Annotated in this window: 52 protein-coding genes (1 of these 52 running past the window's edge); 28 read left to right on the plus strand and 24 right to left on the minus strand. The window is 60.4% G+C overall.

Features of this window, described 5'->3' with window-relative positions; translation table 11 throughout:
* Nucleotides 1–155: 155 nt before the first annotated feature.
* A complete protein-coding gene (locus FHW37_RS26670) occupies nt 156–710 on the minus strand; it encodes a hypothetical protein (RefSeq protein ID WP_186458412.1) in 555 nt (184 codons plus the stop codon).
* 118 nt (nt 711–828) lie between these two features.
* Complete coding sequence (locus FHW37_RS26675; RefSeq protein WP_145641922.1) at nt 829–1116, minus strand: hypothetical protein; 288 nt, start codon at nt 1114–1116, stop codon at nt 829–831.
* A gap of 596 nt (nt 1117–1712) precedes the next feature.
* Here FHW37_RS26675 and FHW37_RS26680 point away from each other — a divergent pair.
* The gene (locus FHW37_RS26680; protein ID WP_145641924.1) at nt 1713–2207 is read left to right on the plus strand and encodes a hypothetical protein; all 495 of its coding nucleotides are present in this window, start codon (nt 1713–1715) and stop codon (nt 2205–2207) included.
* Nucleotides 2208–2209: 2 nt separating this feature from the next.
* Here FHW37_RS26680 and FHW37_RS26685 read toward each other — a convergent pair whose 3' ends face one another.
* Nucleotides 2210–5011, minus strand: a complete 2802-nt coding sequence (locus FHW37_RS26685; RefSeq protein WP_186458413.1) for an ATP-binding protein — start codon at nt 5009–5011, stop codon at nt 2210–2212.
* A gap of 373 nt (nt 5012–5384) precedes the next feature.
* Here FHW37_RS26685 and FHW37_RS26690 point away from each other — a divergent pair, with 373 nt between their 5' ends.
* From FHW37_RS26690 to FHW37_RS26700, 3 genes are all read left to right on the plus strand, one after another.
* Nucleotides 5385–5726: a nuclear transport factor 2 family protein gene (locus tag FHW37_RS26690; protein ID WP_186458414.1), complete on the plus strand. Its 342-nt coding sequence runs from the start codon at nt 5385–5387 to the stop codon at nt 5724–5726.
* A 219-nt stretch (nt 5727–5945) separates the two neighbouring features.
* Nucleotides 5946–7301: a sensor histidine kinase gene (locus FHW37_RS26695; protein WP_145641930.1), complete on the plus strand. Its 1356-nt coding sequence runs from the start codon at nt 5946–5948 to the stop codon at nt 7299–7301.
* 36 nt (nt 7302–7337) lie between these two features.
* Nucleotides 7338–7985: a response regulator transcription factor gene (locus tag FHW37_RS26700; RefSeq protein ID WP_246690928.1), complete on the plus strand. Its 648-nt coding sequence runs from the start codon at nt 7338–7340 to the stop codon at nt 7983–7985.
* A gap of 21 nt (nt 7986–8006) precedes the next feature.
* Here FHW37_RS26700 and FHW37_RS26705 read toward each other — a convergent pair whose 3' ends face one another.
* Nucleotides 8007–8450, minus strand: coding sequence for a CBS domain-containing protein (locus tag FHW37_RS26705; protein WP_145641932.1), 444 nt, complete (start codon nt 8448–8450; stop codon nt 8007–8009).
* A gap of 361 nt (nt 8451–8811) precedes the next feature.
* Nucleotides 8812–10014, minus strand: coding sequence for an HlyD family secretion protein (locus FHW37_RS26710; RefSeq protein WP_145641934.1), 1203 nt, complete (start codon nt 10012–10014; stop codon nt 8812–8814).
* A 136-nt stretch (nt 10015–10150) separates the two neighbouring features.
* Here FHW37_RS26710 and FHW37_RS26715 point away from each other — a divergent pair, with 136 nt between their 5' ends.
* From FHW37_RS26715 to FHW37_RS26735, 5 genes are all read left to right on the plus strand, one after another.
* The gene (locus FHW37_RS26715; protein ID WP_145641936.1) at nt 10151–11050 is read left to right on the plus strand and encodes a LysR family transcriptional regulator; all 900 of its coding nucleotides are present in this window, start codon (nt 10151–10153) and stop codon (nt 11048–11050) included.
* Between the two features lie 304 nt (nt 11051–11354).
* Nucleotides 11355–12134, plus strand: a complete 780-nt coding sequence (locus FHW37_RS26720; RefSeq protein ID WP_145641938.1) for an alpha/beta fold hydrolase — start codon at nt 11355–11357, stop codon at nt 12132–12134.
* Between the two features lie 62 nt (nt 12135–12196).
* Nucleotides 12197–13228: an alpha/beta fold hydrolase gene (locus FHW37_RS26725; protein ID WP_432442901.1), complete on the plus strand. Its 1032-nt coding sequence runs from the start codon at nt 12197–12199 to the stop codon at nt 13226–13228.
* A 216-nt stretch (nt 13229–13444) separates the two neighbouring features.
* Nucleotides 13445–14242 carry an NYN domain-containing protein gene (locus tag FHW37_RS26730; RefSeq protein ID WP_145641940.1) on the plus strand — a complete coding sequence of 266 codons (798 nt, stop codon included), beginning with the start codon at nt 13445–13447 and terminating at the stop codon, nt 14240–14242.
* A gap of 151 nt (nt 14243–14393) precedes the next feature.
* Nucleotides 14394–15215, plus strand: coding sequence for a hypothetical protein (locus FHW37_RS26735; RefSeq protein ID WP_145641942.1), 822 nt, complete (start codon nt 14394–14396; stop codon nt 15213–15215).
* Nucleotides 15216–15435: 220 nt separating this feature from the next.
* Here FHW37_RS26735 and FHW37_RS26740 read toward each other — a convergent pair whose 3' ends face one another.
* On the minus strand, nt 15436–15999 hold the full coding sequence (locus FHW37_RS26740; RefSeq protein ID WP_145641944.1) for a response regulator transcription factor: 564 nt from the start codon (nt 15997–15999) through the stop codon (nt 15436–15438).
* A 93-nt stretch (nt 16000–16092) separates the two neighbouring features.
* Nucleotides 16093–17691: an MFS transporter gene (locus FHW37_RS26745; RefSeq protein ID WP_145641946.1), complete on the minus strand. Its 1599-nt coding sequence runs from the start codon at nt 17689–17691 to the stop codon at nt 16093–16095.
* Nucleotides 17692–18069: 378 nt separating this feature from the next.
* Between FHW37_RS26745 and dps the strand changes: the two genes are divergently transcribed.
* The 3 genes from dps to FHW37_RS26760 all read left to right on the plus strand — a co-directional run bounded on the left by dps (nt 18070) and on the right by FHW37_RS26760 (nt 19600).
* Nucleotides 18070–18549: a DNA starvation/stationary phase protection protein Dps gene (dps, locus tag FHW37_RS26750; RefSeq protein WP_145641947.1), complete on the plus strand. Its 480-nt coding sequence runs from the start codon at nt 18070–18072 to the stop codon at nt 18547–18549.
* A 310-nt stretch (nt 18550–18859) separates the two neighbouring features.
* The gene (locus tag FHW37_RS26755; protein ID WP_145641949.1) at nt 18860–19195 is read left to right on the plus strand and encodes a YciI family protein; all 336 of its coding nucleotides are present in this window, start codon (nt 18860–18862) and stop codon (nt 19193–19195) included.
* A gap of 21 nt (nt 19196–19216) precedes the next feature.
* Entirely contained in the window at nt 19217–19600 is a 384-nt protein-coding gene (locus tag FHW37_RS26760; protein ID WP_145641951.1) for a hypothetical protein, read from the plus strand.
* A 21-nt stretch (nt 19601–19621) separates the two neighbouring features.
* On the opposite strand, the gene FHW37_RS26765 is transcribed toward FHW37_RS26760, so the two are convergent.
* Both FHW37_RS26765 and FHW37_RS33730 read right to left on the minus strand, forming a co-directional pair.
* Nucleotides 19622–19822, minus strand: a complete 201-nt coding sequence (locus FHW37_RS26765) for a cold-shock protein (protein WP_145641953.1) — start codon at nt 19820–19822, stop codon at nt 19622–19624.
* 318 nt (nt 19823–20140) lie between these two features.
* Nucleotides 20141–20317 (minus strand): hypothetical protein, encoded by a 177-nt coding sequence (locus tag FHW37_RS33730; protein ID WP_186458415.1) that lies wholly within the window; start codon nt 20315–20317, stop codon nt 20141–20143.
* 132 nt (nt 20318–20449) lie between these two features.
* On the opposite strand from FHW37_RS33730, the gene FHW37_RS26770 reads away from it, so the two are divergent.
* Nucleotides 20450–21820: an MFS transporter gene (locus FHW37_RS26770; RefSeq protein ID WP_145641955.1), complete on the plus strand. Its 1371-nt coding sequence runs from the start codon at nt 20450–20452 to the stop codon at nt 21818–21820.
* 210 nt (nt 21821–22030) lie between these two features.
* On the opposite strand, the gene FHW37_RS26775 is transcribed toward FHW37_RS26770, so the two are convergent.
* Genes FHW37_RS26775 through FHW37_RS26785 form a run of 3 tightly spaced genes read right to left on the minus strand, consistent with a single transcriptional unit; the run spans nt 22031 to nt 26649 of the window.
* Nucleotides 22031–23602, minus strand: a complete 1572-nt coding sequence (locus FHW37_RS26775; RefSeq protein WP_145641957.1) for a hydantoinase B/oxoprolinase family protein — start codon at nt 23600–23602, stop codon at nt 22031–22033.
* Entirely contained in the window at nt 23599–25629 is a 2031-nt protein-coding gene (locus FHW37_RS26780; RefSeq protein ID WP_145641959.1) for a hydantoinase/oxoprolinase family protein, read from the minus strand. Before FHW37_RS26780 ends, FHW37_RS26775 begins: the two co-directional genes overlap by 4 nt.
* A gap of 3 nt (nt 25630–25632) precedes the next feature.
* Nucleotides 25633–26649 carry a 1-aminocyclopropane-1-carboxylate deaminase/D-cysteine desulfhydrase gene (locus tag FHW37_RS26785; protein ID WP_145641961.1) on the minus strand — a complete coding sequence of 339 codons (1017 nt, stop codon included), beginning with the start codon at nt 26647–26649 and terminating at the stop codon, nt 25633–25635.
* A 169-nt stretch (nt 26650–26818) separates the two neighbouring features.
* Between FHW37_RS26785 and FHW37_RS26790 the strand changes: the two genes are divergently transcribed.
* The 3 genes from FHW37_RS26790 to FHW37_RS26800 are packed head-to-tail and all read left to right on the plus strand — an operon-like array spanning nt 26819 to nt 30740.
* Nucleotides 26819–28663 carry an ABC transporter ATP-binding protein gene (locus tag FHW37_RS26790; protein ID WP_145641963.1) on the plus strand — a complete coding sequence of 615 codons (1845 nt, stop codon included), beginning with the start codon at nt 26819–26821 and terminating at the stop codon, nt 28661–28663.
* Between the two features lie 30 nt (nt 28664–28693).
* Nucleotides 28694–29389 carry an SDR family NAD(P)-dependent oxidoreductase gene (locus tag FHW37_RS26795; RefSeq protein ID WP_186458416.1) on the plus strand — a complete coding sequence of 232 codons (696 nt, stop codon included), beginning with the start codon at nt 28694–28696 and terminating at the stop codon, nt 29387–29389.
* 1 nt (nt 29390) lies between these two features.
* A complete protein-coding gene (locus tag FHW37_RS26800; protein ID WP_145641965.1) occupies nt 29391–30740 on the plus strand; it encodes an NAD(P)/FAD-dependent oxidoreductase in 1350 nt (449 codons plus the stop codon).
* On the opposite strand, the gene FHW37_RS26805 is transcribed toward FHW37_RS26800, so the two are convergent.
* The 6 genes from FHW37_RS26805 to FHW37_RS26830 are packed head-to-tail and all read right to left on the minus strand — an operon-like array spanning nt 30737 to nt 37176.
* Nucleotides 30737–31558: a sulfurtransferase gene (locus tag FHW37_RS26805; protein WP_145641967.1), complete on the minus strand. Its 822-nt coding sequence runs from the start codon at nt 31556–31558 to the stop codon at nt 30737–30739. The two genes, FHW37_RS26800 and FHW37_RS26805, sit on opposite strands and share 4 nt — an antisense overlap.
* A gap of 29 nt (nt 31559–31587) precedes the next feature.
* Nucleotides 31588–32577, minus strand: a complete 990-nt coding sequence (locus FHW37_RS26810) for an ornithine cyclodeaminase (protein ID WP_145641969.1) — start codon at nt 32575–32577, stop codon at nt 31588–31590.
* The gene (locus tag FHW37_RS26815; RefSeq protein WP_145641971.1) at nt 32574–33923 is read right to left on the minus strand and encodes a M20/M25/M40 family metallo-hydrolase; all 1350 of its coding nucleotides are present in this window, start codon (nt 33921–33923) and stop codon (nt 32574–32576) included. The genes FHW37_RS26810 and FHW37_RS26815 overlap by 4 nt, the downstream gene beginning before the upstream one ends.
* The gene (locus FHW37_RS26820; RefSeq protein WP_145641973.1) at nt 33920–34840 is read right to left on the minus strand and encodes an ABC transporter permease; all 921 of its coding nucleotides are present in this window, start codon (nt 34838–34840) and stop codon (nt 33920–33922) included. Before FHW37_RS26820 ends, FHW37_RS26815 begins: the two co-directional genes overlap by 4 nt.
* A gap of 2 nt (nt 34841–34842) precedes the next feature.
* On the minus strand, nt 34843–35682 hold the full coding sequence (locus tag FHW37_RS26825; RefSeq protein ID WP_145641975.1) for an ABC transporter permease: 840 nt from the start codon (nt 35680–35682) through the stop codon (nt 34843–34845).
* Nucleotides 35683–35688: 6 nt separating this feature from the next.
* A complete protein-coding gene (locus FHW37_RS26830) occupies nt 35689–37176 on the minus strand; it encodes an ABC transporter substrate-binding protein (RefSeq protein ID WP_145641977.1) in 1488 nt (495 codons plus the stop codon).
* Nucleotides 37177–37353: 177 nt separating this feature from the next.
* On the opposite strand from FHW37_RS26830, the gene FHW37_RS26835 reads away from it, so the two are divergent.
* The 5 genes from FHW37_RS26835 (at nt 37354) to FHW37_RS26855 (ending at nt 43122) form a co-directional block, all read left to right on the plus strand.
* Entirely contained in the window at nt 37354–38046 is a 693-nt protein-coding gene (locus FHW37_RS26835) for an FCD domain-containing protein (RefSeq protein WP_210249328.1), read from the plus strand.
* Nucleotides 38043–40352 carry a molybdopterin guanine dinucleotide-containing S/N-oxide reductase gene (locus tag FHW37_RS26840; protein WP_145641979.1) on the plus strand — a complete coding sequence of 770 codons (2310 nt, stop codon included), beginning with the start codon at nt 38043–38045 and terminating at the stop codon, nt 40350–40352. Before FHW37_RS26835 ends, FHW37_RS26840 begins: the two co-directional genes overlap by 4 nt.
* A gap of 413 nt (nt 40353–40765) precedes the next feature.
* Entirely contained in the window at nt 40766–41356 is a 591-nt protein-coding gene (locus FHW37_RS26845) for a CoA-transferase (RefSeq protein ID WP_186458417.1), read from the plus strand.
* 27 nt (nt 41357–41383) lie between these two features.
* Nucleotides 41384–41989 carry an AMP-binding protein gene (locus tag FHW37_RS26850; RefSeq protein WP_246690929.1) on the plus strand — a complete coding sequence of 202 codons (606 nt, stop codon included), beginning with the start codon at nt 41384–41386 and terminating at the stop codon, nt 41987–41989.
* Nucleotides 41989–43122, plus strand: a complete 1134-nt coding sequence (locus tag FHW37_RS26855) for an AMP-binding protein (RefSeq protein ID WP_186458418.1) — start codon at nt 41989–41991, stop codon at nt 43120–43122. The genes FHW37_RS26850 and FHW37_RS26855 overlap by 1 nt, the downstream gene beginning before the upstream one ends.
* A gap of 426 nt (nt 43123–43548) precedes the next feature.
* On the opposite strand, the gene FHW37_RS26865 is transcribed toward FHW37_RS26855, so the two are convergent.
* Nucleotides 43549–44127: a peroxiredoxin gene (locus FHW37_RS26865; protein ID WP_145642192.1), complete on the minus strand. Its 579-nt coding sequence runs from the start codon at nt 44125–44127 to the stop codon at nt 43549–43551.
* A 135-nt stretch (nt 44128–44262) separates the two neighbouring features.
* On the opposite strand from FHW37_RS26865, the gene FHW37_RS26870 reads away from it, so the two are divergent.
* Nucleotides 44263–44976 (plus strand): HAD family hydrolase, encoded by a 714-nt coding sequence (locus FHW37_RS26870; RefSeq protein ID WP_145641985.1) that lies wholly within the window; start codon nt 44263–44265, stop codon nt 44974–44976.
* 454 nt (nt 44977–45430) lie between these two features.
* On the opposite strand, the gene FHW37_RS26875 is transcribed toward FHW37_RS26870, so the two are convergent.
* Complete coding sequence (locus tag FHW37_RS26875; protein WP_145641987.1) at nt 45431–46453, minus strand: LacI family DNA-binding transcriptional regulator; 1023 nt, start codon at nt 46451–46453, stop codon at nt 45431–45433.
* A gap of 167 nt (nt 46454–46620) precedes the next feature.
* Here FHW37_RS26875 and iolG point away from each other — a divergent pair, with 167 nt between their 5' ends.
* From iolG to FHW37_RS26905, 6 genes are all read left to right on the plus strand, one after another.
* The gene (gene iolG, locus FHW37_RS26880) at nt 46621–47613 is read left to right on the plus strand and encodes an inositol 2-dehydrogenase (RefSeq protein WP_145641989.1); all 993 of its coding nucleotides are present in this window, start codon (nt 46621–46623) and stop codon (nt 47611–47613) included.
* Nucleotides 47614–47698: 85 nt separating this feature from the next.
* Nucleotides 47699–49621: a bifunctional 5-dehydro-2-deoxygluconokinase/5-dehydro-2-deoxyphosphogluconate aldolase gene (locus FHW37_RS26885; RefSeq protein WP_145641991.1), complete on the plus strand. Its 1923-nt coding sequence runs from the start codon at nt 47699–47701 to the stop codon at nt 49619–49621.
* The gene (iolD, locus tag FHW37_RS26890) at nt 49618–51450 is read left to right on the plus strand and encodes a 3D-(3,5/4)-trihydroxycyclohexane-1,2-dione acylhydrolase (decyclizing) (RefSeq protein WP_145641993.1); all 1833 of its coding nucleotides are present in this window, start codon (nt 49618–49620) and stop codon (nt 51448–51450) included. Before FHW37_RS26885 ends, iolD begins: the two co-directional genes overlap by 4 nt.
* A gap of 9 nt (nt 51451–51459) precedes the next feature.
* Nucleotides 51460–52356 (plus strand): myo-inosose-2 dehydratase, encoded by an 897-nt coding sequence (iolE, locus tag FHW37_RS26895; protein ID WP_145641995.1) that lies wholly within the window; start codon nt 51460–51462, stop codon nt 52354–52356.
* A gap of 18 nt (nt 52357–52374) precedes the next feature.
* Entirely contained in the window at nt 52375–53172 is a 798-nt protein-coding gene (gene iolB / locus FHW37_RS26900) for a 5-deoxy-glucuronate isomerase (protein WP_145641997.1), read from the plus strand.
* Nucleotides 53173–53402: 230 nt separating this feature from the next.
* Nucleotides 53403–53909: an NUDIX hydrolase gene (locus FHW37_RS26905; RefSeq protein WP_145642194.1), complete on the plus strand. Its 507-nt coding sequence runs from the start codon at nt 53403–53405 to the stop codon at nt 53907–53909.
* A gap of 42 nt (nt 53910–53951) precedes the next feature.
* On the opposite strand, the gene FHW37_RS26910 is transcribed toward FHW37_RS26905, so the two are convergent.
* The 4 genes from FHW37_RS26910 to ugpB form a co-directional block, all read right to left on the minus strand.
* On the minus strand, nt 53952–54995 hold the full coding sequence (locus FHW37_RS26910; protein ID WP_145641999.1) for a sn-glycerol-3-phosphate import ATP-binding protein UgpC: 1044 nt from the start codon (nt 54993–54995) through the stop codon (nt 53952–53954).
* Entirely contained in the window at nt 54995–55843 is an 849-nt protein-coding gene (gene ugpE, locus FHW37_RS26915) for a sn-glycerol-3-phosphate ABC transporter permease UgpE (RefSeq protein WP_145642001.1), read from the minus strand. The genes FHW37_RS26910 and ugpE overlap by 1 nt, the downstream gene beginning before the upstream one ends.
* Before the next feature lie 9 nt (nt 55844–55852).
* Nucleotides 55853–56734: a sn-glycerol-3-phosphate ABC transporter permease UgpA gene (gene ugpA / locus FHW37_RS26920; RefSeq protein WP_145642003.1), complete on the minus strand. Its 882-nt coding sequence runs from the start codon at nt 56732–56734 to the stop codon at nt 55853–55855.
* A gap of 74 nt (nt 56735–56808) precedes the next feature.
* On the minus strand, nt 56809–57671 hold the 3' portion of the coding sequence (ugpB, locus tag FHW37_RS26925; protein WP_145642005.1) for a sn-glycerol-3-phosphate ABC transporter substrate-binding protein UgpB. It continues 445 nt past the right edge of the window; 863 of the gene's 1308 nt are visible here — the last part of the coding sequence; the start codon falls outside the window, past its right edge; the stop codon is at nt 56809–56811.

The raw sequence follows: 57671 nt of genomic DNA on the forward strand, positions 1-57671 counted from the left end.
TCAGCGCATTTTTGGTGGGATATCCCAGCTGGCGAATGGTCGCGTTAAGCCGCTTGCCAAGCCGGATATAGAGTTCAACTGCTCGAAGTCTGTCTGCGTAGGAATACATGAACTACCTCCTGGTGGTCCAAGTTTTCGTCCGCACCCCCACCGGCTCAATTCCGCGTGGAAACCAACAGGCGAAACCACAAATCCGTCGGTGGCAGCGAAAAGGTCGTCCTGAGGTCTCGAACGAAGATGTTTTGCGGCTTTAGGTCTTGGTGAACCAGGCCGCGACCGTGACAGTGCGCGAGACCTGCCGACAGCTGAATCAACAACGACAATCGCCCGAGATCACCCCAATGAGGATCCTCTATGAAATCGGACAGATCGCCCTCCCAGCGCCGGAAAAACGCGATTGGCACCCCAAGGATAAAGATGACGTCAAACGGCCAATGTACGTTAGGATGGTAATGCGCCGCCGTCTGCAGCTTGATCTCACGCAGGAAGCGCTCCGCCCGTTCAGCTGGTGAAATGTCTTCGCGCCGTCGCGGGAATTTAGCGCAGGTCAGTCGAGGAAAGACGCTATCGCCGTTATCGAGGAAGACGATTTCACCCGAGAAGCCCGCGCTACTGTTTAACGCCTTTTGCGCCTTGCCCCAAAAAGCGAGGAGCTGATCGCGGAGTGGGATTGGAAGCTCGTAGAACGCGTCAGACGGAATTTCGGTCAACTGTATCTCCCGACCTGGACGGAAGCTTTATAACGTTCCAGCTGGGCCGCTTCTATCAGTTTGGACGTCGATCTGGCTTTCAACTTCGCCGATCCTCGCGGGAGCGTGGAGGGATTCGTCAAAGAGGGCGCTCTGCCTTGACGCGAGCCGCGCTCAGAAGCAGCTGCATGTACGTCTCGAAGCTGACGCCGTCCGCCCGGTTGAGGCTGGCGACCAAAGGGTCGTGGATGAGGTCCACCAGGCTCAGCTCCAAGATCGGCGAATTGAACCGTCCCGAATGATGGGACAGCGGATGCGAAGAGAGCTCCTGATCGCCGTTGGCGCAGCTCTCGACCATCCGGAGCGCGTCAACGACCGACACGTCGAAGGTTGATGATCGCGGATGCGTGTTAAGCGTTGCCGTCATCGTCGTCTCCCTCGTAAACAGGCTGTAGTCCGATAAGCCACTGATGTCGCCGAACGGGGCCAGACTAATTTCAGGAGAGCCGCCCGGCTAGCATACTTTGGTGTACTCAGCGCTCGCGCATGGAAAATCACCATGGAACGAGCATGGGATACACCCGTGACCCCGATGGCATACCTAAGTTCAGTTACGTAAGCCGTGGTTCGACGTCAGTGTGGTTCCGCTGGAATGCAAAGCGTTGCATCCGAGCAGTTTCAGCGAACCAAATCGCAGTGAGGGCGACGAACATGACGACTGCATCAGGAATCCAGATTGGCAGGGCATATCTATCTCAAAACCGTGTTCGTGACCAACGCCTCTTCGAGCTTCCCGCTCATACGTTGCGGTCTCGTCGCAAGTCGAACGGTGCTTCCCTAACTATCGAGAGGCCGGAGAAACCCGGCTCAATCGTTGGAGGTCAACGCGGTAACGGGCATGACGGCGCGAGCAGGGCGGGCTATGCCGTCCTCGGTTTCTCCGAACCCGTCCAGCGCCATTTCGGCGCTTCATGCCCCCGGCTTATGCAGGCCGACGGCGGTAGACGGTTTTCGGACGATGACATGTCGGTTCACGAGAACACCGTCGGCTACCAGATCGACATCGCTTTCGAAATCGCGCGTGAGTATCCGTTCGTCGGCGAGGATATCACCGCCGAGTCCGTTTCGAGGGTCATCGCTGGCGTATATCCGGTCCTGGTTGCCTTCAACGGCTACCGACACCGCTCAGGCCGTCTGACGCGGATCGATCACGCGGAAATCACAATGGAGTCCACGCCGATCCCGTGCATGGACCTTTCCGGAGATGTGGACGTGCGTGCTGTCGTGCACAGGGACGGCCGCACCGCATGGGATGTGACGTCCATGCTCGTTCGCCCCCTTAGGGCATTGCTGTGGACCGCCGAACGACTGCGGGAAGAGGGTTCCCGGCTGAAAAAAGGAGATATAGTGACGTCCGGCACCTATCCCTTTCTTCTCGACATCCGTCCGGGCGACCGTTTGATCGCGGACGTGGTCGACAAGGCCGAGATCAGCCACAGGTTCGAGAACGGTGTATGATGTCAGGCGGCCGGAACGCTTGGCCGATCTACCGCTTCAAAAGCATCATCCGGCCGCGTGGAGTGGTATGCTTCGGCCACCGCGGCATGCGCTTCATCCTCCGTCCCCGGTAGAAGAGCGTCGCGGAAGCCGACCGCGGCCTTGAGCTGGAAGGCACGCGCACCCTGCTGGCGCGCTGTCGAGATCGCAATGCGAAAGGTTTCGGCCGCCAATTCCGCATTCGTTGGAACGATGAACGTCGCCTTGAGCCGCAGGAGCTCGGCAAGCTGGAACTGCTCGCCCGTTTCCGTCGCCCGGCCGATCGCGCGGTCGATCAGATCAAGGGATTCCCTTGTTCGTCCCGCGCGGAATGCGCACTCCGCCTGGGCGGCGGCGATGGTGGTCGCGGTGTTCGCATGCATTTGGGCGTCGGCGCGGACGAGAGCCTCGTTAAGCAACGCTTCGGCTTCTTCCAGCCGACCATCCGACAAAGCCACTTCGCCCTTTAAGCCGATTGCCAAGGCCTCGAAGGCAGGAAGTCCGTTGCTGGTGGTGATTTTGTGAAGGTCCGCTGCGAGTTCCTGCGCTCTGTCGAGATCTCCCGACCAAAGGAAAACGCCCGCTCCGTGCGTGAGCGCGATCGCCAGGCAGACGGCGTTGCCGTATGTGCGAGATTCCTCCAGCGCCAGCTCGACTTCCTGAAGGGCCCTGTCCGTTTCTCCCTCTATCCAAAGCGTCCTGGCGTAGAGCGAGCGCGCTCTTACGAGCTGTAGCATCGCTGTGAACGAAAGGTCGAGGAGGGGATATCTGGGGACGGCGGCCTCCAGGTAATGGCGCGCCTGCGCTAATGAACCGAGATAGGCAAGCGTCGTCCCGTTCATCCAGCCGCACAGGAGCCTGGCCTTGGGAATGTTCGCCTCGGCCGAAAGAGCCTCGAAATCCCTGGCTGCCTCAAGACCCTCTTGATACTTTCCTATCCTGGTGATGAAGACGTTATAGGCCGCTAGCGTGCGCATCTCGCGCCCGACATCTCCAAGCTCCCGGCACAAATCCAGGCATCGACTGTAGGCCGTCTTGACCTGAAGCATGGAATGTACCGCCATCGTCCCCGTCAGGGCCACGGCTTCGCAAAGAGACGCTTCAGTCGCGAGGTCGAGCTCGGTCGCCGTCGCGAGCGCTTTCGCCGCCCACGACCCGCATTCCGTCAGGAGCCCCATTTCGTAGAAAAGCGGCCAGGACGACGCGATGAGCGCGACGCCGACATCGTCATTTCCATCCTCGGAAAAGCACCATCTCAACGCAGACCGGACATTGGCAAGGAGGTCGCTGGTTCTGTTCTGCTCGCCCCATCTCTCGAAAGGCGGGGTCAACTCGGTCAGCTTCCGCGTGAAGGCAAGAAAATAGCTTGCATGTTCTTGGCTGGCGCGGGCGAGTTCGCCCTCGTGCTGCTGAAGGGCTTCCCCTGCATAGGCGCGGGCGGTCTCGGTGAGCCGATAAAGCTGTTGTCCGGTCTGAAGCGAGATGAGCGACTTTTCCGCCAGGCTCTCGCAGAGATCGAAGACTTCTTCTTCGGTGGTGTCCATAAAGGCAGCCACCGCTATCGCCATCTCCGGCGTGAAGCCCCCGTTGAACACGGACAGGGCCCGGAAAAGCGCCTGCTCCTCGCGGGTAAGCAGGTTGTAGCTCCAGTCGAACATCGATCTCAGCGTCTGATGACGCGGAAGCGCTGCTCGTCGGCCTCGCCAGTGAAGTCGAAAGCGGTTCTCGAGCAGTTGGACGACACCCGAAATTCCATGTGCGCCGGCGCGACCAGCCGCCAGTTCCAATGCCAATGGGATGCCGTCGAGCCGATGGCATATCTGCGCGGCCTTGCTCGCGTCTTCGTCACCGGGTTCACCTCTCAGTCCCGCAGCGGCAGCCCTGTCGAAGAAAAGCTGGACGGCGGGAAAGTGCTCGATGTCCGCAGCTGAGATGGCCGCGCCGGGAGGTGGTGCTTCGAGTGGCTGGAGGTGCAGAACTATCTCGCCTTCCACCCGCAGTGCTTCGCGGCTGGTGGCGAGTATATGAAGACCCGGCAGGGCATCGAACAGTGATTCTGCCAGTATCGAGACGTCTTCGACGATGTGCTCGCAGTTGTCCAATACCAGCAGGAGACGGCGACCGTCCAGGTTCCCGACGATGGATGTCAGGAGATTCGGGGCGGAGGTGTTCAGGCCTAGAACGTTCGCCAGACCCGTCAGAAGTTCCGCGGCGTCCTTGAGAGCGACCAAGTCGTAGTAGTAGACGTGGCCCTCGAATTCGTCGAGCATCTGGTGTGCCGCCGCGACGGCAACGGTCGTCTTTCCGATGCCGCCGGATGCGACAACCGTGACGAAGCGACGATCGAGGATATCGGCGACGAGCTCCGCGACAACACCGTCACGCCCAATCATCCGTTTAAGCGGAGGAGGGACATCGATGGTCGGGCGTGTTGCGGACGTCGCGGGAAGGGAGGTATGCGTGACCGCTTCTAGCGGCGCTTCCCTTTCGACCGGAGCGATAAAACAATAGCCTCGCCCCGGTATGTTGCGAACGTACTTCTCCCGGTCGCCGTCGTCCAGAGCCTTTCGGAGCGATGCAATCTGCACCCTGATCGAGCTTTCTTCCACGAAACTCGAAGGCCAGGCGTGACTTACGATGGTGTCCTTCGAAACCACTTCCCCGGCGTGCTCCAGCAACAGGGTCAGGATGTCCGTCGCGCGGCTGCCGATTTCGCACGGTTCCCCGTCGCGCTGTAGCGAGCGCTGGGACGCCAAGAAGCGATATGGGCCGAACGTGTAAATCATGGTGCCGTCACACTGAGTCAATCTCAGCATAGAAGGCCCGATACCCTCCGCCAACCTAGCTGGTAGGTTAGGTTTGTATCCCGGAGACGCTTCGCCCCGGTACACGCTTTCACGCCCGATCCCGACGTTATGTCGCGCCGTTAAATAGGCGGGAAATCACCGCTGTCCTCAGGAGCGCCTTTTCACATCGTTTCACATGCCATTCCGAAGGGTCCATGCGACAGTGAAGGTGTGGAAAGCAGTCGAGCAAAGCTGCCTAACGCGGCAGACGAGGCGATGGCATGCCTCAAATGCCAATAGATACAGCCACGTGACGATACACCGCTCTTGGAAGGTCGGCCAACCGATGAACGCACACTCAACCCCGGAAATGATGAACCGCAAGGTCATTACGGACTTTGTCGAAGCGATCAACTCGCGCGACATCGAGCGGCTTCTGGCGCTCTTCGCCGCCGACGCGATAGTGAACGACCAGTTGAATGAAGTTCAGGGCCTCGCCGAAATCGGGGAGTGGGCGAAAACCGATGTAGCGGGCGTGTCCCTGTCGATCGAGGCGATTTCCATCCGTCGACACTACGGCAGCACCATCATGAAGGGCAGCGTCGACGGTACGTTCGACAAGCGCGGGCTACCGGACCCGCTGCTCTATAAATTCTATTTCGTGCTTTCTTTCGAGAAGATCGCGCTGTTGGTGGTTCTCCGGGACGAGGCCTGACGACGGCTGCTCCCCCGATCCATGGGGGAGGTCGGGAAGCGCGATGCCTGCTACCTGCATCACTTGAGACCGAATAATACCTGAAAAAGAACGAATTGAAGGGTCGCGAGCAAAGCATTCCTTATTCGAATGTCACCAGCGCAACCGTAATCGCATCCAGTCGCATGGACTGTTTTCTTTACTTAAATTTCTAGCATCACCGCTGGTTTCGGTCCTCGGGTGCCGATTTCACCGACGGTGAAGGGCGGAGTGAACGATATGAATATGACGACGTTCCCCAATGACGACCTCGATCCAACATGTTTGAGGGAAATGAGCCGTCGGCTCAAAGAGCTCGAGGTCAGCGAAGCGCGCTACCGGACGCTGTTCAACAACGTGCCCGCCGCCGTGCTGCAGGTGGACGCAAGCGATGTGGAAGAGGCTTTCACCAACCTAAAGCACAGCGGCGTCGAGGATATCGACGCGTTTCTTCTCGAGAATCCGCAACTGGTCGATCAGGCCAACAATTCCGTGATCGTAAGGGAGGTGAATGACGTCGCGCTGACACTTTTCGGAGCCACGGATATCTCTCAATTGCTGGCCCCCGTCGCCTATGTCTTCGCCGGAACGCCAGAGGCGTCCCCGAACGTGATGTCCGCCCACTTCCGAGGACGGCCAAACCATTATCAAAGGCTCAAAATCAAGACCTTCGACGGCAGGACCATCGACGCCGCTCTCATGGTCTCCTTTCCGCAGGCGGCTGCCAATTTCGATACATCGGTGCTGATGATCATCGACATGACCGAGCAGGTCCGCATCGAGAAGGAGCTCAAGAAGATGGAATCCGAATTCGCTCACTTCTCCAAGCTGTCCATTCTCGGAGAGTTTTCCGGGGCGATCGTCCACGAGGTCAGGCAGCCATTGTCGGTGGTCGCCAATGACGCCGCTACAGCGGCACGCTGGCTCCAGCGTAACGATCTCAACCTGCCAAAGGTACGAGAGCTCGTCGAAAGAATCGAGGAAAGCGTCCGTCGTGCGAACGAGGTCATCAAGCGTGTCCAGGACATGGCGACCAAGGCGACGCCCGAGAGGCAAACGTGCGACCTCAACCGACTGGTCGCCGGAGCGCTTACGTTCGTCAAGAAGGAAGCGACCCGCAGATCCGTGACGATCAGCAGCAATCTGTCTGCGGAAATCGCGACGGTTGAGGCCGATCCGGTTCAGATCCAGCAGCTTGTCGTCAATCTCGTCGTCAACGCGATGCAGGCGATCGAGAGGACGCATGCGCAGTCCGGGCGGGTGCAGGTAACCACCCGAAGCGACGGTGAGCGAGCCTTCGTCGAAGTTCACGATACGGGACCGGGCATCCCGGACGGGATTGCGACGGAAATCTTCGAGAGCTTCTTCACGACCAGGAAGGAGGGAATGGGCATGGGGCTGTCGATTTGCCGTTCCATTGTCCAGAGCCACGGCGGCGTCATTTCGGCGCGGAACACCTCGGAGGGCGGCGCGGCATTCGAAGCTTGGCTGCCTCTCGTGTTTGTCGAGACGGACAATGCACCGGAAACCGAGACGAGCCGACAACCCGCAGAATAGACGGAAGGCGCAGGAGGACCTGATATGATACACTCGATGGAACTGCAGAATGCCGCACCGTTGATCACGATCGTCGACGACGAAGACATCGTCCGCAAATCGTTGATCGATCTTTTCGGCTCTTTCGACATGCCCGCGGTAGCCTTTGACGGTCCTGCCGATTTTCTCGCGGGCTTCGATCCGGGGCGTCCGGGTTGCATACTTCTCGATATCAACATGCCTGATTTCAACGGTCTCGAATTACAGAAAAGGCTGTCGGCGATGGGCTGCAGCCATCCGGTCGTCTTCATAACTGGCTTCGAGGACGTCAGGATTTCGGTGGACGCGATGAAGGCCGGGGCGACCGACTTCTTCCTCAAGCCCTTCGACAGCAAGAAAGTTGTCGCCGCAGCCCTCAAGGCCATCAATCTCGATGGCGAACGTAGGACTGAACGCGTCAACCTCGACAACGCCCACAACTGCTATGGAAAGCTGACGCCCCGGGAACGTGAAGTTCTCAAGTTCGTCACCGACGGCCTGCTGAACAAGCAGATCGCCTGGGAGCTGGGGATCAGCGAGATCATGGTGAAGCTGCATCGCGGCCGCATGATGAAGAAGATGGAGTGCCGGACATTGAGCGAACTGGTGCGCCGTTACGACCTGCTGGCCGCGGCGGACGCGATGGGGGAAAGCGCGAGGACCTGAAGGGGCGGACCTTGCGCTCGTTCAGCGATACCCGACGCCCATAACGTACTCCTTCAGCAATTCCTCCTCGCTTTCGGCCTCCCGCAAAAGGCCACCTAGAATGTCCCGGGCGTTTATAACGCCGATCGCGCATCCGTTTCGATCTTCGACCGGAAGGTGTCTGAAGCTGTTTTGGCTGAGCACCCGCCAGACCTGCTCGAGCTCATCGGTAGGCTCGCAGCTGACAATCTCCTTCTGCATCACGGACGCGACAGGAACCGCCGGATCCAGCCTGCCGCTTCGTACGAAGCTGCGCATGAGATCGCTCTTCGTGATTATCCCGGCAAGTCGCCCGTCATCGCGGCACGCCAGCACCATTTCGGCTCCGTCCCGGAATAACGTCGCGGCGTCGAGCGCCGGAGCGTCAGGCGAGATTTTAACAAGGCGGGCTCTCGCCCTGTCGAGAATCTGCTCTACGAAAACCATTGACTTCGTCTCCCAAGGTGACCGGATGGGCGCGCCATCGGCCGTTGAACGCCGACACGGTCCGGAAGCAGTGAGACATGAGACCCTGCGTAGGCGGCTCCTCAAGCTAGCGTCGGGCACTTTCCAACGGAAGCTATACCTCCGTTTGCCTTAGTCGCATGGTGAAGGCGGGCCTTCTCTATCAAACGGGAAGAGCAGGGCCGTCCCGGCGGATGGACGACCCTGCTATCGCGTGCCGTTCGCTGGTCCCTGCCGACGAGGATAGCGGGGACATCTTCTGTAGAGGCGGTCTACATGGACGCGATCTGCGAGAACGAGAATACACGCCCTGATACGCTGATCCATGTAGACCGAGGTATACCTATTCGTCCCGCATCGGCCAGAGTCCCTCGAACGCGGAGCGTCCGTTCGCTGTATCGATCCGCGGGACCACGGACATGCCGGACCGCAGGCTGCCCGAGAGATCGCCAGCGTCCACGGCGATCTTGACGGGGACACGTTGAACGATCTTCGTGAAGTTGCCCGTGGCGTTATCGGTGGGGATCAGCGAAAACTCCGAACCGCTACCCGGAGACAGGCTCTCCACCTGGCCGCCGATCTCAATGCCGGGGAAACTGTCGACGCTGATCACGACGGGCTGGCCGACCTTGATATCCGTAAGCTGGGTTTCCTTGAAGTTGGCGACGACGTAGACGGAGTGAAGCGGCACGACTGCCATGAGCTGCGTTCCGGCGTTCACGAGTTGCCCGATCCTGAGCGTTCGCGCGCCGACCGTACCGTCGACAGGTGAGACGATGCGCGTGTAGGCCAGGTTCAGTTCCGCCTGCGCGACCTGAGCCTCCACCTTGTGGCGTTGAGCGGTAGCCTGGCTTTTCTGCGTCTCGAGCACCGGAATCCGGTCTCTGGTGGCGACGACATTCGCCTCGTCGCGCTTTACGGCCGCTTCTGCCTGGTCCCGGACGGAGACGGTCTGCTCCGCACGTGATTGGGAACCCGCGCCGTTCGTGATGAGTTTGCTCCATCGTTCCGCGTCCGCTTCGGCAAAGACCAAAACGGCTTTTGAAGCGTTCAATGCGGCTTCCGCCTGCTGGACAAGAGAGCGTTGCAGATTGATCTGTGAATCGACGTTCCTTATGGCGGCGTTGGCGGCTTCCAGGTCGGCACGGGACTGGGAGAGCGCAATCTGGAAGTCCCGGTCGTCGATGCGCGCCAGCAGCTGTCCCGCTTTGACCGAGTCGTTGTCGTTGACCAGAATTTCGCGGATGTATCCCGAGACCTTGGGAGCCACGGCGGTGAAGTCCGCCTTGAGATAGGCGTTGTCGGTCGTCTCGATGTAGCGATCCACGACCAGATATCGATATCCCGTCTGCCCGCCGACGACGAAGGCTGCAATGACAGCGGACGCCAGCATGAGCGAGCGGAATCTTCTGCGCTTCGCACCCTGGGGCGGCTGCTCAGCGGATGTCGACGAAACCGGGGCGGCTGCTTCGCATGGCCCGACAATTCGAAGTCCTTCCTGAGTTCCAGCGACTGCGAATGCTTCCGGCCGAGGCAGTTCAACCATTTTGTTTCTCCCGATCTCAAGGGTTGCGATCCGACGCTCGCCCTTTTGCCCGTAAGAATGCCCCCGAATTCAGGCTGTGATAATCGGCGAAGATATGAAAGGATTATCAAGTGTCGGTTTAAGATGGGCGGAGATCATGGACAGGTTGACGAGTTTGGAGGTGTTCGGCCGGGTCGTCGAGACGGGCGGTTTTTCAGCCGCCGCCCGCAAGTTGAACATGTCCACGACAATGGTCGCCAACCACATCAAAGCCCTCGAGGAAAGCCTCGGCGTTCTGCTCCTCCAACGTACGACGCGGAAGGTAAGCCTGACGGAAACGGGGAAGTTCTATTACGACCGCTCTTCGACCATATTGATGGACCTCGAAGAGGCCAACGAGGCCGTCGGCGCGTTGTCGTCGACGCCTCGGGGGCAACTTCGCATGTATACGAACTCGTCCATGGTCCAGAGCCTGGCGGCGATCACGGACGAATTTGTCGAGCGCTATCCGCAGGTGACGATCAGCCTGGATATCGGGGAACGCATGGTGGACATGATCGACGACGGCTACGACCTGGCGATAAGGATGACGACGCCGGACTCGAACCTGATCGCTAGAAAGCTGGCGACCTGGAGGCACCTTGCGGTCTGTTCGCCGGAGTATGTCCTGCGGCACGGAGCGCCGGAAAAACCCGGCGACCTCGTCGATCATAACTGCCTCAGGTATGCCCTATACGCCTTCGGCGACCTCTGGCGCTTTGTGGATCGCCAGGGTTCGATCGTGGAAACACGCGCGAGGGGCAGCGTCGTCTCGAGCAGTGCCGATCTCCTGCGCGATCTCGCCGTGCGCGGAAGGGGGATTTTTCTCGCCCCGAGCCCGGTCGTCGTCGAGGACATCGCGGCCGGACGGCTCGTTTCCGTCATGACGGGTTACGAGGGCGTGGAATTCACGATCAGCGCCATCTTCCCGAACCGCAATCACCTGCCCAGCAAGGTCCGGCTCTTTATCGATCTGCTGGTCGAGCGCTTTGCGCGACTGCCGCAGTTCGCGGCGTGACGCTTCGCCTCTCGTGAAGAATCTTTAGCGGCGTATCGAGCTATCACGCGATCCCTTCACCATAAGCGTGTCTGAACTCTATCGCCCGCGATAGGCCCGGTTCGCTGCACCAAGGGCCTGGCACACCTCCGTATAGCTTACCCGTTCCTCCGGAAAAGCTAGCTTCTGCGTCGGCTTGACCGTCGTCCGACTGCGTTGGCGCAGCCTCCGGCAGTGGCCTCCGCGACCACCGCCTTTCCCACACAGTCGATCGATTCTGACCGCGTTGAAGGTCGCGTATCAATCGCAAACCAAGGAGTTGGAAATGTTGAAAGCAATCAAAACCGCGCTCGTGGCAGCGCTTCTTTCCGCCGTCGCTTTGCCTGTATTCGCAAGCGGCTCGAAGCCGACGGTGGTTCTCGTCCACGGCGCGTTTGCCGACGCGTCGAGCTGGAGCGGCGTGATCGCCAAGCTGGAAAAGGACGGCTTTCCCGTCATCGCGGTGGCCAATCCTTTGCGAAGCGTCAAATCGGATGCCGACTATGTCAGGCGCGTCGTGTCGGGCGTCGACGGTCCCGTTGTCCTCGTCGGCCACTCCTACGGCGGCTCTGTCATCAACGACGCCGTGCCGACCGACGGCAACGTAAAAGCCCTGGTCTTTGTCGCGGCCTTTGCACCGGAGGTGGGCGAGAGCGCCGCCCAGCTGTCGGGCAAGTTCCCCGGCAGCACGTTGGGGGGAACCCTCGGGAAAGCCGTCGAGCTCGAGGGAGGCCAGAAGGACCTCTACATCCAGCAGTCCAAGTTCCACGAGCAGTTCGCGGCCGACGTCTCGAAAGACGAAGCCGTTATCATGGCGGCCACGCAACGCCCAGTCACCGAAGCGGCGCTAGGCGAACCGTCCGCGAAGGCCGCCTGGAAATCCATCCCGTCGTGGTTCGTCTACGGCGATGCGGACAAGAACATCCCGCCGAAAGCTCTTTCCTGGATGGCTGAACGGGCAGGTTCCAAGGAGACGGTGGTCGTAAAGGGCGGCTCGCATGTCGTCATGGTGTCCCATCCGGCGGTCGTCGCCAAGGTCATCGAGGATGCGGCGGCGCATAAGTGACAGCCGCGATGGCGACGTTCGGACGTCGCCATCGCCTCCCGAAGTCAAAAAGGACAAATCCAATGGTCAACGACGACATGATCAGTCGGCGCAGCCTCCTGATCGCAGGGTCGGCTGGTGTCGCCTTTTCCTCGCTCCGTCTTTCACCCTCAAACGCTGCGACCGCAGCCGAAGGCAACGCCATGAGCCAGGGCTCTTTCGGAACGCTCAAGTCGATCAAGGCGGGCGTGCTGAACGTCGGATATCACGAACTGGGTCCCTCCGGCGGCCAACCGATCATATTGCTTCACGGCTTTCCCTACGACATCCAGAGTTATGTCGATGTCGGACCACGTCTGGCCGCCGAAGGATACCGGGTCATCGTACCGCATCTCAGGGGGCATGGTGCCACCACGTTTCTCGATGCAGCGACGCCACGATCCGGCGAGCAGGCCGCGATCGGACAGGACCTCGTCGATTTCCTGGATGCCTTGGGTATCCGAAAGGCGATCTTTGCCGGATATGACTGGGGCGGCAGAGCCGGATGTGTGGCCGCGGCGCTCTGGCCCGAAAGATGCTCCGGGCTCGTATCGGTCAACGGATACCTCATCCAAGATATCGCGAAGTCGAATCTGCCCGCTCCGGCGAGGGTAGAGCGTGGCTTCTGGTACCAGTTCTATTTCCAGACCGAGCGAGGAAGGGCGGGGCTGGACGCCCACCGGAGGGATATCGCCGAAATCATGTGGCACGACAATTCTCCGACGTGGAAGTTCGGCAAAGAGGTGTTCGAACGATCCGCACCTTCCTTCGACAACCCGGACTATGTCGACGTCGTGATCCACTCCTATCGGCACCGTCTCGGCGGAGCGCCAGGATATCCTGACTACGCCGAACTCGAGGCGCGCCTCGCGGCCCAGCCAGTGATCACCGTTCCCACCGTGACCCTCGACGGCGATTCCGACGGCGTTATCCCGGCTACGGACGGCAAGGCGAGCGCGGGCAAGTTCTCGGCCAAGCGGGTGCATCACGTCGTCACGGGGGTCGGCCATAACCTTCCCCAGGAGGCTCCGGAAGCATTCGCGGACGCCGTCATGGAGGTCGCCGCGCTCGGATGATCCCGTTTCCAAGTTTAATTGCGCTGCTTTGGCAATTTTCGGCACAGCGCCGACATCCTGACGGCCTATTCCCGTGCCCCGGATAAATCGCTATGGTTCCTGGAGGTGTATTTCGCGCGGTCATGCTGAAGAGATCGCTCCGATCGCGACAGCGCAGCCTCTATCTTACGGGCGAGGGGCAGAGTGCGGCCCGCGTCCTATTTGGAGGATCATGTCTTGGCGGCAGACACACTCGCGCTCTTGATTGACGGCGACAACGCGTCACCCAAAATCATCTCGGGCCTACTCGCGGAAATCGCCAATTACGGAACAGCTAGTGTCCGGCGCATCTACGGGGACTGGACAAAGCCCAATCTCGGCGGCTGGAAGGAATGCTTACTCGAGCATTCGATCCAGCCCGTACAACAATTCGCCTATACGACCGGGAAAAACGCGACAGATGGCGCGATGATCATCGACGCAATGGACCTCCTGTACACTGGAAGGTTCACCGGGTTCTGTATCGTCTCGAGCGATAGCGACTTTGCCAGGCTAGCGTCGCGCATCAGGGAGCAGGGCGTGACTGTATACGGGTTCGGCGAGCGCAAGACACCTCGTCCGTTTATTACCGCGTGCGACAAGTTCATCTACGTCGATGTCCTCAGTTTCGGTGCTGAAGCTACGCAGTCTGCCATTCCGGTCGATGGGAGAGCGCCGGCGGAGCCTAAAAAAATCGTCGCCGTGGCGAAGCCGGAAATCGACAAGCCTTCCGCATCTCAAGGTGTTGCCGCGGGCGGCAAGCTGGACAGGGCTGCCCTTGATATGCTGAGGAAAGCAGTCGAGGCCTCGGGAGATGAAGACGGCCGTGCCAATCTAGCCCGTGTAGGTGCCCATCTCGCCAAGCAGTCTCCGGATTTCGACGCCCGCAATTACGGATTTGCAAGATTGAGCGATCTCGCCGACGCATCCGGGATACTCGAAGTCGAGCGGAGCGGCGAACAGAACAAGATAGTCACAGTCAGACTGAAGCGTTGAAGAGCTCGTTGGGGCGCGGCTCGTCCATCGAGCCGACATCGACCTTGACTTGATCTCCCATCTTACCGCTGCGGTGTCGTTAACATGGAAGCTGGGATGTCCGGTTACACACACTTCAGTATACTGCACCTCCGTCGAGGCGGAGGGTACCGTGGGCGATCCATCCACCACGGGGTCACTCAAGATGTCATCGTTGCTCGCCGACCGAATGCCCAACCAAAAAATCTACGAGCCTGTCATACTCGATGGACCCCGCGAGGAAGCCGGGCCCATGTTTTTCGCAAGGCATACAGTGTCGGAGCTGCGGCATTGGCCCGCCGAGAGATTGAAATCGATGGGTGCGATACCTTTCCCTGTCGGATACTGCGGCCAAAGTGACCAATACGAAACAAAGGTTTGGGCCGACGTCCTCAAACAGGTCGCGGACGCCATCGCTTCATGCGATGTGATCACCGTCATCGGGAGCAGCTCGTCTTCCTTGGAACTCGATAGCGTGCAGACCCTGCTTCACCATTACGCGCGCAAGCCCGTCGAAGTCATAAAGTGCTTCGCCGACATCGGGCCCGGCTACATCTGGTCCAGCACCGCAGAGCACCATTCCATGCCGGACACAGGTGCCCGAAGAGTGGCCATCGCTCTCGGCTCCGTGCCTCCTTGCCATGAATTCGGGAACTTTTCGAACTGCACGCATCTGTTCGTCCATGAGCACCTTATCCCCGCCTTCTTCGCCGTGTCCGGCAAAGCGTTTGCGGTGCCGATGTCTCTTGGCGGATGGAAGCTCTCGCATATCGCGTTCCACCGACTGCTCGATATCGAGACAGAACTGTGCTCCGGGGATAGCTATCGGCGGATGTTCGACGAGACGGGCGGGTTTTCGCGTCCGCTCTGCTTCATCATGGCTGAGTTGCTCACGGCAGTTCATCTGCGTCGGGGTATTGCGGCCCGCGTGTATCCGGGGGGAGTCGTCGATTGATGGCGCGCCGGGCCGGACACCGCGATGAGCCTCATCGGCGGACCGGGTCGGCATGACAATCCGGTCCGATCTTCGAATGGCCAGCAACATCGAGGAAGGCGGCGATACCGCGAGTAAATCCACACCTCGTCGGCCTTCGGGGAATTATGGGGAATCCCTGGGATTTCCCGCGCCGAACGTGCGACCGTCCGATCTCGTTCGGACGGCCAACCGAGGTCGCTCAGGCGCTGGGCTGATAGCGCTTGAGCATGCGTTGAAGGGAGCGTCGATGCAGGTTCAGGTGTCGGGCCGCGAGAGAAACGTTCGATCTGGTTCGTCTCATGACCTCCTCGATGTGCTCCTGCCTCACGCGATCCGGTTCCTCGATCCTGCAATCGGGCGGGATGTTCGCCGATCCGTTCAAAAGGATGCTCGCCAGGAAATCGTCGTCGGTGGGTTTGGGAACGAAATCGTCAGCGCCCGCCTTCACGGCCGCAACCGCAATCGGCACATCGGCAAACCAGCTATGAATGACGACTTTCGTGGATGGCAGCCGTGACGAAGCCCACTTGACGAACTCAAGTCCGGTTCCGTCGGGAAACCGCATTTCCGTTACGACGATAGATGGCTGCACCGCAAGACACGCTGCCATGGCTTCGGAGAGCGTCGAACTTCTCATCACACGGCAGCCTCTTGCAATAAGGTTCGAGGCAAGCGATTCCGTCTTCTCGATAAACGGGTCGGCGATGACCACCGTCACGCGTGACGGTATCGGATAATCCTTGAATTCCCCGTTGTTTTCCATTGGCTTGCCTCATCCCTGGTTGATGAAGCCAATCTACCGAGGCCCTTGAGTTTCAACTACTATACGGGTGGATACCACGATAACGCGCCGGGCTTACTTCGCTGCCTTAGGTGCGAGAACACGACCGAGCACGATTTTCCATATGATCAGGGTCGGGGCCGCACCGAAGAAAAACAGCGTGATCGCAAAGAAGGCGGTATCGAAGGCTATCGTCGTGGATTGAAGGGCGACGGCCTTGCCGATCAAAGCCACCGCTTCCTTGCTGGCCAATCCGGCCTCCGTCCCGTGGCTGGCGAGGAGTCGACCGAGGTTTCCGATGCGTGCGATCACCTCCTCGCGTCCGGGGAGAATATGGGCCGCCAACACTGCTCTGTTGTGTGCCGTCTGGTCTTCGATGAAGGTCTGAAGGAACGAAATACCCGCGAGCCCGCCCATCTGACGGCCTATGCTGAACAAGGCAACCCCATAGATCAGGAGTGTCTTGTCGAGGCTTAGAAGCGTGACCAGCGTGATCGAAAGGAAAAGGAATCCGAGCGCGAGGCCTCGTATCAAGATTGCTGGTGTCATGTCGGGAATCCCGCTGCCGCTACTGGAGCCCGACAACAACCACATCGCCAGCATCAGGCCGAGGATGCCAAGCGGTATGGTGATAACACCCGGCAGCTTGAGCTTCTGGATCATAAAGGCCGTAAGGAAAAGCGAGCCGACGAACATCAGTGTGCTGGGCAGAAGCAGGCTCCCGGCTGCGGTAGGCGTCATCCTGAGGACGGAAACAGCAAAGGAAGGTATGACGAAACTGCTCCCGAGAAGCGCAAATCCGGCAGCGAGGCTCGCCGCGATCCCAAACGCGAAATTGGCGTTGCGGAAGACCGCGAAATTGAACGTGGTCGCCTTGTCGGGTGCGAAGAGCTGGCGGACGACCTGAATGCCGAGTGCAGCCATGCCGACAATGGTGGCCCATACGACGGTGCTGTCTCCGAACCAGTCCCAGCGATTTCCCTGGTTGAGAACGAATGTCAGCGTGAAGGCGGCGACGGCAAAGAGGATCAAGCCTACCGCGTCGAACCTGATCTTCGGGCTGTCCACTTCTTCCGCCTGTGGCGCGAGAGCGAGCATCACGATGCCAGCGATACCGAAGGGCACCGAGCACAGGAAGATGACCGACCAATCGATCTGGTCGAGGAGCCATCCCTGCATGTAGGGGGCAAGCGTCGCCGGAGCGACCACCGATCCGACCGCATACACGCTTTGAACGAACGGCTGCTGCCGCATCGGGAATACGCGGAAGAGCAGCGACTGCGCGCCGACGAGAAGCACGCCGCCGCTAGCGCCTTGAAGAAGCCTCAGGCCGAACATGACGTTGAGGTCGCCCGTATAGGCGGCACTGTAACAGGCCGCCGTCATCACCGCCCCGGCGATCATCACGGAGCGATAGAGATTGAACGCGCCAGCAAGCCAGGGGGTTGAGACGAAAGCAACGAGCTTCGCGGCGGTGTAACCGTAGTCGAGCTTGGCGAACTCGTCGGCAGATGCATGCGTACCGCCCATGATGTCGAGCCGTGCCATCGACAAGGCAGTTCCTGCGATGGCGTCGGTCAGAACGATCGTCATCGCTCCGACAAGGAGGAAAACGGCGCTCGCGGTCGAACCCGAGCGGGGTACTCCGGCTGAAGTAAAGGAAATGTCTGCCATGGCAGTCGCTCCGTCGTCGGCACCATTCGGGATCGAGAACGCGGTGCACGTTAGGGAGCCGACAATGCCCTGCCGTGGCGGGCGCGATAATCACCTCTTTGCTGAATGGACCCTCAAGCGGGGGTGTAAGGTGTTGCGCGCACCATAATCAAACAGCCGACAGCGATCGGGAACTAGGTGGGCTTTGGTATACTCGCGTCGGGCATAATCGCCTGACGCATGCAGCCAAGAACACGCCGCCGCGGTTTGCCTGAAAGCTAGAGCAGCCCTTTGTATACGTATGCCGCCGCCTCCCGGTTTGATTACCTGTGCACCACTCCTTGTCGCGGGGCACGCCCGACATAAGTGCCAACGCAACATTTCAGAACGAGGTAAGCCATGAAGAGCCGCAACACGCTGGACACGAATGCAAAGAAGGCCGCGATCGACGTCATCGGCCACCTGGTCGCGGACAGCATCGATCTCGCGCTGCTCACAAAGCAGGCCCACTGGAACCTGCGTGGGCCGCGCTTCATCGCGATCCACGAGATGCTCGACGGGTTCCGCACGGACCTCGACGGACATGTGGACACGATGGCGGAGAGAGTGGTGCAGCTCGGAGGCACCGCGCTCGGCACGGTGCAGGCAGTCGGCGAGGCAACCCGGCTACCCGCGTATCCCACCGACATCAATGCCGAAGACGATCACCTCAAGGCGCTGATCGATCGGTACGGCGCGGTGGCGAGCAGTGTCCGGGAAGGCATCGACCAGGTCGACGAGGCGGGCGATGCCAACAGCGCCGATATCCTGACCGCGTATTCCCGTACATTGGACAAGTCGCTCTGGTTCCTGGAATCGCATTTCCCGCGTTCCGCCTGAAGAAAGCGGGCCGTCAGCACAGACGAGATTTCAAAACGGGCGCGTCTCTCACTCGGGAGCGCGCCCGTTCTGCGTGAGCGGCACGCGCGTCCGTATGGGATGGCCGCTCGACAGCCTCACTGGACACCGGGGGACTGTCTGTCGGGCGACGACCATCGCCGGGTGAGCGTCCCTTTGCACCCCGCAACGCTAGTTCCGTCCGGATGAAATGAAAATGGAGCTGACCAAGGAACAGCGGGTCCGCAATAGGTGTTCCTCCGAACGGCGCGCCTTGCGGCACGTGAGGCTATCGATGCCGGGAGGAAATACCATGCCGAAATTCTTGACGATCGGTTACGGGGATCGCGCAAGCTACGACCGTCTCGATGAGGGCAAAAGAGCCGCGGCCCACGCCCATGACGCACTCTTGGTCGAGCGTGGCGCTGAAATGGGGATCGCGGGCAAACCCGTGCAGGTCCGCAACCACGACGCCAGTGGCCCGGACGTCAGCAAAGGCCAGTACCTGAAATCCGATCTTCCGGTGGCGGGCTTTGCGATCATCGAGGCGGCCGACATCGAGGAGGCAGCCGAACTCGTCTCGAAAACACCCTGTGCCGTGGCGTACGGCGTCGTGGAAGTATGGCCGCTGGAAAAGGCGGGTTCCTAGTTCGCAAAGGAGCGTGAAACGATGGCAACCAGAGTTCTGCTCATCGGCATCCATCCAGATGCCGTAAACATCACCGATCCCTCGCTGCCGAAGGGGATAACGCACGAGAAGATCGCGGACGGGATAGAGAAAGCCCTCGCGGACATGCGCGGTCGCGGCTGGCACGCCGCGTTCTGCGACCTGAGGCCCGAAACCGCGGTCGCCGATATCGAGGCGTCGCTGGCCGAAACTTGGGACTGTATCGTCGTCGGTGGCGGCATTCGCATACCGCCCGACAACCTCATGCTATTCGAGGCCGTCATCAACACGGTGATACGGCTAGCTCCCGGAACGCCGATCTCGTTCAACACGGCTCCCGAGAACAGCGCCGACGCGGCCGCGCGATGGAAGGGCCCGAAAGCCTGAGGCGGCGGCCGCGTTCGGTCGTTAGATGACGGAGACGTTTTCCGCTTTCGACTTGCCCGTTTTCCGGTCCTGGCCGACTTCGAACCTGACCTTGTCTCCCTCGCGCAACGAGCCTCCTCCGAGCGATGAGACGTGAACGAAGACGTCCTGACCGCCGCCGTCGGGCGTGATGAAACCAAAGCCCTTGTCGTTGTTGAAGAACTTAACCGTACCTGTAGCCATTAAAAATATTCCGAATAGTTGCGGGTGATCTGCTAGGGCAACCTAGTGGGACCGCGCCGTCTGATCAACTCCTAACGCGACCCTGCGTTCGAGCTTATGTTCAACAGCCTCCTTGGCCAACCATAAGAGCAAAGGCGTCCCCCAGAAAAAAGCCGCCCCGGTTAAGGGGCGGCAAGGCGGATCGACATCCGCGCTTCGGGCTTGGAGGGGAACAACCCCAGCAAGTCGCCGCGGTCGAGAGCGGGGGAGGATCGGGGCGACAAGTAGAAGCTACTCGATTACCCCTCGGCGATGCAGATATACGTTGGTTTGTGGACGTTACGCACGCTTGTCTCCGGGGCGCGTGACCGACCGTTCCGGAACGCTGCCGGGCGCGATCGGATCGCTGGCCGGAAAGGTTTCCTCCAGCGCTTCTTCGAGATAGTCGTCCTGTTGCCGCTTTTCGTTTCCCGTCAAATCTCCTTCGCGGGGGCTTTGCTTCTTCTCATCGATCATGTGGCCTCTCCGTTTTCTGGTCCGCCACCAAGGAACTCGGCTCACGACAGCATCAGTGTCGGGGCCAGGGGCGTGTCGATGGAAGCGGATGGTCAAGGGGCTACACTTTAAGCGCAGCGGCGAACGGAATCGATGCAAACCAAAGTTTGCCTAGCGCCTCTCATAAAGATCGGATGCTCTGCCGCGGAAACGCTGAAGGGAAAAGCCGTGGAGAGGCACAACGACAACGACAGGCATGCCCGTTCATTTCGCGGCGCGGCGACTGCTATGCTATGCAGCGGAATAGAATTCTTCGACGTCACGCTGTATGCGATCTTTGCGTTGACCATCGGTCGGACCTTCTTTCCAAGCGACAACCCGGAAACGCAACTGCTCACAACACTGGCCGTATTCGGTGCGAGTTTCGTCGCCCGACCGTTCGGTGGCGTGATCGTCGGAATTTTCGCCGACAGGCATGGGCGGCGCGCCGCGTTGATCCTGACCGCCGGGGCCATGGCGACGGCCACCGCGGTCATCGCGCTCATGCCGGGGTACGATCAAGTCGGATGGGTCGCCCCCGCTGTTATATTGCTGGCACGTCTTGTCCAGGGTTTCGCCTTTGGCGGAGAAATAGGCCCTTCCACCGCGTATGCCTACGAGATCGCCCCCCAGCACCGCAGAAACCTCTATGCGAGTTGGCAGCCTGCCGGCCAGGGGCTGGCCACCATGGTCGCCGCTATCTTCGGGTTGGCTCTCGGAGCTATTCTCGGCCAGGGTGTGCTCGAAGAATGGGGATGGCGTATTCCTTTTCTCGTTGGTTCGATAGCGCTCTGGATTGCTCTCTTTTCGCGGAGAGCGATGTCGGAAACCCTGCCGAGAGCGGCGGAGGCGGTCCGTAGCAGCGGAGGACGGACCATCGTGGAGTTGCTGACAAGATATCCGACGACCCTCATTGCGATCGCTTCGCAAATCGCGTTCGGGACCATCTCGATCTACGTCTGCACTTACATGAACACGTATCTGCAGAAGACGTTCGCGCTGCCGCCAACCATATCGTACGCCGCGACAGCGGTGGCGGGATTATCGATCTGCGCCGGATCGGTCGCGGGAGGGGCGCTGGCAGACGCTTTCGGATACAGGCGCGTCATTTACTGGTCACGAGGCATACTTCTCTTCGCGATCTATCCACTCTTTTCCGTCGCCCACACCTCCGTCTACGGGGTCCTGCTGCTTAGCAGCGCGTTTCCCTTCCTTGCCATGGTCAGTGGCGGGGCGAGTTTCGGGGCCATCACGGGCGCTCTTCCTGCAAGCCTGCGCAGTACGGGGCTATCCGTCACATACGCTGTCGTCGTTTGCCTGCTGGGAGGTTCGATCCAGTTCGTCATGACTGCATTGATCGCCTTCACCGGAGACCAGTTGGTGCCAGCATACTGCATGGTAGTCGCGACCTTGATTGGGATCGCGGGCGTTCCTTGGCTTACTCATGGACAGAAAAGCGGCGTCCTCGTAGCTGTTGTTCCATAAATCGTCCTTATGCCGCAAAGCGTGCCTTTTCAGACGCTTATGCTATTCCGCTGACCCGTCAGCGGTTCGACTCCTTTCAAGACAAACCCAGGTATCTAAATGTTAAAACCCGAGATTGTGAGCATCGATAAACAAGTGGGCGAAATTGACTGGTGTTCCTTGTTCACTGAAACTGCCCTCTGCCTCAAGATTCGGGAGATTGTTTTATACTTACTGGCGACCCCAGCCGCCGCCGCCTGCGGTTTCCATTTTCACCGTGGTTCCTGCTGAGACACGCGTCGTGCTCTTGCCCGGCAGGCTGCGCTCACCATTGCTGTCAGCAACGGTGATGCGTGAACCGCGTGCTGGCGATCCGCCCATCACGCCCCAAGGCTCATGTCGGGTGCGGTCGAGATGCACGGTGAGCACCGAATCCGCGTTGACGAGGATCGTCCGGCGCAGACCGAGGCCGCCGGCAAATTCTCCTGCTCCGCCGCTGCCATCCACAAGGCTGTAATCCAGGACGGTCAGGGGATATTCGCGCTCGATCAGTTCAACCGGCGAATTGGCGGTATTGGTCATATGGCAATGCACGCCGCTTGCGCCTTCTTTTCCGGGAAGCCCGCCCTGGCCGCCGGCATAGGTCTCGACATAGGAATAGGAGCGGCCGGTGGCCGGATTGGCGCCGCCGAGGATCAGGGCGTTCATACTTCCGGTCGAGGCGGCGATTGGCTTTTCCGGGCGGATCTGGTTGAAGGCGCCGATCAGGGCATCGGTGATGCGCTGGCTGGTGATCGATGTGCAGAGCGCCACGGGAGAGGGGGCTGCAGCATTGACGATCGAGCGGTCCGGCGTGGCCAGCACGATGCAGCGGAAAAGGCCGGCGTTCGACGGAATATCCGGATCGAGCATGGCCTTGACCACGTAAAGCACGCAGCTTGCGGTCAAAAAGACCGGCGCGTTGACCGGACCGGCAACCTGCCCCGACGTTCCTTCGAAATCGGCATGCAGTTTGCCATCGGCAATCGTCAGTTCGACGCTGACGGTCAGATCGACATCCTTGCCGTCTTCATTCCATTCGAGTGTGTCTGAAAAGCTGCCCTTTCGGCCTTCCAGCGCCCGAAACGCCGCTTCCAGCCGCTTTTCGGTCGTCGAAAGCAGGGTCGTGACGGCGCCTGCGAAACGGTCCTTGCCGGTTCGTTCGACAAGAGCGGCCAGCCGGCGGGCGCCGGTCGTGTTGGCGGCCGCCTGCGCCAGCAGGTCGCCGGCCACCATGTCCGGCGTCCGGCTGGCAAGCTTGAAGAGTGAAAGCGTCGAACGCTCGACCTTCCCGTCGCGCACCAGGATCATCGGCGGAACCCGCAGGCCTTCCTGGGTGATGTCCACCGTTCCGAGCGCAAGGCTCCCCGGCGCAAAGCCGCCGAGATCGACCTGATGAGCCATGTTGGCGACATAACCAAGGCGCTCGCCTTCGGCATCGACCGGCGCGATGACGACGACATCGGGAAGGTGCGAGCCCGTCAGCCAGGGGTCGTTCGTGACGACCATCGTGCCGGGCGCGATATCCTCGCCCAGATTGGCGATGGTACGGCTGACGACACCGGCGATCAGGCCGAGATGGACCGGGATATGTTCGGCCTGCGCGATCAGCTGACCTTCGGCATCAAAGACGCCACAGGAGAAATCACGACGGTCGCGGATGTTGATCGAATGGGCAGTGCGGATCAGGGCCGCGCCCATTTCCTCGGCAACCGCCTGAAGGCCATGGCGGACGACTTCGGCAAGAATGGTATCGCTCTTCATTTCTGCATCCTGATGATGAGGTCGCCGTGTTCGTCGACAAGAAGCGTCTGGGCGCCGACGATCAGTGTCGTATCCTGCTGCTCGACGATCAGCGGTCCGGTCAGCTCGGTCCCGAGCGCAAGCCGGGCGCGGTCATAGACGGGCACATCGACCATGGCGCCTTCGAACCAGAGCGGCGAGCGGGCGATGGCGGGGTCGTCGCTCGGCGTGATGACCGGAACCGGCAATTTATCGGATGGCGGCGGCGCGCTGGCGGTCAGCCGCAGCAGGCAGATCTCGACGCTTTCGCTGCGGCGGTCATAACCGAAGCTGCGATGATGCGCCTGGTGGAAGGCTTCGACGGCCGCTTCGAGGCCATCGCCGGTCCAGGCAATCGGCAGCTGGTGGCCCTGGCCGCGATAGCGCATTTCCAATACGGGCGAGAACGTCACGGACTTGAAGTCGATGCCATCCTTCTTCGACTGGGTGAACACCTTGCAGCCCAGGATTTCGATCGCCATTCGGATGTCGGAATCCGACTTGGTCTCCGCAAGGCCGGAGATCATCGATGTCTCGTCATGTTTCCAGGGCGCCAGAAGAAGGCCGATGCCACAGAGAAGGCCGGGCGAGGGCGGCACGATGACGGTCTCGACATCCATTTCGGCACAGAGATCGACCGCGTGCAGCGGGCCGGCACCACCGAAGGCCATGACCGCAAAATCGCGCGGCTCAAGCCCGCGCTCGACCGTGATACGGCGCATGCCGCGCACCATGGCCGCATTCACGACCTGTAGGATGCCGACTGCGGCCTCTTCGACGGAAATGCCGAGAGGGCCTGCGACATGCGTCTCGATCGCCCTTGCCGCTTTTTCGCGGTCGATGACGATGCCGCCGCCGATCTCGCGGCCCGGCCGCAGCCGTCCAAGGATGACATTCGCATCGGTCACCGTCGGGCGTTCGCCGCCCTTGCCATAGGCGGCCGGGCCCGGGCGGGCACCGGCGCTTTCCGGGCCGACCTTCAAAAGGCCGCCGGCATCCACATGGGCAATCGAGCCGCCGCCGGCACCAAGCGTGATGATGTCGAACATCGGCACGCGCAGCGGAAAGCCTTCGATCTCGCTTTCATAGCGGGTGAGGATATGGCCGTTCTCGATCAGGCCGACATCGAAACTGGTGCCGCCCATGTCGATCGTCACGACATTTGCGTAACCGGCCGCTTCGGCAAAACGGCGAGCGCCGATCATGCCGGCCGCGGGTCCGGAAAGACAGGTATGGACGGCCTTGACACCGCTTGCCGTTTCGATCGGCATGACGCCGCCGCCAGACTGCATGATGGCGGGCTCGGCCGTGACGCCGTCGGCGATCAGCGTATTGGCGATGCGCTCCAGATAATCCTTTAGCGGCGGCATGAGATAGGCGTTCATGACCGTCGTCGAGGTGCGTTCGAATTCGCCCGGCTCGGCCAGGACGTCGGAGGAAATCGAGATTTTCAGCTCCGGCGCCATGGCGCGGACAATTTCGGCCACGCGCTTTTCATGAGCGGCGTTGGCATAGGAATGCAGGAAGGAAATCGCGACCGTCTCGATCCCGGCCGCAAGCATCGCTTCGACGGCAACGCGCACCGTCTCCTCGTCGAGCGCTTCGGTAACGGCGCCGTCCGGCCCCAGCCTTTCGCCGATCTCGTAGATGAGTTCGCGCGGCACAAGCGGTTCGGGCTTGCGTGCATATTGATCGTAGAGATGGGCGCGGGTCTGGCGGCCGATCGCCAGCACGTCGCGGAAACCGCGGGTGATGAGAAGCGCGGTGCGTGCGCCGCGCCGCTCCAGGATCGCATTGGTCGCAACGGTTGTGCCGTGGGCAAAGCCGGAGAGTTCACCGGGCGAAATGCCTGCCATGCCAAGCGCCGTCCGTGCCGCCTCCACCACGGCGGTGGCCTGATGGCCCGTCGTGGTCGGTGTCTTCACGAAGAAGGTCTTGCCAGTCTCCTCTTCGAAGAGGCAAAGGTCGGTAAACGTGCCGCCGACATCACATCCGATGCGATAGACCATGGTTCAGCCCGCCGTGGCGTTGGAAAGATCACTTGTGAGCAGGCCGGCATAGGGGTAGAGCGCCGGTGATCCACCGCAATGGATGAAGAGAACCGAGCTTCCCTTGCCGATCGAACCCTTTTCGACACAGCCGATAATGCCGGCGAAGGCCTTGCCGGTATAGACCGGATCGAGAAGCACGCCCTCGCTCTTGCCTGCAAGCTTGATTGCCGCATTGCCGTCTTCCGACGGGATCGAATAACCGGGACCGATATAGTCGTTCTCGATGCGGATCTCGTCCGCCGTCCAGCGCTTCTCGTAAGCGAGAAGCTCGGCCGCGGCATTTGCCATGACGGCAATGCGCTCGCTGAACGGGACGGCGCTGCCGGTCACCGCGATGCCGACCACTTCCGTCTTCGGCATGAACATGGCGCAGCCGACATGCAGGCCGGCCAGCGTGCCGCCCGATCCGACGGGGGCGACGATGTAATCCGGCGTGGCAGTGCCGGAGGCGGCATATTGCTCGGCGAGTTCCTTGACAGCATTGACATAGCCCATGGCGCCGAGTGCCGAGGCGCCGCCGAGCGGGATGATGTAGGCCTTCTCGCCGCGGGCTTCTGCCTCATCCGCATGGTGCTGCATGCGTGGGTTGATCTCGGTGAAATAGGCGTCCGGATCAAGGAAATCGATGTCCGCGCCGAACAGATGGTCGAGCAGAAGATTGCCCTGATAGAGATCCGGGCGGTTGCCGCGCAGGACGAGGATCGGCTTCATGCCGAATTTCCGGGCCGCGGCGGCGGTCATGCGGGCATGGTTGGACTGGTGACCGCCGGTCGTAATCAGCACCTTGACGCCCTGCGCCACCGCGTCTGCCATCAGATATTCAAGCTTGCGAACCTTGTTGCCACCGCCGCCGAAGCCGGTGAAATCGTCGCGCTTGACGGAGAGCGAGATGCCAAGTTCCGCGCTCAGCCGCTCCAGCTTTTCGATCGGTGTCGGCAGGAAGCCGAGGGAGAGGCGGGGGATGTCTTCAAGCTTCATGAAATGATCCTCGTTTTCGAGCGCAGCGCATCGGAGGGCTTGGTCGCTCACTATGGATATATCATATATCCTATATCAGCGCTGGCAAGATGCTTTTATTTGTGGCATGCAACATAATGAGGCAGAGATGTCCTCGACCGCCTTCTGACGACCCCCGAAAGGATTTGACATGGCTGAGCCCGTGATCAGCGTTTCCGGCTTGAAAACATCATTCCGCAGGAAAGGCCTGTGGCTGCCGGTCGTGCACGATGTCTCGTTCGAGGTTGCTGCCGGTGAAACGGTCGCTCTGGTCGGGGAGAGCGGATCGGGCAAAAGCGTCACGGCCATGTCGGTAATGCGGCTCTACCAGCCAGATACATGCCGCATTGAAGGCGAAGTCAGGCTCGAAGGGCAAAACCTTCTGACGCTGCCGGAACGGAAGATGCATGACATCCGCGGCAACCGGATCGCGATGATCTTTCAGGAGCCGATGACCAGCCTCAATCCGTCGCTGACGATCGGCGACCAGATTTCCGAAGTGCTCGTTGCCCATCGCGGCCTTTCCTTCGGCGCGGCCGCCAAGGAGACGCTGGGGCTGATGGAAAAGGTCCGTATCCCGTCGGCGGCCAAGCGCATGGAGGAATATCCGCATCAGCTGTCCGGCGGCATGCGCCAGCGCATCATGATCGCCATGGCGCTCGCCTGCCGTCCGCGGCTCCTGATCGCCGACGAGCCGACCACGGCCTTGGACGTGACGATCCAGGCGCAGATCCTCGAACTGATCAAGCTGTTGCAGGAAGAAGAGGGAATGGGCGTCCTCTTCATCACCCACGACATGGGCGTCGTCGCCGAGATCGCCGACCGTACGATCGTCATGTACAAGGGAGAAGCGATCGAACGCGGAGAGACCGAGCAGGTTTTCGCCGACCCTCAGCGTGCCTATACGAAAGCGCTGCTATCGGCCGTGCCGAAACTCGGCTCCATGACCGGTGAGGCAGGCCCCGCGCGTTTCCCGCTGATCGATGTCGAAAGCGGCGAGCCCGTTGCCATGCCGCCGGTCGAGGACACCGTGTCGATAAAGCCCGAACCTCTCCTGCAGGTCCGCGATCTCGTCACCCGTTTCGATATTGGCGGCGGCTTTCTGGGCTCGACGTCCGGCCGCGTTCATGCGGTGGAAAATATCTCTTTCGATCTGAAGGCCGGCGAAACGCTGGCTCTGGTCGGAGAGAGTGGTTGCGGAAAATCGACCACGGGCCGTACGATCATGCGGCTGCTCGACGCCAATTCGGGGTCGGTAAAGCTCGATGGCAAGGAACTTCTCGACCTTTCCAGCCAGCAGATGCGCGACATGCGCCGGCATATCCAGATGATCTTTCAGGATCCGTTCGCCTCGCTCAATCCGCGTATCGAGGTGGGCGATGCGATTGCCGAGCCGCTGCTTGCCCATAATATCGCCTCGGGCAAAAAGGACGCTCGAGATCGGGTGGCTGAGCTAATGGTCAAGGTCGGGTTGCAGCCGGACATGGCAAGCCGCTTCCCGCACGAATTTTCCGGCGGCCAGCGGCAGCGTATCTGCATCGCCCGCGCGCTTGCCATGGCGCCGCAGGTGATCGTTGCGGACGAGGCCGTGTCGGCGCTCGACGTGTCGATCAAGGCGCAGGTGATCAACCTGATGCTCGATCTGCAGGAAAGCATGGGCCTTGCCTATCTGTTCATCTCCCACGACATGGCCGTGGTCGAGCGGATGAGCCATCGCGTCGCGGTCATGTATCTCGGCGAGATCGTCGAGATCGGCCCGCGTCAGTCGATTTTCGAGAACCCGCAGCATCCCTATACGCGACGGCTACTGGAGGCCGTACCGATCCCCGATCCGACCCGCCGTGGCATCCGCCGAGGTCTCAGCAATGACGAGATCAAGAGCCCCGTCAGGCCCTTGTCCTATGTCGCGCCGAAGCGGGAGTATCGCGAAGTATCGCCAGGCCACCTGGTTCAGGTCTTCGGCGATGAATGGGGTAATGCCGCAGTTGCGGCCTGAAGCTTGGGAAAGGGGTCAGGGAACGTGTCGATGCAGAACCGGGTTGCAATGATCAGCGGTGCCTCACGCGGCATTGGCGCCGCCATTGCGGAAAAACTCCTGGCCGAAGGCTGGGCCGTCAGCCTCGGTGTTCGGACGCCTGAAACATCGACGTTCGTCGGAAATCCGAACGCCTTGGTCTGCCGTTTCGATGCGCTCGATCCGGCAAGCGAACGGAGCTGGGTCTACCAGACGATCGCCCATTTCGGCCGGCTGGACGGGCTGGTGCACAATGCGGGCATGATGATCCCGAAAACCGTGCTGGAGGCGGAAGACGCGGATTTCGACATGATCTTCAACGTCAACGTCAAATCGCCGATGCGCCTTTCCCAACTCGCATGGCCGCATCTGGAAAAGGCGGCCGCAGGCCGTGTCGTGACCGTCGCGTCGCTTTCCGGCAAGCGGGTCAAATCGGCGGGCTCGGGTCTTTATGCCATGTCGAAATTTGCGGTGGTTGCTCTAGGTCATGGCCTTCGCCAATGCGGCAAGGACAGTGGCGTTCGTTCGACGGTCATCTGCCCGAGCTTTGTCGCAACCGATATGGGAAATGCGCTCGCCAATCGCGACAGCGCGGAATTGACCCAGCCGGAAGATATTGCCCGGATCGTGCATATGGTTCTCGAACTTCCCAAGACGGCGAGCATTGCCGAAATTCCTGTGCATTTCAGCGTGGAAGACTGCTACTGACATGAACGCCCCCCTCATTCATCGCGGCCCGGCGATCACGGCGGTCGCGAATTCGCCAAAACTTCCCAAAAGCGTCGATGTGGCGATCGTCGGCGGCGGCATTATCGGCGTTTCCACCGCCTTCTTCCTGGCCCGGCAAGGCATCCGCGTCGCACTTCTCGAAAAGGGCGAGATCGGCGGCGAGCAATCCGGCCGCAACTGGGGCTGGGTCCGGCTTGCGGGTCGCGATCTGCGCGAACTGCCGTTGATGCTGCAATCCCATGCCATATGGGACACGCTGCGCCAGGAAACCGGTTTCGATGTCGGATATCGCCGGCGCGGTATTCTTTACGCGGCAAAAACGCCCGAAGCACGCGATCGCCACCGGCGCTGGGCGGCTGCAGCGCGCGAATTCGGCATCGATGCCCGAAGCCTCGACCCTTCGCAGGTCGCCGGTTTCGTGCAGGGCCTCAACCGTATGGTGTTCGGCGGTATGTACGTGCCGGAAGATGCCGGCGCGGAGCCACAGCTCGCAGCCCCTGCCATCGCATCCGCGGCACAAGCGGCGGGCGCCTTCCTCTTTCAGCAATGCGCCGTACGTGGTCTCGATATCGAGGCGGGCAAGGTTGCCGGCGTGGTGACCGAGAACGGCCGGATGAAGGCCTCGACGGTGATCGTCGCCGGCGGTGCCTGGTCGTCGCATTTGCTCTCGCGCCATGGCGTGCGTCTGCCGCAACTCAGAGTGCTCTCCTCGGTGATGCGCACGGCACCGCTCGAGACCAGTATCGAACCCGCAATGGGCTTTTCGGATTTCTCCATCCGCAAGCGGCTTGATGGCGGTTATACCGTCGCGTCCTCGGCCACCAGCCTCGTCGATATCGTGCCGAACAGCTTTCGTTTCTTCCGGGAGTTCATGCCGGCCTTCCGGCTGGAGCGGAAATCGCTGAAGCTGCGTTTCGGCAAGCCGTTTTTCGACGAACTGGTCGCATACAGGCATCGGCCGTTCGATGAGAAAAGCATTTACGAAACCATCCGGGTTCTCGATCCGACGCAGGATGCGGAGCTGCTGGCCGGTGTCGAGGCCTATATGCGAGCCGGCATTCCGGCTTTCCGCGACGTGCCGATCGTACAGAAATGGGGCGGCATGATCGATACCACGCCGGATGTGATCCCGGTCATCTCGAAAGTCGAGGCGCTGCCGGGCCTTGTGATCGGCACCGGCTTTTCGGGCCATGGTTTCGGCATTGGTCCGGGGGCGGGACGATTGCTGTCTGAGATCGCCACCGGCAGCACCCCTTGCGTCGATCCGGCCCCGTTCCGTTTCTCACGCTTCAGCGACGGAAGCCCGATCGAAATCCAGAGCTGGCTTTAGACTTCCTCGGCCGGGCCGATCTCCAGCGGCAGGGCGGCATTGCCCGCCCATTCATGCCAGGATCCGACATAGATCTTCACCTTGTCGTAGCCAGCAAGCTTCAGGCCATAAAGCGCGGTCGCGGCGCGAGCGCCGCGGTGGCAATAGGTAATGATTTCGCGATCCGGCGACAGGCCGGCCTTTTCGGCGATCTCACGGATCTCGGCGGCAGGCCGGTATTTCCCGTCCTTCAGCATGTCCTCGTAGAATGCGAAATGCGAATGGGGAATGCGGCCCGGACGTGCGCAGCAGGGATGCAGGAACGTTCCTTCAAATTCCGCCTTCCGGCGGACGTCGAAGACGTCGGCATCGTGATCCGCATGATTCAGCACCTCTTGCGTGGAGGCGACGAGAGAACGATCGAACCGGAAGCCACCGGTGTTCGATTGTGCAATGACTTCTGGCAGGCCAATTCCTGACGCGGTACCACCTCCTGCAGCCTTCCACGCCTGAATTCCGCCATCAAGGACCAACCCGCCTTTCAAGCCGACGAACTCATAGAACCATAGGCCGCGTGGTGAAATCATGCCGGTCTGCTCCTCGAAGAACACCGGGATGCGGTCGCCGCCGAGACCTAGCCGGTCGAAAGATTCGCGCGCGCCCGCAGCCATGCCGGCAATTCCAGCCTCGTCGCTTTCCGGAATGAAGTAGTCATAGACGTTGAGACTGATCGCGCCCGGAATGGTTGCTTCGCGCCAGACTGCTTCGGGGCGGACATCGACCGGAACGAGCCTGCCTTCCGGCAGCGTGCGGATGAGTTCGGCGGCGGTGATGATCATGGCCGGTTCCTTGTCTTCGTCTTTATGGATCAGATTGAAGGCAGCAGCGTGCCGATATACATCGCCGCGGCGCTGCGCAGAATGCGGGCGGCAAAGGCGATATCGAAGACGTTGAGCCCGAAACTCGAGAAGTAGAGCGACGCGTCGGCCTGTGGCTTCCAGCCATCCAGAAGGATGGCTGGAAGGTCCGCCGCCACACGCTCGGCCGAAAACTGCCCGGCGCGATACATCTGGAATAGGCTCTTGGCGCTCTTGTTCGCGAAATCGCCCCAGAGATCGACGGTGACGATATCTGTCGCCGCGATCGTCTCGAACATGACTTCGTGAAAGCCGATCTGCATGATCAGCCTGCCGGGCCTCACCACCGAGGCGTCGATGAATGGCTGGGGCGCCGAAGTGCAGCAGATGACGACATCGACGTTCGCGATCGCATCGGCCAGATTGGCATGCGGCACCAGCCGCGTTGCCGCCGCTGTGGCGGCGGCCTGTTCTATCAACGTATCGAGATGGGCACGCGTGCGGTTCCAGAGATGGATCGCCTCGATCTCCGGAAACAGCGCCAGCAGCATGTCGAGATGCGACTGCGCATGCTGGCCGGCACCGAGAAGGGCAACCGATCTGATTCCGCCGGCTTTCAGCGCGCGTATCGCCGCTGCGGAGACGGCGGCGGTCCGCATGCGGGTGAGAAGGGCGCTTTCGACGCTGCCGACAGGCGCGCCATCGGCAAGGCGGTTGATGATGGTCGTGCTGCTGATACTCGGCAGGTCGCCGATCGGTTCGGCGCGGTGCACGGTCCACTTCAGGCCCGCCGCATCATAATCGCCGCCGACAAAGGCCGGCAGGCCATAGGCCTTGTTGCGGGGATCCATGCCAAGCGGCATGACGCTTTCGGCGACCATGCCTGCCCGGCCATCGCGCAGGAGCCGGATTGTCGCGTGCACGTCCTCGACGGCGGCCGTCCAGTCAAGAGCGCCGGCCTCGATCGCGTCGGTGCGGGAAAGGTGGCGGATCGTGGTCATGCCGCACTACCCTCGCTGCCCATGAGGTCGAGCCATGTCGCGATCGACTGGATGAAGCGGCGGAACCCTTCGAGCGTCATGAATTCGTCGATCCCATGCGCATTGCCGCCACGGCCGGCACCGGCGAGCAGAAAGGATTCCGCATGAGGCGCAAAGGCATAAGCTGGCGCTGCCCCGATCGCCCACGGCCAGATCTGCGGCACGGTTTTGGCGGTGGTCTCGTAGCTTTTCAGCAGAGCCGAAACGCCGGGCGCGCTCGCGGCAAAACGAAAGCCCGGATAGCTGTCCGCGACGTTCAGAACCGCGCCGGGCGCGGCGTCCAGCGCTTTACGGTATTCTGCAAGAAAATCGGAAGGATCGAGGGATGGCGGCGTACGCAGTTCGAAACCGGCGCGTGCGCCATGCGGGATCACGCCGTCCGAACCGAGTGGCAGGCTTTCCAGGCTCGATATGTTGAAGGACGCCGTGGACAGCACGTGTTCGAGCAGGGTCCGGGCATCGCCGTTCAGCGAAAAAGTCTCGGTCTTGCGAAAGCGCAGCTCGGCCTTGGGATCGAAAGCCGCGGCCAATGTGGTGACGATGCCGGTCGCCTCGTCGTCGATCGCAATTTTCGCGAGTTCGCCGGTTGGCGGCTTGCCGATCAGGGACAATGCTTCGACCAGGCGGCTCGCGGGATTGGCGATCCATGGCGCATTGCTGGAATGAATGGCCGCCTTCGGCCCGCCCCACGCACCGCCATCGACGCGGACCTCGCCCTTGGCAATGCCTGAAAAGCCGAGATAGACGCGTGGCGGCCCGCCGCCATATTCGCAGAAGGACGGAAAGATCGCCGATGCGCTTTTTCGAACGGTGCAGGCCGGATCGGCGAGATAGTCGCGCATCGCGCCGCTGCCGCTCTCTTCCTCGCCATCGACGAGGATCTCGACATTGACGCGCAGCCTGCCGGCATCCGCCAGCGCCTTGACGGCAAAAAGCATGCCGGCGAGCGGTCCCTTGTTGTTTTCGGCGCCGCGGGCAACGAAGCTTTCGCCAATGCCGTCGAGATCGACGATGCCGCCCTTGAACGGAGCAACCGACCAGCTATCCGGCGTGGCCGGCATCACGTCATACATATTGTAGAGGATGACCGTCACCGGTGCCCCGACATCGAGGCGGGCGTGAATGACGGGCGGGCGGCCACGCGACGATGCCGAGGAGACGATCGAGGCGCCGAGTTCCGTTTTCAGCCAGTCGATGACGGCATCGGCCTGCTTCTGAAGTTCCGGTGTATCGCCCTTGACCGATGGAATGGCGCACCATTGCCGCGTCAGGTCGAGAGCCGCGTCGAAAATGGCGTCGGAGATCACAGCCTGATCCTCGGGTTCAGCCAGACATAGGCGAGATCGACGAGGAAGTTGACGATGACGAAGACGGCCGCGGCAAACAGGACGACCGCCTGTACGACTGGAAAATCGCGGTTCTGGATCGCCTCGACGGCAAGCCGCCCGATCCCCGGCCATGCGAAAATGATCTCGGTGACCAGCGCGCCGCCGAGAAGCGACGCGAAATACATGCCCTGTACGGTGATGACCGGGATCAGCGCGTTTCGCAGCGCGTGATGGACGATGATCCGCCACGAGGAAATGCCTTTGGCACGGGCGGTGCGGATATAGTTCTCTCCGAGGACCTCGATCAGGCTGGCGCGCACCAGCCGGGTAATCGCGCTGAGATAATAGGCGCCCAGTGCAATCGACGGCATGATCAGATGCACTGCCGAGCCGATGCCGCTTGACGGCAGCCAGCGCAGTTTCAGCGAGAACAGGATGATCAGCAGCAATGCCAGCCAGAAGACGGGAATGGCCTGGCCGAGCAGCGAGATGATGCGGATGGCGAAATCGATCGCGCTGTTCTTGCGGACCGCGGCGATCGTGCCGAGCAGGAAGCCGAGAAGCGAGCTCCAGAGAAGCGCCGTCATTGCGAGAAGGGCCGTCGCCGGCAGGCGCTCAATCAGGAGATCGAGTGCAGGGCGCTGGAAGCGCAACGAGGTTCCCAGTTCGCCGGTGACAGCACTTGCCAGAAAGCGGCCGTACTGGATCCAGATCGGATCGTTGAAACCCATCGCCTGACGAAAGGCTTCGAGTTCTTCGCGCGAGGCATCGGGCGACATCATCATCGCAGCCGGATCGCCGGTCAGAAACAGCGCGAAGAAGACGATGGCCGAGACGCCGAACATGACGACGAGGCCTTGCAGCGCGCGTCCGGTGATAAAGCTCAGGGTCTTCATGGTTATGTGTTCCTGCTGTCGGCACGCCGCACGAGCCAGTCGCCGATCAGATTGCAGCCGATCACCAGCGCGCCGATGACGAGGCCCGGATAAAGCACCAGCCAGTTGGCGAGCAGGATGAAGGAGCGTCCTTCACCGATCAGGTTGCCGAGCGTCGGGGTCGGTGGCTGGACGCCGAGACCGAGAAAGCCGACCGAGGCTTCCAGAATGATCAGGCGCGGCAGGTCGAGCGTCATCAGGACCGTGATCGGGCCGACGATGTTCGGCAAGACATGGCGAAAGATGATGACCATGTCCGACAGGCCGATCGAGCGCGAGGCGTCGATATATTCCAGCTCGCGGATTTCCAGCGTCTTTGCGCGCGCGACACGGGCAAACACCGCCCAGCCGGTGACGCCGAGCACGACGACCAGATTTCCCATGCTCGGGCCAATGACGGCGACGATCAGGAGAATGAGGAGAATGAACGGGATGGCGAGCTGCACATCGACGGCGCGCATGATGATGATGTCGAACCAGCCGCGGTAATAACCGGCGATCATGCCGAGCGTCGTGCCGAGCACGACCGAGATCACGGAAGCGGCCAGAACGATCGACAGCGAAATCGCCGTGCCGAGCCCCAGCCGGGCGAGGAGATCCCGCCCGAGCTGGTCGGTTCCCAGCGGATGGAACTCTCCGCCGATGACGGAGAGCGGTGGCTTGAATGTCGCGGTGAGGGTGCCGCGCACCGGATCGATCGGCCACAGGAGTGGCACGAAGACGCAGAGCGCCAGAACCGCAACCAGAAGGAAACCGGCGAACATTGCGTCCGCGTTTTCCCTGACATTCCAGAACCGTGTCATGCTGAATTACTGCTTCTTGATGTCGAAGATCGGGATACGCGCATCCGGACGGCCCTCGAAAGTGACCGACTTTGCCTTACCGTAAAGCGCGTCTTCCTGATAGAGCGGGATGACTGGGACCTGTTCTGCGGCGAGATCCTGGATCTGGGTGAGAACCGCCGAGCGCTTGGCCGGATCGACGATCGAGCGGCTTTCGTCGAGCAGCTTGTCCATTGCCGGGATCGAGGCCGTCGAATAGGGTTCGCCGGTCTTGAAGATCGCGTAGACGGCGGCATCCGCATCGAGCGTCTGGGTCGAGCCCCAGCCGAGCATGAAGATCGGCCCCTTGCGCGGAACCTGCTGGGTATAGACCGACCAGTCGAGAACTTCCTGATCGACCTTGACGCCGATATCGCCGAACTGCTGGGCGATCGCCTGGGCGACTTCGCCATCCTTCATGTAGCGATGGGTGGACTGCATCTTGATCGAAAAGCCGTTCGGCAGGCCGGCCTCAGTAAGCAGGGCCTTCGCCTTCTTCGGATCGAACGGGGTGACCGGCATGTCCTTGTAGCCGAAATCGGCGGCGCCGACCTGGGTGCCGCGCGGCGAGGCCATGCCCTGCAGGATGTTCGTGACGATCGACTGACGATCGATCGCCATGTTGAGCGCCTGACGAACCTTGACGTTGTCGAGCGGCTTTTCGCTCATGACGAGGCCAAGATAGATGGTGAGGCCGCCGTTCTTGACCTGGACGAGATCGGCATCGGGGCTTGCCTTGACCATCGGTGCGATATCGACGGGCACGTTTTCGATCAGGTCGACTTCGCCGGTCAGAAGTGCGGTGATGCGGGCGGTGCCGTCCGGAATCGCACGCCAGGTGACCTTGTCGATCGACGGTGCACCGCGCCAGTAATCCTTGTTGGCCTGCAGGATGACATGCTGGTCCGGAACGAATTCGACGAACTTGTAGGGACCCGTGCCGACCGGCTTGCGGGCGAAGACGTCATTGCCGACTTCCTTCACGTATTTCGGCGGGACGATATAGGCGGGATAACGGCTCATGCGGGTCGGCAGAAGCGGATCGGCGCCCTTGGTCTTGATGCGGACGGTCATCGGGTCGACGATCGAGACACTGTCGATCGTGCGGATATAGGATACGGTCGGCGACTTGGCCGCCGGATCGAGGACACGGTCGATGGTGAACTTGACGGCTTCGGCATCCATCGGCTCGCCATTGTGGAACTTGACGCCGGGACGCAGCTTGAATTCCCAGGTCGTGTCGTCGATCGCGGTCCAGGAGGTCGCAAGGCCTGCAACGAGCTTCATGTCCTTGTCGCGCATGACGAGCGTGTCGAAAATATTGTCGACGATGGTCGCGCTTTCCTTGAGGAAGCCGGGATCCATGGCGGTGGTGGAGGCGCCGCGTCCGACCACGAGATCGGCTGCATTGGCAATCGCCGTGGTGACGGGCAGGAGCATGGATGCCGCAAGGGCTAAAGCAGCAAGTTTTTTCATGGGGCCTTCACTTCCTCTGGAGTTGGTATTTGTTATTCCTTGTCACGGTCCTCGTGCCGGATACGCAAAAGGCTTGTGAATGATGTGAAGATATATGATATATTCTGTGTGGGCAAGATATAGGCAATTTCGAATCCGTGATAAAAAACGAGCATTTTTTCCAAGGGCGAGGGTCAGGTGAGTACGGCTTTGTTCAATGCGGCTCCTAGAAAGAGCCTGGTTACCCATGTGGAGGACGAGATCCGCGCCGCGCTGATCGAAGGTCGGCTGGAGCCCGGCACGCGTCTGGTCACGAAAGATCTGGCCGATTCCCTCGGCATGAGCATTACGCCCGTGCGCGAGGCGCTGGTCCGCTTCGCTGCGTCCGGCGTTCTGACCGCCGAGCCGGCGCAATCGTTTCGCGTGCCGACGATGACGGTGGCGCAATATTTCGAGATCGCCGAAATCCGCAAGGCGGTGGAGGGACTGGCGGCCTATAATGCCGCGCAGCAGATCGGTGCCGACGAGATCGCGGAAATGCAGGTGCTGCTGAAGAAGTACCTTGTGGCCAAGGCCGCCAAGGACCAGCATCTGGCGCTGACCCTGAACAAGGAATTCCGCTTCGTGCTCTATTCCGCGGCCCGCATGCCGACCCTTCTTGGGGTGATCGAGATGCTGTGGTTGAAGGCCGGTCCGGGCTTCAATTATCTCTTTCCGGAAGCCCAAACGGGCTCAGGGGATCACCAGAACTATAACGGTCTGATGCAGGCGCTGCAGCAAAAGCAGGCCGCGGCCGCGCGAACGGCTATCGAACATGCGATAGACGATGGTGCGCGGATCGTCATCGAGGCGCTCAAACGGCGCGAAGAACAGCCGATGGCCGTGAAATGACGTTGCCGGTCGTCACGAAAAATACCAAGATCCGCACAGCCGCCCATTGGGGCGTCTACGAAGTCACGTCCGAACCAGCTGGCGGCCTGAGCATCAAGGCTGCGTCGGAGGATCTCGATCCGTCGCCGATCGGGCTGCATATGGCGTCCAAAGCCCTGAAAAAGGTGCGGATTGCCCGGCCGGCGATCCGCAAGAGCTGGCTGGAGAACGGCCCCGGATCCAATCCGCATCTGCGCGGTCGCGAGCCGTTCGTCGAGGTGGAATGGGATGTCGCGCTCGATCTCCTTGCCAAGGAATTCCAGCGCGTCACGACGACTTTCGGCAATGAAGCGATCTTCGGCGGCTGCTATGGTTGGGCCAGTGCCGGACGGTTTCACCATGCGCAAAGTCAAGTCCACCGGTTTCTCAACCTGATCGGCGGCTATGTCAGCCATGTCGACAGTTACAGCTTGGGAGCGGGCAAGGTCATCCTGCCGCATGTCATTGCGGGATTAAGCCCTCTGCTCAATCAGCATACGTCCTGGGACGTGATGGCCGAAAATACCGAGCTCTTCGTCACCTTCGGCGGCATACCGGTGAAGAACGCCCAGATATCGCAGGGCGGTCCGGGCCGCCATCGGGTCCTTGCCGGCATGCGCAGCATGGCTAAGGCGGGTACGCGTTTCGTCAATATCAGTCCCGTGGGCGACAACATGCCCGTGGACAGCGAGTGGCTGGCGATCCGGCCCAACACGGACACTGCGATGATGCTGGCGATCGCTTATGTCCTGCATGTCAACGCGCTTGCCGACTTCGACTTCCTGCGCAGCCACTGCATCGGCTATGAACGCTTTGCCGATTATCTGACCGGTGTCACCGATGGCATCACCAAGACACCCGCCTGGGCATCTGAAATCTGCGGCGTCCCGGCGGAACGGATAGAGGCACTGGCGCGGGAGATGGCATCGCACCGAACCATGCTCAATATTTCATGGTCGTTGCAGCGCGCGGTGCATGGCGAGCAGCCGTTCTGGATGCTGATCACGCTCGCAGCCATGCTCGGCCAGATCGGTCTATCCGGTGGCGGCTTCGGCGTCGGCTATGGCGCCATGAACTCCGTCGGCAACGACAATGTTCGCTTCAAGTTCGGGGACTTTCCGCAGGGGCTGAACCCGCTGAAGACCTTCATTCCGGTCGCGCGCATTGCTGATATGCTGCTCAATCCCGGCAGCCAATTCACCTATAACGGCAAATCCTACATTTACCCCGATATCCGGCTTGTCTACTGGGCCGGCGGCAATCCGTTTCATCACCATCAGGATCTCAACCGGCTGCTCCAGGCCTGGAAGAAGCCCGAGACGATCATCGTCAACGAACCCTATTGGACGCCCACCGCCAAGCTTGCCGATATCGTGCTGCCGGTCACGACATCGCTGGAGCGCAACGACATAGCCGCCGCTAGCGGCGAGGATTTCGTCGTCGCGATGAAGAAGGTGGAAGAGCCCTTCGGTCAATCCAGAAATGATTTCGATATCTTCAATGCGCTCGCCAAACGCATGGATATCGACTTCTCCGAAGGGCTCGACGAGGAGGGATGGCTGCGCCGTCTCTATGACGTCTCGCGCGAAAACGCCGGAGCAATGGACATTCAGATGCCGGATTTCGACGATTTCTGGCAGCAGGGCTTGTTCGATCTCGGGCAAGAAGCGAAGCCGGTAATCATGCTCGACGACTTTCGCCGCGCGCCAGCCAAGCATCCCCTATCTACCCCGTCGGGACGGATCGAGATCTTCTCCGAAACCATTGCGAACCTTGGCCTTCCCGATTGCGCCGGTCATCCGACCTGGCTCGAGCCGGCTGAATGGCTTGGTGCGGCATCGCGTGCGAAACAGCAATTGCACATGATCTCGGACCAGCCCGTGCGCCGCCTGCACAGCCAGCTTGACGCCAGCCCCCACAGCAGGGAAGGCAAGGTTGCCGGCCGCGAACCGATCCATATCAATTCCGCCGATGCTGCCGCGCGTGACATCGGTGACGGCGATCTGGTCGAGGTGTTCAATGATCGTGGCCGTCTGATCTCGGCTGCCGTCGTCTCAGATGCGATCATGCCCGGCGTGCTGCGGCTTTCGACCGGGGCATGGTTCGACATGGATTATGACGCGGGTATTGAACGGCATGGCAATCCAAATGCCGTTACGCTCGATGTTCCTGCGTCCTCCCTCTCGCAGGGCTGTAGCGCCCAGACATGCATCGTGGGAATCCGCAGGCTGGAGCTCAAACAAGCCACGCCTGTCCTGGCCTTCGAACACCCGGAATTTCAAAAATAACAAGCAGTTCCACGCGTCGGCTTTACGATTAAATGACAATAATCGCTCAACGTGTTGTCAGTTATCTACCTGGAACCCGTTGAAAGCCTCTTAGGTGCCGGATTTCTGAAATTCCAGGTCGTGTAACAAGGGTTCTAAATTCCATTAAGAGCTAGCAATTTTACCTCATCCTTCGCGTCTCTCGCTCGCTGCTTGAGGCCATACACCAAGTGGCACGATTAATTCTTCTCGTTATCCACCGGGAGCTGTTTTTCTTACCCACTTTTTGGGAGGCTATAGGTGCTGGCTTTCAGTTCTTCCTCTGGATAGGCAAACCAGTAGAAGCCCATATCGGCGAAACGTTGCGCTGCCATTGCCGCGCCGGGTTTCTTGTTTGCGACGCCGGCGGCCAACGCTTCCATGACGGCGAGAAGGTGGCGGCTCTGGCCCGGTTCGAGGCGGGCGCGGCAGGCCTGCCTTTCGCCCTGGTGAGGCTCGATCCAGGCGAGCTTCCGCAGGATGGTGTTTTCGCTATCGAAGATATTGCCGTGCAGGGGCAGGGGCCGGTGACAGCGGTCAGGCGGCTGGAGCCGGACGTCGCACTCATCCATGCCCATGCTGCGGATATCCATGGCAATGTGCAGATGGATCTTGAAGCGCACGCGGATTTCGCCCGCGATCTGGCTTTGGCGCGTGCCTCGCGGCATGTCATCGTATCCGTCGAACAGATCGTCAGCCCACAGGCCATCGCCAAGGCGCCGCGCAACATGGTCCTGGCGGCGACCGAAGTGGATTGCGTCGTCGAGGCGCCTTACGGTGCCTATCCGCTGGCCTGCGAGAACCGCTACGATACCGACAATCACGTGATCGGCAGCTATGCGGAGGCGATGAGCGGGACGGCGGATGGCTTTCGCACATGGCTGCATCACGAGGTTCGGTCACTCGACGACCATGCCGCCTATCTGAACCGGCTCGGTATGCGTCGCCTCCAGGCCGTGACGATCCGGCGATCGGTTTACGCATGACGTCTTACAGAGAAAGGCATGGGAGCCATGGCGCTTAACAGCGAGGCGATAAACCAGGCCGGTGCCGGCGAAGCGATGTCCGAAAAAGCCTATCTGGCAATGCTTCGCGGTCTTTGGCGTAAGAACTGGCCGAAGACGTTGTACGATACGCCCCAGGATCCGATGCCGGGCCTCGACCTGCCGCAGCGGCTGGCCGAATGGGCGCGTCTGAAGCCGCAGCAGACGGCAATCTGGTTTTATGGCCGCGCCTTCAGTTATGCCGAGCTTTTCGATCTCAGTGAAAGGCTGGCGTGCCGCCTTCTCGCCGAAGGGATCGTAGCCGGCGACCGGGTCGCATTGTTTCTGCCCAATTGTCCGCAGTTCACGATCGCCTTCCTGGCGGTCCTGCGGATCGGCGCCGTGCACTGCCCGATGAGCCCGCTGGCGAAACGCGCCGAACTCGAACACCAGCTCCGCGATTGTGGTGCGCGGGCGGTTATCGCCTTGCAGTCGCTCATGCCGACTGTGGAGGCATGCGAGAACACCAACCTGTCGCTGTTCATTCGCACCCGCATTTCGGATGCAGTTCCAGCCGACCCCGCATTGCCGCTGCCGCCTATGGTGGCAGCGGAGGAAGCTTCTACGGTGCGGTGATGGACTTTTTCGAAGCGATCGCCATGACGCCGCGCCCCGATATCCCGGCTCGGGCAGCCGATCTTGGCCGGCTTGCCCCGGTCAACTACACAAGCGGCACGACGTCCTATCCGAAGGGCTGCCGGCACACGCAGGGCCATATGCTTTATACCGCGGCCGCCAATCATCTCCGGGCGGAGAGTTTTAGCGAGACGACGCTGAATTTCTTCCCGCAATTCTGGATCGCCGGCCAAAACCACGGACTGGTCTACCAGATCTTTTCCGGCACGACGCTGGTGCTGTTATCGCGCTGGGACCCGCTTGCCTTCATGATGGCGGTTTCCACGCAGCGCGTCGGCGCCACGACAATGCTGGTCGACAATCTCGTCGAAGTCATGAACCATCCGCGGTTCGCCGAGTTCGACCTTTCATGTCTCAAACTGATCCGCTGCGTGTCCTTCGTGAAAAAACTCGGCCTTGAGATCAGGCAACTCTGGACGGCGCACTATCCTGATGCGGTTCTTTGCGAATCCGCCTGGGGCATGACCGAAACGCACACCGCCAATACGGTGACAATCGGATTTCAGGACGACGACTTCGATCTGCGGTCGCGCCCCACCTTTGTCGGCGTTCCGTCTCCCGGCACGGACTTCAAGATATGCAGTTTCGAAACCGGCGAATTGCTGCCGCCGGGCAGCGAAGGAGAGATCTGTTGCCGCTCACCGGCCGTTTTCGATGGTTACCTGAATGCGCCCGAGGCGACGCGGGAAGCCTTGCGCGACGGCTGGCTTCATTCGGGTGATATCGGCCAGATCGATGAAAACGGATTCATCCATTATCTCGGGCGAAAGAAGGATCTCATCAAGGTGAATGGTATGAGCGTGGCTCCGGCCGAGATCGAGGCAGTTCTGGTCACGCACCCGGCCGTCTTCGCCGTCGCCGTCGTGCCACGGCGCGATGAGCAGTGCGGCGAACGCCCGGTCGCATTCGTTGAATTGAAAAAAAATGCTGAGGCCGTTTCACCAGCCAGCATGGCCGACTGGTGCAGGCAGCGCATCGCGACCTACAAGGTTCCCGAGATACGCGTTATTCCTGAATTTCCTCTCGGCACCACGGGAAAGATACGCAAGGATGTCTTGCGTGACTGGTTGTGATTGCCTGCCTGTCATGCTGTAGCACTTGATGGCGGGCGTTTTGAAGCCCGCCGAAAGGCGCGCGTCTCAGGTTGCTGAAATACGAAAAGCTTTGAGCAGATCTGCTGGCCTGGATTCCTTCGAAACGCCGGTAGCCGTGGTGATCACCGCGACGCGTTGCTTGAGAAGGTCGAGGCCTATCACCTGTGCGGCAGGCAAAACGCCGAGACTTATGAATTTGCGGGTGATCTGACTTCGTAGCGCAGCGCTTCGCATGAGAACCAGTGTGCGACCGAGGCGACGATACACGAGCGTTGCAAGCATCGTCTCAGTTTGGCCTGTGCGCGCCGGAATTACGACGGAAGCCGGTTCAAAATGAGTGCCGACTGCAAAGTGGGCAGAAATTGCAAGTAAAGCGCCAACTTGGCAGGATGACTAGCTCTATGATCACCCGTTTTCGAAGTTTGCTGGACGAGGTCTTTTTGCAAGCCATCTGATGACATCGTCCACATTTCTCTCCGGAGGGAAAACCGGATAAAAGACATGCTCGATGCGGCCATCCTCGATGATCATTGTCATTCGTTTCAGCAGCGTCAGCCCATCGGCATTGAACCTGGGCAATCTCATAGCCGACGAAAATGCGAGCGTGTGGTCAGACAGCAGTGGAAATGGAAGATGGAGCCTGGAGGCGACCTCAATCTGGTAGTCGGTCACTTGGGTTGAAAGACCGAAAACCCGATGCACCCCGAGATTCTGGAGATGGCGAAAATGATCTCGAAAGGCACATGATTGTGGTGTGCAGCCTCTCGCGCCGGGGATAGCATCCCATCCATCGAGTGCCTGTCCATCGGGGGGACTGGTGCGTGGATACGCATAAACGACCGTCAGCCCGGGCGCCTGAAGATAGACGGATGTTCCATCTGTCGCCTGTAGGGAAATGGTCGGTATCACCGAACCTTTTAGGTGGCTTGCTTGACCGTCGTCTTCCGGCGCGATCGCCGGCGCGGCGACATCGGTCTTTGTCATCATAAACTCTCTGCCAACCTTCATTTTCAACAGACCTCTGCCAGCATCCCGATCTCCTAAGGCAGATGCCATTCGGCTATCGACACCATCGTGTCCATTTGATACCTGCGCTCCGAGGCAATCAAGGGTTCAAAGATGACGTTGCAGTTTACCGGCGTAATTCTGGACCTCGACGGTCTGCTGCTTGACACTGAGCGTCTCCAGTTCGAGGTAGGACCAGCTGTCGTAACTGCTTTCGGGTATAATCTCCCCGCAACCTTTTTTTATAGTCTTGTTGGCGTCGACAGAGCCGAGTGCGCCCGGCTCATTAGCCTGGAGGTCGGCGCAGAGATCGACGAGGTCGAGCTCAACAAGGCCTGGAACGCGGCGATGAATGATCGGATGCAGGACGAGATTCCTCTTCGCCCGGGCGTTCACGCATTCCTTGACGCCTTGGACGAAAAGAAATTTCCTCGCGCTGTCGCAACCAATAGCTTTACCGCTCGCGCGGAATGGAAATTACGACACGCAGGCCTCCTTCACCGCTTCAACGCAGTCGTGGGAGCGGACCTGGTTTCCCGCGCGAAGCCTGCACCGGATGTTTATATCGAGGCGGCCAATCGGCTAGGGTTGCATCCATCGGATTGCGTCGCTCTTGACGACAGTGATCTCGGCGTGAGAGCGGCTCTTGCCGCAGGCATGTTGAAAGTCATCCAGGTGCCTGACATGGTGGCCAGTCGCGATCTGATAGCACACCATCAGGCCTCCTCCTTGGATGAGGCTCAGGAGCTTCTTGCTCTCGCTCCTTCTCTGCGGGGTTCAGCGACATTGCCGATAGCTGCCAGAAAAATTTCAGGCGAAATGATGTGATCACGCGAGCGAATCTAGGTTTGCGATCTGCCAGAAAGGGTCGTGAGAATGCTCAACCCTACGAAACGCCGGATGCAGCGTTCTTGATGAACTCGCTGCCATATTATCGGAGTGAAGCTATCGGTCGTGCTTGCAAAGCCGGGCAGCGCGCTCGTGCGAGCGACGGAAAACGTCAGGTGGCCCTTTAGGGGGCATCATTCTCGGCAAAGAAATCCTACTGGAACGCCCACCGTGCTCGCATGCCAGGTCAAAATCGATGAGGGTTGAACTCATTGCGCAATACGCCGACCGTTATCCTGTGTCCGTATTCCAGCGATATCACCGAGCTAAATTCCTCTTCCTAAGGGCAGCAATCGCGCTTCGTGCGAGGGTCGTTTTCGGCGTATATCCGTTCAAAGTCTCGAACGGGGCTGGACCCGATGACTTTCTTTGGGCAGCGGTTCACAATTTACGATCATGCGCTCTCGCGGACAGTAAGCCTACCGGAAAACATTCTGTCGAAGTCTCGGTCTTCCGAACTACCCAAAACCTCGACCAGATATTCCGCCATATCGGTTAGAGGCTGGCGATAGGTCGTCAGCCGATAATTGGCACTTTCCGCCTCCGGTACATCGTCAAACCCTGTGACAGCGATATCTTCCGGGATACGGAGCTTGAGCTTGTGGCGTATTACATCAATCGCCCCGATTGCAATGGCATCGTTTTCACAGACAAGGATATCGGGGAAGTCGTCACGGTTACGTTTGGCCAGCGTCTCCTCGACGACGGCAGCGGAGAGTGCTGGATCATAGGCCGCTACCGGAACGGTTTCCGGCTCGCTCCCGAAATGCTCGCGCCAGTAATCGACGAAGGTCTCCTTACGTAATAGATGTGCCGAAGACGTACGCGGGCCGGCCAGGAACAAGGGTCGCCGATAGCCACGTTCATGCACGTAGTTGGCGATCTCCGTCATCGCACTGACATCGTCTACGGCAATCGAAATCGTGTTCGGATTGCGGGATGTGCGTGCAAAGATGATCAGCTTGCGGAACCGGCGTGCGTGAAGGGCCGCATCGAGCACGTCGTCATCGAACTGGATGCCGATCAGGATAACGGCATCAACGCGGCGCTGGCTGGCACTCATAAGCGCATGCCCGGCATCGTCACGGCCGAGCGTGTTGACAAGCAGGGTGTCCCAGCCCTCGCGCCGCAAAATGCGGGTCAGCCGCTCCATCATCACCAGCTTATGGGGATTGGCAAAATCATCGATCAGCAATGCGACGAGGTTCGTCCGGTCGGAGGCGAGGCTGGCAGCACGCAGGTCCGGCACGTAGCCGAGACGCTCGGCGGCAATGCGCACCTTCTCAAGGCTCTTGGGTGAGATCGAAGCTTCCTTGCGAAATGCCCGGTTGACTGTCCAGCGCGAGACGCCCGCCTCGGCGGCCACGTCGTCTGCTGTGATGTTTCCCGCGAAGGAAGGTCTCTTTTCATCCGGCATTGCGATCTCCCGAACCTTCTTGGACCGGTCCGCTCATAATTCATAGCGCATTTTCAAGCCGCTTGAAATTTAATTTGCTCACGAGAGCAAAGCCTCTTGCTCGCGTGAGCAAAACTTGCGATCTTCCGGTTGAGGGCGGTCGGGACCTGCCCAATGGGAGGATACAAGTGTTGAAAGTCGGATTGCTCGGCGCCGGCCGGATCGGTCGCGTGCATGCTATCAATATCGCCGCTCACGCCCGCAGCCAGCTGGTTGCCGTTTCGGATGTGAACGAAGATGCAGTGCAATCGCTTGCCAGCGCGCATGGCGCCAAAGCCTCGACCTCGGAGGCGATCCTCAGTGACGCATCGATCGATGCCGTGCTGATCGCCACATCGACGGATACTCATTCCGATCTGATCGAAAGAGCGACAGCTGCCGGCAAGCGTGTTCTCTGCGAGAAGCCTGTCGATCTGTCGCTGGAGCGTGCGCAGCGGTGCCTCTCTGCCGCTTCAAAGACCGGCATTCCGGTGATGATCGGTTTCAACCGCCGTTTCGATCCGAATTTCGCCGCCATCAAGGCTTCGTTGAAGGCTGGCGAGGTCGGCAAGCCCGAGCTTCTGTCGATCACCTCATTCGATCCCGCGCCGCCGCCGGTTTCCTATGTGAAAGTCTCCGGCGGCCTGTTCCGCGACATGATGATCCATGATTTCGACATGGCGAATTTCCTGATGGGTGCCGCACCGCAGAAAGTTCATGCAGCCGGCACGTCGATCGTCGATCCGGAAATCGGCAAGGCTGGCGACGTCGATACTGCTGTCGTGACGCTAACCTATGCGGATGGACGCATTGCGGTCATCAAGAACAGCCGCCGCGCCGTTTATGGCTATGACCAGCGCGTCGAGCTGCTTGGCTCGGAAGGCCTGCTCTCGGCCGGCAACGTCCTTGAAAATACGGTTTCCAAATCGACCAGCAAAGGTGTCGTCAGTGCGAAGCCGGAACTGTTCTTCCTTGAGCGCTACATGCGCGCCTATGCGGCGGAATGGGATGCTTTCGTCGCCTCGGTGCTCGATGGCGCTGAAGTGCCGGTGACGTTGGAAGACGGTGTCGCGGCACTGGTTCTTGCAGAAGCTGCAACGGAGTCGGCACGATCCGGAAAGAGCGTCTTGCTGGAGGTCTGATACGGCGAGCGAAGGTGGTGCTGTTGATAAGAACCACTGCTGCTCGTTCACCGAGACCAGCAGCCACATCATAAGGAGCACATTCATGAAGGCACTCGATGTCATCACCATCGGCCGCGCTGGTGTCGATCTTTATGGCGCACAGGTTGGCGGGCGTCTGGAAGACATGGGCTCGTTCGAAAAGTATATTGGTGGCTCTCCGACCAATATCGCCTGCGGTAGTGCTCGCCTCGGCCTCAAGACTGCATTGATCAGCCGCGTCGGCAACGAGCATATGGGGCGTTTCATCCTTGAGCAGCTGAAGCGCGAGGGTGTCTCGACGGAGGGCGTGAAGATCGATCCCGAGCGCCTGACGGCCCTCGTCATCCTCGGCATTCGCGACGACACGCAGTTCCCACTGATCTTCTATCGAGAAAACTGCGCCGACATGGCGCTCTGCGAGGATGATATCGACGAGGGGTTCATCGCGTCCGCCCGCGCCGTCGTCGTCACCGGCACACATCTGAGCAACACGAAAACCGAGGCCGCGGTTCTCAAGGCACTGACGCTCGCCCGCAAGCATGGGCTTCGCACGGCGCTGGACGTTGACTACCGCCCGAACCTGTGGGGTGTCGCCGGTCATGGCGACGGCGAAAGCCGGTTTGTCGAAAGCGCCAGAGTGACGACCAAGCTCAAGGCGACGCTCCACCTGTTCGACCTGATCGTCGGGACGGAGGAAGAGTTTCACATTGCCGGCGGCTCGACCGATACGCTGGAGGCGCTCCGCGCCGTGCGGGCGGTGAGCAGTGCCACGCTCGTCTGCAAGCGCGGACCGATGGGGGCGACCGCTTTTGAAGGCGAAATCCCCGACAGTCTCGACAAGGGGCAGTCGGGACAAGGATTTCCCATTGAGGTTTTTAACGTGCTCGGTGCCGGTGACGGCTTCTTCTCCGGCCTTCTGCGCGGCTGGATGACCGGTGAGGACTGGCCGACTTCGCTAAAGTTCGCCAATGCCTGCGGCGCCTTCGCCGTCAGCCGTCACGGTTGCACGCCGGCCTATCCAACATTCGAGGAGCTGCAGTTTTTCCTCAAGCGCGGCGTTGTCCGGCCGGATCTGCGCAACGACCCGGATCTGGAACAGCTCCACTGGTCGACCACGCGCCACACCCGCGTCGATGGCGACTGGTCGACAATGCGGGTCTTTGCCTTCGACCATCGGGCGCAACTGGAGGCGATGGCCGGTTATTCGCTGAAGAAGGGCGCGGCCTTCAAGGAATTGTGCCTTCAGGCGGCGGTCAGCGTTCAGGCAGGCCGGTCCGGCTACGGCATTCTCTGCGACAACCGCATCGGCCGTTCCGCCCTGCACCGTGCTTCCGGGTCGGGTCTGTGGATCGGCCGTCCGGCCGAATGGCCAGGTTCGCGGCCTCTGGAACTGGAGCCGGAACTCGGCAGTGATTGCGGAACGCTCTCGGAATGGGCGCGCGAGGATGTCGTCAAGGTTCTCTGCTTCTGCCACCCCGATGATGAGGCGGCAACGCGGGCAGGGCAGGAGGCCACCGTCAGGCGGCTCTTCGAGGCCGCCCGTCGCAACAGGCTGGAATTCCTCCTCGAAATCATTCCCTCAAAAGTCGCTCCCACGGACGACCGGACGGTCGCAACCCTGATTGGGCAGTTCTACGCCGCCGGCATCTATCCCGACTGGTGGAAGCTGGAACCGATGAAGACGGAAGCCGCCTGGGCCAATGCGATCGCGGCGATCGAGGCGCATGACCGGCATACGCGCGGCATCGTCGTGCTCGGGCTCGAAGCGCCGGAGGTAGAGCTTTCGGCCAGTTTCGAGGTCGCTGCCGGCTTCGGTCTGGTCAAGGGCTTTGCCGTCGGGCGTACGATCTTCGGCAATGCTGCACGGCGCTGGCTGACCGGTGAGATGACGGATGCGCAGGCAGTGGAGGATATGGCCGCGCGCTACCAGCGCCTTTGCGAGATCTGGGACGCGACGAGAGACAAGGCACGGGAGCAGGCAGTATGACTTCGATAAGACTGACGGCGGCGCAGGCCATGGTGAAGTGGCTGTCGGCGCAGATGACCGAAGAGGGCGAGCGTTTCGTCGATGGCGTCTGGGCGATCTTCGGTCATGGCAATGTGGCGGGTCTTGGTGAGGCTTTGCAGAAGGCGGGAAACAGCCTGCCCACTTGGCGGGGCCAGAACGAACAGACCATGGCGCATGCCGCGATTGCCTATGCCAAGGCGATGAAGCGCCGGCGGGTACAGGCCGTCACGTCATCGATCGGGCCGGGCGCCACCAATATGGTGACGGCGGCAGCGCTTGCGCATGTCAACCGTCTGCCGGTACTTCTCATTCCCGGCGACGTCTTTGCCAATCGTCGGCCCGATCCGGTATTGCAGCAGATCGAGGATTTCGACGACGGCACGGTCTCGGCCAATGACTGTTTTCGCCCGGTCAGCCGCTATTTCGATCGTATCACGCGGCCGGAACAGCTTCTGACGGCATTGCCACGGGCGCTGCGCGTCATGACGGATCCCGCCAATTGCGGGCCGGTCACGCTCTCCTTCTGCCAGGACGTGCAGGCCGAAGCCTATGACTGGCCGGAAGCCTTTTTCGAGCCGAAAGTCTGGCGCATCCGCCGCCCGGAGCCGGACGCCCGCGATCTCGACGAGGTCGTGGTTCTCATCCGTGCAGCGAAAAATCCTGTCATCGTTGCCGGTGGCGGGGTGATCTATAGCGGGGCCGAGGCGGATCTCGCAGAATTCGCCATCCGTCACGCCATTCCCGTCATCGAGACACAGGCCGGCAAATCGGCACTGGCACAGAGCCATGCGATGAATTTCGGTGCAGCCGGGGTGGACGGTTCGGCGGCCGCCAATGCGCTTGCCCGCAAGGCCGATCTGGTGATCGGCCTCGGTACACGCTTTCAGGATTTCACCACCGGCTCGTGGTCGCTCTTTGAAGCGAAGGGACGTCGGCTCGTGTCGATCAATGTGCAGGCCTATGACGCCGACAAGCATGGCGCGACCGGTCTCGCCGCAGACGCCAAGGCTGCGCTCACTGCATTGGGCGAAAAGCTCGGCGATTTCCGCGCGCCTGCTCCTGATGCGGAGGCGCGAGCAGCGTGGCTTGCTGCCGTGGACAAGCATTGCGCAGCGCCCGAAAAGGCCGGTCTGCCAAGCGATGCACAGGTCATCGGCGCCGTGCAGCGGGCAACCGGCGAGAGCGCGATAGCCATGTGCGCGGCGGGCACGATGCCCGGCGCGCTGAAACTTCTCTGGCAACCGAGCCAGGGCGGCTATCACATGGAATACGGCTTTTCCTGCATGGGTTACGAGATCGCCGGAGCGATGGGGTTGAAGCTGGCGCGACCGGAGCGTGAGGTCATCTGCTTCGTCGGTGACGGCTCCTACATGATGGCCAATTCCGAGCTTGCAACCGCGGTCATGCGCAAGGTGCCCTTTACCGTCGTTCTGACCGATAACCGGGGCTATGGTTGCATCAACCGCCTGCAGCGCGGCACCGGCGGGGAGGCGTTCAACAATCTCTATCAGGATTGCAACGTCGAACAGCAGCCGCAGATCGATTTCGTCGCGCATGCCGCAGCGCTCGGAGCCGTCTCGGTGAAGGCAAGTGATATCGCCGATCTCGAACGGCAGATCGAGAAGGCCCGATCGCGTGATATCCCGACCGTCATCGTGATCGATACAGATCCGACCGATGGTCCGGGCTTCGGCGATGCCGGCCACTGGTGGGACGTTGCCGTGCCGGAGGTCGGAGATACCGAAAAGCTGAAACAGGCTTACGCGCGCTATCTCGAAAGCGCCGAAAAGCAGAATACCGTCAATTGAGGAAAAGACATGATCCGCTACGGCACCAATCCTATCGCCTGGGCCAATGACGACGACCAGAGCCTTGGCGCCAACATCCCGACCGAGCAGATCCTGCGCGAGGCAAGCGAGATCGGTTTCGACGGTATCGAGAACGGCCATCGCTGGCCGGATGATCCACAGGCTCTGAAAGATCTACTCGGGGGATATGGCCTCGCCTTCGTTTCCGGCTGGTTCTCGCTCAATCTCCTGTCGCAGTCTGTCGAGGAGGAGAAAAAGGCGATCCAGCCGCATCTCGACAAGCTCAAACACAATGGCTGCACGGTCTGCATCGCCTGCGAAACTTCGAATAGCGTGCAGGGGTTACAGGTGCCGCTATCGGAGAGCCCTGTTCTGTCTACCGAGGAAATGAAGGCGTTCGGCGCAAAGGTGGAAGAGCTTGCAGCCTTCACCGCAAGCCAGGGCATCAAGCTCGTCTATCATCATCACATGGGCACGGTCGTCGAAACGCCGGAAGAGCTCGACGCATTCATGGCGGCGACCGGTCCTGAGACACGTCTGCTCTTTGATGCAGGTCATTGCTATTTCGGCGGCGATGGCCGCGATCCGATCTCGGTGCTTGCACGCCATATCGACCGGGTCAGCCATTTCCATGCCAAGAACGTCCGCCCCACCATCATGCGGCAAGTCCGCCAGGAGGGACTTTCCTTCATGGATGGCGTGCGGGCCGGCGTGTTCACCGTGCCCGGGGATGAGGAAGGTGGTGTCGATTTCGCGCCGCTGCTCGGCATCCTCAAGCGTGCCGGCTACGACGGGTGGATCGTCATCGAGGCCGAGCAGGACCCGGATGTCCGCAATCCGTTCCAATACCAGTCGCTTGGCCTGAAGACGCTCAAGGCCGAAGCCGCAAGCCTCAATCTCGTCTGACAAGAGCAGGAGTTCGTCATGTCGCATCTTCTCCATCGGCCTTTCGGTACGCATGGCAAGGTTCACGAGATCACGCCGGCGCTTGCCGGCTGGCGTCATGTTGGCTTCTCGCTCTACCGCCTACGGGCCGGCGAGACGGTGGCCGAGGCGACCGGCGAGCGGGAAGTGATCCTCGTCATGGTCGAGGGCAAGGCCGCGATGAAAGGTGCTGGCAAGGACTGGGGCGTGCTCGGTGAAAGGATGAGCGTCTTTGAAAGGTCGCCGCCGCATTGCCTCTACCTGCCGAATGGCAGCGAATGGACGGCAACAGCCGAAACCGATTGCGTCATCGCAGTTTGCACGGCACCCGGCAAGGGTGGGCACGCGGCGCGCCGTATCGGCCCGGATGGCATAGCCCTGACCCAGCGGGGTGAGGGCAGCAACACCCGCTACATCAACAATATCGCGATGGAGAACGAGGATTATTGCGACAGCCTCCTGGTGACGGAAGTGTTCACGCCGGCCGGGCACTGGTCGAGCTATCCGAGCCATCGGCATGACGAAGACGATTTCCCGCGCGTCACCTATCTGGAAGAAACCTATTATCACCGGATCAATCCGGCTGACGGGTTCGGCATACAGCGGGTCTATACGGACGATCTTCAGCTCAACGAAACGATGGCGGTGCATGACGGCGATGTCGTCTGCGTGCCGCGCGGGCATCACCCCTGCGGCGCGCCGCATGGTTTTGAAATGTATTACCTCAATGTCATGGCGGGGCCGTTGCGCAGATGGCGGTTCGTCGCCGCGCCGGCGGTCGCACATCTGATGCGTTGATGGATACGATCACTGGATCGACCATGAGGAAGGCGCCTCGACCGGACTGCGGTCAACTCCAGCTTCTTCCGAAAGGTTTTTTCTCCATCGTATTCCAGGACAGCGTTCCGATTCCCGTACCTATCGATGCCTGGTCGATACGAAGCGCTCTGTAAGTTTGTTGTTCCTTCATTGCTCGAGACAATCGATACGGATTGAGCATCAGCATGAAATTTGGCACGCTCGACAAGATGAAGCTCAGGAAGCCAGATAAAAAGGCGGCGGTGGCAAAGCCACAGCAGCTGTTGCGTGACCTGGCGATGACCCCTGACAAATTGTTCAGTGGAGCATTTCGCAAACAGTATGGGGCCTTGTGCTTTCGGCTAGGCGAAGGCGGTCGGATCGAGATCCTGGTTATTACATCACGCGACAGCGGTCGCTGGGTATTGCCAAAAGGCTGGCCAATGAAAGGAAAGAAGCCGCATGAGGCTGCAACCATCGAAGCATGGGAAGAAGCAGGCGTGCGAGGCAAGGCAAGAAAGAGATCGATCGGGTGCTACACGTATCTGAAGGAGCTGGACAGTGAAACGGTCGTTCCCTGCATCGTCGAAATGTTCCAGATTGAGGTCGAAGGGCTCGAGGCCAAGTTCAAAGAGCGCGGACAGAGAGCCCAGGCTTGGGTCAGCCCCGATGAGGCCGCGAGGCGCGTACGGGAAATCGACCTAAAGTCGCTTCTCGTCAATTTTCGACCGCGGTGACGCGGATCGGCGCTGTTACGGCCACGTCGAGCAAAGGTGGGCCTAGTTGCCGACCCTTTGGCCCTCCCGATTGAAGAAATGCAGATTTCTCTTATCAGCTGATACGCCAACCATCTCGCCGATCGCTATTTGCGTGCGCCCGGGCACGCGGAAGACCACCGGCTGCCCGGCAGCGGTTGTTGCGTGGACATAGCTCTCCGCACCGACGAGTTCGACAGCTGCCACCGTGAGGCGGATGGCAAAAGTGCGAGACGGATGATCACCGAGGACGAGGTCCTCCGGCCTAATCCCGATCGTTTTCACGTCCGTGGTGATGTTCGCACCTGCTGCATTTATCGAACCGAGATCATTGCGTTCGATAAGGTTCATGGAGGGCGAGCCAATGAATGTTGCAACGAATGTCGTTGCCGGCCGCTCGTAGAGCTCGATTGGGGTTCCCACCTGCTCGATCCGCCCGCCGTTCAGGACCACGAGCCGATCAGCCAGCGTCATCGCCTCCATCTGGTCATGAGTGACATAAATGCTGGTCGTTGCAAGCGACCGTTGCAGGCGCCTGATCTCGACGCGCATCTGCACACGCAGCTTGGCATCGAGGTTGGACAGTGGTTCATCAAACAAGAAGACGGCTGGTTTTCGCACGATCGCCCGGCCCATGGCGACGCGCTGCCGTTGACCACCGGAGAGCTGGCGCGGCTTGCGGTCGAGAAATTGCTCGATCTCCAGAGCCTTTGCCGCTTCGGTAATGCGTCGGTCGATCTCGTCCTTCGGCGTGCCGCGGTTCTTCAGACCGTAGGCGAGGTTCTGGCGGACCGTCATATGCGGATAAAGCGCATAGTTCTGAAAGACCATGGCGATATCTCGCTCGGCCGGTTCCAGCTCGTTGACACGCCTTCCACCGATCGAAACCTCGCCGGAAGTGATGCTTTCGAGGCCGGCCACCATTCTTAAAAGCGTGGACTTGCCGCAGCCGGACGGGCCGACCAGTACGATCATCTCGCCGTCGGCAATGCTGAGGTCGACCCCCTTGATTGCTTCGATTGCGCCGCCGTAAGTCTTGCGGACATCGTTCAAATTAATCTGTGCCATTACTTTTCAGTCTCCACCAAACCTTTGACGAACCAGCGCTGCATCAGGACCACGACAACGACGGGCGGGATGATGGCGAGAATTGCAGTGACCATGACGTAATTCCATGGCGTCGACGCATCCGCGAAATCGACCATCCGGCGCAGGCCGATGATGATCGTGTTCATCTCGGCCTTGTCGGTGACGAGAAGCGGCCAGAGATATTGCGTCCAGCCGTAAATGAAGAGGATGACGAACAGGGCCGCGATATTCGTCAGCGACAGCGGCAGGAGAATGTCGCGCATGAAGCGGAAGGGCCCGGCATTGTCGATCCGTGCGGCCTCGACCATTTCGCCCGGTATCGTCAGAAAGAACTGGCGAAACAGGAAGGTCGCGGTCGCCGACGCCATCAGCGGCAGGGTGAGGCCCGCATAGGTGTTGAGAAGGCCGAGATCGACGATCACCTTGTAGGTCGGCAGGATGCGGACCTCGACCGGCAGCATCAGCGTGACGAAGATCATCCAGAAGAACAGGTTTCGAAACGGAAACCGGAAGAAGACGATCGCGAAGGCCGACAGGAAGGAGATGACGATCTTGCCGATCGCAATCGTCATGGCGACGACGAAGCTGTTGAAGAGCAGCCGTTCGAGGCTGACGCCGACAACCCTTTCGACGCCGCCGCTGATCGATTCCGTGTAGTTTTCCACCAGATGGCCGGCGGGGAGGAGGGGGAGCGGTGGGCGCAGGATGGCGGACGACGTCGCGGTCGACGCGACGAATGTGTAGTAGATCGGAAAGGCGACGATGATGATGCCGATGATGAGCATCAGATGCGCCATGATCCGTGCAAGGGGGCGGTTTTCGATCATGGTGCGACCTCACGCATAATGGACACGCCGCTCGACGAAGCGGAACTGGAAGGCGGTGAGCGCAATAACGATCACCATCAACACCACGGATTGGGCCGCAGATGAGCCTAGGTCGAGATTGACGAACCCGTCGTTGTAAACCTTGTAGACCAGCGTTTCCGTCGCCTTGGCCGGTCCGCCGCCGGTGACGGCATGGATGATGCCGAACGTGTCGAAGAAGGCGTAGACGGTGTTGACCACGAGGAGAAAGAAGGTCGTCGGGGCCAGAAGCGGGAAGACGATTGTCCAGAAACGGCGGCTGCCGCGTGCGCCGTCGATGGCGGCCGCCTCAAGCAGCGATTTCGGGATCGCCTGCAGGCCCGCGACGAAGAACAGGAAATTGTAGCTGATCTGCTTCCACGCGGCAGCGATCACCACGAGAACCATGGCCTGATCGCCGTTGAGAAGCGGATCCCAGGGCACGCCGTTTCGTCGCAGCAGATAGGCAAGCGTGCCCATGGCGGGATTGAACATGAACAGCCACAGCATGCCCGCAAGTGCGGGTGCGACGGCATAGGGAATAATCAGCATGGTGCGATAGAAGCCCTTGCCGCGCACGACGAGATCGGCCGCCGTCGCAAGCAGAAGCGCCACGGCCATGGCCAGAAAGGCGGTGGCGATGCTGAAGATCACCGTCGTCTTGAGCGATGACAGATAAGTTTCATCGGACAGGATGGCGGTAAAATTCGCCAGCCCGACAAAACCGCTCTGGAGTCCGAACGGATCCTCGCGCATCATCGACTGGTAAAGCGCTTGGCTTGCCGGCCAGAAGAAAAAGATTAGCGTCAGGACGATCTGCGGGGCAACCAGGAAATAGGGCAATATCCTGTTCGGGAAAATGACGTTCTGCATGAGGCTCCTCCAGGCAGCGGGAAGGGCGGCTCCCGAAAATCGCGTCTCGGGAGCCGGTTCGCGTCACTTGAAGGTCACTTGCCGATGGCTTTCTGGATTGCCGCATTGCCGCGCTCGACCGCCTTGTTCAGCGCCGTCTTGGCATCCTGCTTGCCGGCAAGCATGGCTTCGAACTCTTCGTTCATGATGTCGCGAACCTGCGGCAGGTTGACAAGCCTCACACCCTTGGAATTCGGCGTCGGTGCCTTGCCCATCATCTGCTGGATCGGCGTCTCGCGACCGGGATTCTTCTCGTAGAAGCCGGACGTCTTGGTTTCGTCATAGGCGGCGAGAGTGACGGGCAGGTAGCCCGAAACTTGATGCAGGCGGGCCTGGATCTTCGTCTGCGACAGGAAATGGAAGAAGGCAGCCGTTCCCTTGTATTCCGCATCGCTCTTGCCAGCAAAGACCCAGAGGCTGGCACCACCGGGAATAGTGTTCTGCGGCCGGCCGTCGCCTTCATAATAGGGGAGCTGGCCGATCCCGTAATTCATGCCCGACTTGATGATGTCGCCAAGTCCGCCGGACGATTCCGTCAGGATACCGCATTCACCGGATGTGAAGAGCTGTTTTGCTTCCGATGTGCGGCCCCCATAGCGGAACGTGCCGTCTTTGGCGAGATCGGCGATTGACTGGAAGTGTTTGACGAAGAAGTCGGAATTGAACGCCAGCTTGACGTCTGTCCCGCCCAGGCCGTTCTCGTTGCTGCCATACGAAACATTATTCCAGGCGGCAAGGTTTTCTGTCTGGATCCATGTGAGCCATGTCGAGGTGAAGCCACACGATGCTGCCCCGCTCGTCTTGATCTTGCGGGCAGCGTCGAAAAGTTCCGGCCATGTCTTCGGCGGCTTGGTGGCATCGAGCCCGGCCTTCTGGAAGATGTCCTTGTTGTAATAGA

Origin of the sequence: Neorhizobium alkalisoli (assembly GCF_007829835.1) — a bacterium.
Lineage (GTDB): Bacteria > Pseudomonadota > Alphaproteobacteria > Rhizobiales > Rhizobiaceae > Neorhizobium.

Coding starts and splice junctions, on each gene's coding strand:
- FHW37_RS26690 (WP_186458414.1), top strand. CDS start 5,385: ATGAACCGCAAGGTCATTACGGACTTTGTCGAAGCGATCAACTCGCGC.
- FHW37_RS26885 (WP_145641991.1), top strand. CDS start 47,699: ATGAAGGCACTCGATGTCATCACCATCGGCCGCGCTGGTGTCGATCTT.
- FHW37_RS26685 (WP_186458413.1), bottom strand. CDS start 5,011: ATGATTTACACGTTCGGCCCATATCGCTTCTTGGCGTCCCAGCGCTCG.
- FHW37_RS26760 (WP_145641951.1), top strand. CDS start 19,217: ATGGCAACCAGAGTTCTGCTCATCGGCATCCATCCAGATGCCGTAAAC.
- FHW37_RS26830 (WP_145641977.1), bottom strand. CDS start 37,176: ATGAAAAAACTTGCTGCTTTAGCCCTTGCGGCATCCATGCTCCTGCCC.
- FHW37_RS26855 (WP_186458418.1), top strand. CDS start 41,989: ATGGACTTTTTCGAAGCGATCGCCATGACGCCGCGCCCCGATATCCCG.
- FHW37_RS26865 (WP_145642192.1), bottom strand. CDS start 44,127: ATGACAAAGACCGATGTCGCCGCGCCGGCGATCGCGCCGGAAGACGAC.
- FHW37_RS26775 (WP_145641957.1), bottom strand. CDS start 23,602: ATGAAGAGCGATACCATTCTTGCCGAAGTCGTCCGCCATGGCCTTCAG.
- FHW37_RS26790 (WP_145641963.1), top strand. CDS start 26,819: ATGGCTGAGCCCGTGATCAGCGTTTCCGGCTTGAAAACATCATTCCGC.
- FHW37_RS33730 (WP_186458415.1), bottom strand. CDS start 20,317: ATGATCGATGAGAAGAAGCAAAGCCCCCGCGAAGGAGATTTGACGGGA.
- FHW37_RS26850 (WP_246690929.1), top strand. CDS start 41,384: ATGGCGCTTAACAGCGAGGCGATAAACCAGGCCGGTGCCGGCGAAGCG.
- FHW37_RS26675 (WP_145641922.1), bottom strand. CDS start 1,116: ATGACGGCAACGCTTAACACGCATCCGCGATCATCAACCTTCGACGTG.
- ugpE (WP_145642001.1), bottom strand. CDS start 55,843: ATGATCGAAAACCGCCCCCTTGCACGGATCATGGCGCATCTGATGCTC.
- FHW37_RS26710 (WP_145641934.1), bottom strand. CDS start 10,014: ATGGTTGAACTGCCTCGGCCGGAAGCATTCGCAGTCGCTGGAACTCAG.
- FHW37_RS26765 (WP_145641953.1), bottom strand. CDS start 19,822: ATGGCTACAGGTACGGTTAAGTTCTTCAACAACGACAAGGGCTTTGGT.
- FHW37_RS26780 (WP_145641959.1), bottom strand. CDS start 25,629: ATGGTCTATCGCATCGGATGTGATGTCGGCGGCACGTTTACCGACCTT.
- FHW37_RS26905 (WP_145642194.1), top strand. CDS start 53,403: ATGAAGCTCAGGAAGCCAGATAAAAAGGCGGCGGTGGCAAAGCCACAG.
- FHW37_RS26795 (WP_186458416.1), top strand. CDS start 28,694: ATGCAGAACCGGGTTGCAATGATCAGCGGTGCCTCACGCGGCATTGGC.
- FHW37_RS26770 (WP_145641955.1), top strand. CDS start 20,450: ATGCAAACCAAAGTTTGCCTAGCGCCTCTCATAAAGATCGGATGCTCT.
- FHW37_RS26740 (WP_145641944.1), bottom strand. CDS start 15,999: ATGGAAAACAACGGGGAATTCAAGGATTATCCGATACCGTCACGCGTG.
- iolE (WP_145641995.1), top strand. CDS start 51,460: ATGATCCGCTACGGCACCAATCCTATCGCCTGGGCCAATGACGACGAC.
- FHW37_RS26680 (WP_145641924.1), top strand. CDS start 1,713: ATGTCGGTTCACGAGAACACCGTCGGCTACCAGATCGACATCGCTTTC.
- FHW37_RS26825 (WP_145641975.1), bottom strand. CDS start 35,682: ATGACACGGTTCTGGAATGTCAGGGAAAACGCGGACGCAATGTTCGCC.
- FHW37_RS26725 (WP_432442901.1), top strand. CDS start 12,197: ATGGTCAACGACGACATGATCAGTCGGCGCAGCCTCCTGATCGCAGGG.
- FHW37_RS26840 (WP_145641979.1), top strand. CDS start 38,043: ATGACGTTGCCGGTCGTCACGAAAAATACCAAGATCCGCACAGCCGCC.
- FHW37_RS26755 (WP_145641949.1), top strand. CDS start 18,860: ATGCCGAAATTCTTGACGATCGGTTACGGGGATCGCGCAAGCTACGAC.
- FHW37_RS26720 (WP_145641938.1), top strand. CDS start 11,355: ATGTTGAAAGCAATCAAAACCGCGCTCGTGGCAGCGCTTCTTTCCGCC.
- FHW37_RS26800 (WP_145641965.1), top strand. CDS start 29,391: ATGAACGCCCCCCTCATTCATCGCGGCCCGGCGATCACGGCGGTCGCG.
- FHW37_RS26820 (WP_145641973.1), bottom strand. CDS start 34,840: ATGAAGACCCTGAGCTTTATCACCGGACGCGCGCTGCAAGGCCTCGTC.
- FHW37_RS26745 (WP_145641946.1), bottom strand. CDS start 17,691: ATGGCAGACATTTCCTTTACTTCAGCCGGAGTACCCCGCTCGGGTTCG.
- dps (WP_145641947.1), top strand. CDS start 18,070: ATGAAGAGCCGCAACACGCTGGACACGAATGCAAAGAAGGCCGCGATC.
- FHW37_RS26715 (WP_145641936.1), top strand. CDS start 10,151: ATGGACAGGTTGACGAGTTTGGAGGTGTTCGGCCGGGTCGTCGAGACG.
- iolB (WP_145641997.1), top strand. CDS start 52,375: ATGTCGCATCTTCTCCATCGGCCTTTCGGTACGCATGGCAAGGTTCAC.
- FHW37_RS26705 (WP_145641932.1), bottom strand. CDS start 8,450: ATGGTTTTCGTAGAGCAGATTCTCGACAGGGCGAGAGCCCGCCTTGTT.
- FHW37_RS26700 (WP_246690928.1), top strand. CDS start 7,338: ATGGAACTGCAGAATGCCGCACCGTTGATCACGATCGTCGACGACGAA.
- FHW37_RS26870 (WP_145641985.1), top strand. CDS start 44,263: ATGACGTTGCAGTTTACCGGCGTAATTCTGGACCTCGACGGTCTGCTG.
- FHW37_RS26785 (WP_145641961.1), bottom strand. CDS start 26,649: ATGAAGCTTGAAGACATCCCCCGCCTCTCCCTCGGCTTCCTGCCGACA.
- iolD (WP_145641993.1), top strand. CDS start 49,618: ATGACTTCGATAAGACTGACGGCGGCGCAGGCCATGGTGAAGTGGCTG.
- FHW37_RS26910 (WP_145641999.1), bottom strand. CDS start 54,995: ATGGCACAGATTAATTTGAACGATGTCCGCAAGACTTACGGCGGCGCA.
- FHW37_RS26805 (WP_145641967.1), bottom strand. CDS start 31,558: ATGATCATCACCGCCGCCGAACTCATCCGCACGCTGCCGGAAGGCAGG.
- ugpA (WP_145642003.1), bottom strand. CDS start 56,734: ATGCAGAACGTCATTTTCCCGAACAGGATATTGCCCTATTTCCTGGTT.
- FHW37_RS26875 (WP_145641987.1), bottom strand. CDS start 46,453: ATGCCGGATGAAAAGAGACCTTCCTTCGCGGGAAACATCACAGCAGAC.
- FHW37_RS26810 (WP_145641969.1), bottom strand. CDS start 32,577: ATGACCACGATCCGCCACCTTTCCCGCACCGACGCGATCGAGGCCGGC.